General features: G+C 72.1%; 42 protein-coding genes (1 of these 42 running past the window's edge). 20 read left to right on the forward strand and 22 right to left on the reverse strand.

Annotated elements, in window-relative coordinates:
• Positions 1–108: 108 nt before the first annotated feature.
• From SM452_RS22920 to SM452_RS22930, 3 genes are all read right to left on the reverse strand, one after another.
• A complete protein-coding gene (locus tag SM452_RS22920; protein ID WP_463840673.1) occupies positions 109–9,231 on the reverse strand; it encodes a golvesin C-terminal-like domain-containing protein in 9,123 nt (3,040 codons plus the stop codon).
• 517 nt (positions 9,232–9,748) lie between these two features.
• Positions 9,749–10,534, reverse strand: coding sequence for a DUF4184 family protein (locus tag SM452_RS22925; protein WP_463840674.1), 786 nt, complete (start codon positions 10,532–10,534; stop codon positions 9,749–9,751).
• A gap of 22 nt (positions 10,535–10,556) precedes the next feature.
• Positions 10,557–11,255: an HAD family hydrolase gene (locus tag SM452_RS22930; protein WP_013475977.1), complete on the reverse strand. Its 699-nt coding sequence runs from the start codon at positions 11,253–11,255 to the stop codon at positions 10,557–10,559.
• 138 nt (positions 11,256–11,393) lie between these two features.
• On the opposite strand from SM452_RS22930, the gene SM452_RS22935 reads away from it, so the two are divergent.
• The gene (locus tag SM452_RS22935) at positions 11,394–12,719 is read left to right on the forward strand and encodes a hypothetical protein (protein WP_463840675.1); all 1,326 of its coding nucleotides are present in this window, start codon (positions 11,394–11,396) and stop codon (positions 12,717–12,719) included.
• Positions 12,720–12,787: 68 nt separating this feature from the next.
• Here the strand turns inward: SM452_RS22935 and SM452_RS22940 are convergent, their stop codons facing one another.
• Positions 12,788–15,508, reverse strand: a complete 2,721-nt coding sequence (locus SM452_RS22940) for an MGH1-like glycoside hydrolase domain-containing protein (RefSeq protein WP_463840676.1) — start codon at positions 15,506–15,508, stop codon at positions 12,788–12,790.
• A gap of 42 nt (positions 15,509–15,550) precedes the next feature.
• Here SM452_RS22940 and SM452_RS22945 point away from each other — a divergent pair, with 42 nt between their 5' ends.
• The 4 genes from SM452_RS22945 to SM452_RS22960 all read left to right on the forward strand — a co-directional run bounded on the left by SM452_RS22945 (position 15,551) and on the right by SM452_RS22960 (position 22,437).
• Positions 15,551–17,494, forward strand: coding sequence for an amylo-alpha-1,6-glucosidase (locus tag SM452_RS22945; protein ID WP_463840677.1), 1,944 nt, complete (start codon positions 15,551–15,553; stop codon positions 17,492–17,494).
• 130 nt (positions 17,495–17,624) lie between these two features.
• Positions 17,625–18,950 (forward strand): glycosyltransferase family 4 protein, encoded by a 1,326-nt coding sequence (locus SM452_RS22950; RefSeq protein ID WP_357211464.1) that lies wholly within the window; start codon positions 17,625–17,627, stop codon positions 18,948–18,950.
• Positions 18,951–19,030: 80 nt separating this feature from the next.
• On the forward strand, positions 19,031–21,508 hold the full coding sequence (locus SM452_RS22955) for a serine/threonine-protein kinase (protein WP_463840678.1): 2,478 nt from the start codon (positions 19,031–19,033) through the stop codon (positions 21,506–21,508).
• A 119-nt stretch (positions 21,509–21,627) separates the two neighbouring features.
• Entirely contained in the window at positions 21,628–22,437 is an 810-nt protein-coding gene (locus SM452_RS22960; RefSeq protein WP_262014328.1) for a metal-dependent hydrolase, read from the forward strand.
• A 1-nt stretch (position 22,438) separates the two neighbouring features.
• Here SM452_RS22960 and SM452_RS22965 read toward each other — a convergent pair whose 3' ends face one another.
• Positions 22,439–22,924, reverse strand: coding sequence for a hypothetical protein (locus SM452_RS22965; RefSeq protein ID WP_355509712.1), 486 nt, complete (start codon positions 22,922–22,924; stop codon positions 22,439–22,441).
• A gap of 384 nt (positions 22,925–23,308) precedes the next feature.
• Here SM452_RS22965 and SM452_RS22970 point away from each other — a divergent pair, with 384 nt between their 5' ends.
• The 8 genes from SM452_RS22970 to SM452_RS23005 are packed head-to-tail and all read left to right on the forward strand — an operon-like array spanning position 23,309 to position 32,354.
• Positions 23,309–24,355, forward strand: a complete 1,047-nt coding sequence (locus SM452_RS22970; protein ID WP_262014330.1) for a LacI family DNA-binding transcriptional regulator — start codon at positions 23,309–23,311, stop codon at positions 24,353–24,355.
• Between the two features lie 40 nt (positions 24,356–24,395).
• A complete protein-coding gene (locus SM452_RS22975; protein ID WP_463840679.1) occupies positions 24,396–25,991 on the forward strand; it encodes an FAD-dependent oxidoreductase in 1,596 nt (531 codons plus the stop codon).
• Between the two features lie 21 nt (positions 25,992–26,012).
• A complete protein-coding gene (locus tag SM452_RS22980; RefSeq protein WP_013475970.1) occupies positions 26,013–27,296 on the forward strand; it encodes an ABC transporter substrate-binding protein in 1,284 nt (427 codons plus the stop codon).
• An 11-nt stretch (positions 27,297–27,307) separates the two neighbouring features.
• Positions 27,308–28,255, forward strand: coding sequence for a carbohydrate ABC transporter permease (locus SM452_RS22985; protein WP_043329779.1), 948 nt, complete (start codon positions 27,308–27,310; stop codon positions 28,253–28,255).
• A complete protein-coding gene (locus tag SM452_RS22990; RefSeq protein WP_013475968.1) occupies positions 28,245–29,087 on the forward strand; it encodes a carbohydrate ABC transporter permease in 843 nt (280 codons plus the stop codon). Before SM452_RS22985 ends, SM452_RS22990 begins: the two co-directional genes overlap by 11 nt.
• Positions 29,084–30,004, forward strand: a complete 921-nt coding sequence (locus tag SM452_RS22995) for an ROK family protein (protein WP_463840680.1) — start codon at positions 29,084–29,086, stop codon at positions 30,002–30,004. The genes SM452_RS22990 and SM452_RS22995 overlap by 4 nt, the downstream gene beginning before the upstream one ends.
• On the forward strand, positions 30,001–30,714 hold the full coding sequence (locus SM452_RS23000) for an N-acetylmannosamine-6-phosphate 2-epimerase (protein WP_463840681.1): 714 nt from the start codon (positions 30,001–30,003) through the stop codon (positions 30,712–30,714). Before SM452_RS22995 ends, SM452_RS23000 begins: the two co-directional genes overlap by 4 nt.
• Positions 30,711–32,354 carry a DUF4127 family protein gene (locus SM452_RS23005; RefSeq protein ID WP_463840682.1) on the forward strand — a complete coding sequence of 548 codons (1,644 nt, stop codon included), beginning with the start codon at positions 30,711–30,713 and terminating at the stop codon, positions 32,352–32,354. Before SM452_RS23000 ends, SM452_RS23005 begins: the two co-directional genes overlap by 4 nt.
• Before the next feature lie 36 nt (positions 32,355–32,390).
• Here the strand turns inward: SM452_RS23005 and SM452_RS23010 are convergent, their stop codons facing one another.
• From SM452_RS23010 to SM452_RS23050, 9 genes are all read right to left on the reverse strand, one after another.
• Positions 32,391–33,107 (reverse strand): VOC family protein, encoded by a 717-nt coding sequence (locus SM452_RS23010; RefSeq protein ID WP_355509701.1) that lies wholly within the window; start codon positions 33,105–33,107, stop codon positions 32,391–32,393.
• A gap of 97 nt (positions 33,108–33,204) precedes the next feature.
• On the reverse strand, positions 33,205–33,537 hold the full coding sequence (locus SM452_RS23015) for a TfoX/Sxy family protein (protein ID WP_463840683.1): 333 nt from the start codon (positions 33,535–33,537) through the stop codon (positions 33,205–33,207).
• Positions 33,538–33,577: 40 nt separating this feature from the next.
• Positions 33,578–34,171: a nucleotidyltransferase family protein gene (locus SM452_RS23020; protein WP_363734030.1), complete on the reverse strand. Its 594-nt coding sequence runs from the start codon at positions 34,169–34,171 to the stop codon at positions 33,578–33,580.
• 140 nt (positions 34,172–34,311) lie between these two features.
• Positions 34,312–35,985: a bifunctional 3'-5' exonuclease/DNA polymerase gene (locus tag SM452_RS23025; protein ID WP_463840684.1), complete on the reverse strand. Its 1,674-nt coding sequence runs from the start codon at positions 35,983–35,985 to the stop codon at positions 34,312–34,314.
• A gap of 66 nt (positions 35,986–36,051) precedes the next feature.
• Complete coding sequence (locus tag SM452_RS23030) at positions 36,052–37,008, reverse strand: carbohydrate ABC transporter permease (RefSeq protein ID WP_013475962.1); 957 nt, start codon at positions 37,006–37,008, stop codon at positions 36,052–36,054.
• Between the two features lie 13 nt (positions 37,009–37,021).
• Positions 37,022–37,963: a carbohydrate ABC transporter permease gene (locus SM452_RS23035; RefSeq protein ID WP_120569017.1), complete on the reverse strand. Its 942-nt coding sequence runs from the start codon at positions 37,961–37,963 to the stop codon at positions 37,022–37,024.
• A 22-nt stretch (positions 37,964–37,985) separates the two neighbouring features.
• Positions 37,986–39,398 (reverse strand): N-acetylglucosamine/diacetylchitobiose ABC transporter substrate-binding protein, encoded by a 1,413-nt coding sequence (gene ngcE / locus SM452_RS23040; RefSeq protein WP_262014339.1) that lies wholly within the window; start codon positions 39,396–39,398, stop codon positions 37,986–37,988.
• Positions 39,399–39,421: 23 nt separating this feature from the next.
• Positions 39,422–40,171, reverse strand: coding sequence for an SIS domain-containing protein (locus SM452_RS23045; protein WP_120569015.1), 750 nt, complete (start codon positions 40,169–40,171; stop codon positions 39,422–39,424).
• Positions 40,168–41,115, reverse strand: coding sequence for a MurR/RpiR family transcriptional regulator (locus SM452_RS23050; protein WP_120569014.1), 948 nt, complete (start codon positions 41,113–41,115; stop codon positions 40,168–40,170). The genes SM452_RS23045 and SM452_RS23050 overlap by 4 nt, the downstream gene beginning before the upstream one ends.
• Positions 41,116–41,272: 157 nt before the next feature.
• Here SM452_RS23050 and SM452_RS23055 point away from each other — a divergent pair, with 157 nt between their 5' ends.
• Positions 41,273–42,262: an N-acetylglucosamine kinase gene (locus tag SM452_RS23055; RefSeq protein WP_463840685.1), complete on the forward strand. Its 990-nt coding sequence runs from the start codon at positions 41,273–41,275 to the stop codon at positions 42,260–42,262.
• 144 nt (positions 42,263–42,406) lie between these two features.
• Here SM452_RS23055 and SM452_RS23060 read toward each other — a convergent pair whose 3' ends face one another.
• From SM452_RS23060 to ngcE (SM452_RS23075), 4 genes are all read right to left on the reverse strand, one after another.
• Positions 42,407–42,913 (reverse strand): hypothetical protein, encoded by a 507-nt coding sequence (locus tag SM452_RS23060; RefSeq protein WP_463840686.1) that lies wholly within the window; start codon positions 42,911–42,913, stop codon positions 42,407–42,409.
• An 85-nt stretch (positions 42,914–42,998) separates the two neighbouring features.
• Positions 42,999–43,904 (reverse strand): carbohydrate ABC transporter permease, encoded by a 906-nt coding sequence (locus SM452_RS23065; RefSeq protein ID WP_355509684.1) that lies wholly within the window; start codon positions 43,902–43,904, stop codon positions 42,999–43,001.
• On the reverse strand, positions 43,901–44,809 hold the full coding sequence (locus SM452_RS23070; RefSeq protein ID WP_013287344.1) for a carbohydrate ABC transporter permease: 909 nt from the start codon (positions 44,807–44,809) through the stop codon (positions 43,901–43,903). Before SM452_RS23070 ends, SM452_RS23065 begins: the two co-directional genes overlap by 4 nt.
• The gene (ngcE, locus tag SM452_RS23075) at positions 44,809–46,224 is read right to left on the reverse strand and encodes an N-acetylglucosamine/diacetylchitobiose ABC transporter substrate-binding protein (RefSeq protein ID WP_262014343.1); all 1,416 of its coding nucleotides are present in this window, start codon (positions 46,222–46,224) and stop codon (positions 44,809–44,811) included. Before ngcE (SM452_RS23075) ends, SM452_RS23070 begins: the two co-directional genes overlap by 1 nt.
• Positions 46,225–46,387: 163 nt before the next feature.
• On the opposite strand from ngcE (SM452_RS23075), the gene SM452_RS23080 reads away from it, so the two are divergent.
• Positions 46,388–47,833 carry an acyltransferase family protein gene (locus SM452_RS23080; protein ID WP_463840687.1) on the forward strand — a complete coding sequence of 482 codons (1,446 nt, stop codon included), beginning with the start codon at positions 46,388–46,390 and terminating at the stop codon, positions 47,831–47,833.
• A 3-nt stretch (positions 47,834–47,836) separates the two neighbouring features.
• On the opposite strand, the gene SM452_RS23085 is transcribed toward SM452_RS23080, so the two are convergent.
• Entirely contained in the window at positions 47,837–49,132 is a 1,296-nt protein-coding gene (locus SM452_RS23085; protein ID WP_463840688.1) for an aspartate aminotransferase family protein, read from the reverse strand.
• Between the two features lie 117 nt (positions 49,133–49,249).
• Between SM452_RS23085 and SM452_RS23090 the strand changes: the two genes are divergently transcribed.
• Entirely contained in the window at positions 49,250–50,212 is a 963-nt protein-coding gene (locus tag SM452_RS23090; protein ID WP_355509766.1) for a hypothetical protein, read from the forward strand.
• A gap of 57 nt (positions 50,213–50,269) precedes the next feature.
• On the opposite strand, the gene SM452_RS23095 is transcribed toward SM452_RS23090, so the two are convergent.
• Positions 50,270–50,956: a Tat pathway signal sequence domain protein gene (locus SM452_RS23095; RefSeq protein ID WP_262014347.1), complete on the reverse strand. Its 687-nt coding sequence runs from the start codon at positions 50,954–50,956 to the stop codon at positions 50,270–50,272.
• Positions 50,957–51,305: 349 nt separating this feature from the next.
• On the opposite strand from SM452_RS23095, the gene SM452_RS23100 reads away from it, so the two are divergent.
• From SM452_RS23100 to SM452_RS23110, 3 genes are all read left to right on the forward strand, one after another.
• Positions 51,306–52,061: a TetR/AcrR family transcriptional regulator gene (locus tag SM452_RS23100; RefSeq protein WP_262014348.1), complete on the forward strand. Its 756-nt coding sequence runs from the start codon at positions 51,306–51,308 to the stop codon at positions 52,059–52,061.
• A gap of 183 nt (positions 52,062–52,244) precedes the next feature.
• Positions 52,245–52,874: a DUF6230 family protein gene (locus SM452_RS23105; RefSeq protein ID WP_135241096.1), complete on the forward strand. Its 630-nt coding sequence runs from the start codon at positions 52,245–52,247 to the stop codon at positions 52,872–52,874.
• Between the two features lies 1 nt (position 52,875).
• Positions 52,876–53,466, forward strand: coding sequence for a DUF6114 domain-containing protein (locus tag SM452_RS23110; RefSeq protein WP_262014349.1), 591 nt, complete (start codon positions 52,876–52,878; stop codon positions 53,464–53,466).
• A 1-nt stretch (position 53,467) separates the two neighbouring features.
• On the opposite strand, the gene murD is transcribed toward SM452_RS23110, so the two are convergent.
• Positions 53,468–54,814: a UDP-N-acetylmuramoyl-L-alanine--D-glutamate ligase gene (murD, locus tag SM452_RS23115; protein WP_366625572.1), complete on the reverse strand. Its 1,347-nt coding sequence runs from the start codon at positions 54,812–54,814 to the stop codon at positions 53,468–53,470.
• 83 nt (positions 54,815–54,897) lie between these two features.
• On the opposite strand from murD, the gene SM452_RS23120 reads away from it, so the two are divergent.
• On the forward strand, positions 54,898–56,247 hold the full coding sequence (locus tag SM452_RS23120) for a hypothetical protein (protein WP_463840689.1): 1,350 nt from the start codon (positions 54,898–54,900) through the stop codon (positions 56,245–56,247).
• A 227-nt stretch (positions 56,248–56,474) separates the two neighbouring features.
• On the opposite strand, the gene SM452_RS23125 is transcribed toward SM452_RS23120, so the two are convergent.
• Positions 56,475–57,671, reverse strand: the 3' portion of a protein-coding gene (locus tag SM452_RS23125) for a PucR family transcriptional regulator (protein WP_463840690.1). Its footprint extends 600 nt past the window's final position; the window shows 1,197 of its 1,797 coding nt (coding positions 601–1,797); the start codon falls outside the window, past its right edge; its stop codon occupies positions 56,475–56,477.

The following is a 57,671-nucleotide window of genomic DNA, read 5'->3' on the forward strand; positions in this document are numbered from 1 at the left end:
CCACCACCAGCCGGATACCTCATGCCTCCGACCTACCGCCCACATCGACCCAGATCACGCAGACACGCCGACGGACGTCAGCCTTTCAACCTCTGTAGCAATGCGGAGCTAACCTACGCCGGCCCCCCATCTACCGACTACCCGGATATTCGGATACTTACCACTCCCGATTCTGCCGCCACAATCCTGGCCCGGCTTTCCGGTTGGCCGCACCGTGCCACAGGGAATTCTTGAGGTTGCAATACGACCGTTGGACCCAACCCGGCCCTTGTCGACGGCATTCAGCAGAATCTGCTCAGCATCCGTCTGGTTAGGGCCCCGCAGATCCGATCCGGCCACTCGTCGATATCCGAGTTGCTCGGCCAGAGCCCGGGCGTCCGGATTGGTGTTGTTTCGATTGACGGTGTAGACAAGTTCTCCATTCAGGTGGCCCGTACTCACCGTCGTCCCGTTGTACGCACGGTCCCCGTACCTGGTACGCCAGGTCTCGGCAATCGCGTCGGCGTCCTCCTGGAGCTGTGCATCCGACTTGGTCGGACAGGCATCGTTGTGGGCGAGTACGGGGGTTTCGCCGACCAGGACGTAGTAGGTGTGCTGTCCGTCAACGGTGAAGTTGTGTACTCGCTGGGCCTGGGTCTTGTGCCGGATGGCAGAGATCTGGACCCAGGTGCCCGACGACGTCTGGAGCCAGGCGCCGGCCTTGAGCTGGCCTGCGGTGACCCAGACCCCGGAGTCCGGCAGGTAGAACCGGTGACCGTCAGTGGCCACGATGGTGCCGGTCTTGTCGCCGGACTTGCCGTCGGTGTCCACGACGATGGTCACGAGCTTCTTGACCCCGGCACCCGGGATCAAATGGGTGACCGGACGGCTCTGCCGGTCGCCCGACTCGACGTCGGAGGCGAGGACCCGGTCCCCGACCTTCACGTCCTCGATCGCCTTGGTCGAGCCGTCGGCCAGCAGCACCCTGGTGCCCGGGACGAAGCTGTTGCACTTGGTCGGCTTCGCCGGGGTCTCGGTCTTCGGCTTCGGGGTGTTGGTGGGTACCGCCTTTGAGGCGTCGGTGGTCGCCTCGACGCCCTTCTTGACGTCGTTGGCGGTGTCGATGCCGTCGGCGATCTTCTTGCCCGTCTTTGCGAGCTTCGCCGCCGTCACCGCGTTGCCCGCCAGCGGGATCGCCGAGGCCATCGACAACGCCGCGTCGACGTAGTTGCCCTCGGCCGCGTACCAGATGCCGTTGGCGACGTCGGCTACCTCACCGACCACCGGCACCATGCCGACCACGTCCAGGGTGGCGTGGCCGATGTCCGACCACGACATCCCGAACAGGTGCCCGTCCAGCTCGATGAAGCTGATCGGGTTCCCGCCGGCGAACGCGTACCGGTTGCCCGTGAACGGATCCATGCCCAGCGCCATGTCCGCCATCGCGCCGCCGTAGGTGTCCCGCGTCAGGAACCGGTTCAGGCCCGGGTCGTAGTTGCGGAACCCCATGTCGTACGTGCCCGAGCCCGCGTCCCACCGGGAGGCGTTGAACCGGAACGCGTTGTACGGCTCCTCGCCCGCCGGCTGCGCGCCCGGCTTGTCCACACCGGTGAACTGCGACGAGTCGTCCTTGCCGTACGCGGTGTACCCGTACGTCGCCCGGGTCTTGCCGTCCTCCTTCGTGATGCCGATGACGTCGCCGCGCGGCCGGTAGATGAACTGCGAGTACTCCCGCGCGCCGTCGTCCTTGTGCTTGATCTGGGTCAGCTGCTGACCCCACGGCGCGTACTGGTACGACTTCGTCGCCTTGCCCGCGACCTCCTCGCGCAGCACCTGGTTGTCCATCCCCAGGTACGTGAACAGGGTGGTCTTGCCGGCCGTCGTCTGCGACACCGTCCGGTCGAACGGGTCGTACACGTAGGTGGTCGACTTGGCGTTGGCGCCGATGCCCGCGGTGGTCTTCGCGGTCCGGTCGAAGCCGTCGTAGTAGTACTTCTGCGCCCGCTGGCCGCCGACCGACACCGTGTCGAGGCGCCCCAGCGGGTCGTAGTTGTACGTCGAGGTCACACCCGCCGTGGTGGTCGAGTGCAGCCGGTTGCGGTCGTACTTGCTGGTGCTTGTCGTCCCCCCGGCGGTCTGCGACACCGTGTTGCCGTTGGCGTCGTAGGTGTAGGTCTCCGTCGAGGTGCTGTCACCGGTCTTGTCCAGCTTGGCGATCCGGTCCTGCGGGTCGTAGCTGAAGACGTACGTGTTGTCGATGTAGTCCGACGAGTTGTCGGCGTTCATCAGCTTCAGCACGTCCCGCGACGGGTGCCCGTTGGCCTGGTACTGGAGGTTGTGCTCGGCGACCGTCGCGCCGCCGGACGTCTTCTCCAGCTGACGCTTGGTGGCGCCGTCGAGGTAGTACTCGAAGTCCACCGTGTTGCCGTTGGGCTTGGTCTGCTTGAGCACCTGCCCGCGGTTGGTGTAGGTGAACGTCGAGATCTGCTGGTTGCCCGCCGTGGGCGAGTCGGCGTTGGTGACCTTGGCGACCATGTCCCGCGGGTCGTACTCGATCTTCGACCAGGTGAGGTCGTGGGTCGAGGTGAGCGGGTTGCCGTTGTCGTCGTAGGTCAGCGCCGTGGTGTTCTTCGCGCTCGTGTCGCTGAGCCCGGCGAACTCCTTCACCGTGGAGATCTGGTTGAGCTGGTCGTACGCGATGTCGTACCGGCCGATCTTCGCGCCCGGGCTGAGGTCCTTGACCTCGACCATCATCCCGTTCGGGTTGTACCGGTAGGTGAACTCCTTGCGCTCGTTGTCGACGTCGGCGGAGTTGTCCCGCACCAGCTTGACCGCGTCGGCCAGCACCTTGCCGGTCGCCTGGTCGGTGACGGTGATCTTCTGGACGCCCTCCTCCTTGAAGGAGTAGCTGCCCAGGCTGATCCAGGCGCCAGTGTTCTGCGTCTGGTTCACCGTCTTGGTGACACTGCCGCCGTCGTGGGTGATGGTGAACTTCGCGTCCGTCGCGGCACCGGTGACCTGCGGGTGCCGGACGAACACCTCGTAAGTGCCGTCGCGCGGGATGGTCAGCTGCCAGTTGAACTGCGCCGACCCGCTGCCGGCCGGGGCGGTGGAGACGTCGTAGCCCCACTGCCCGGTGGCGGCCCCGTTGGTCCAGGTGCCCTGCGAGGCGGTGTTGTTGGTGTCGGTGTTGTCGACCAGGACCACGTCCTTGCCGACCGGCAGGCCGTCCTCCGACCGTCCCTTCTCGTTGCCGGACTGGTAGTACTGCCAGGTCATCGTCCGCGTGGTCGACCCGCCGGCCGAGCTCAGCGTGTTCTTGGTCTGCTGGCCCAGGTCGTTGTAGTCGTAGGAGTTGACGATGTCCCACGGGTCCTTGGACGTCCGGGTCCACCCGTTGTCGTAGTAGGTGTACTCGGTGTCGTTGCGGACCGTCTGCCCGTCCGACGGCGGCGCGCTGACCTTCGTCAGGTTGCCGATCTCGTCGTAGCTGTAGAAGGTCTTGTCGGGCGTTTTGTAACGGCTGTCGTCCTTGTCGTAGGACGACCACTCCTCCTTCTTGCGGTTGAGCGCGTCGTAGACGGTCACCACGGAGAAGTCGTCGGCGTCGTCGGCGGTGTCCACCCCGCGCGGGGTGATCAGCTTCGTCTGGTTGCCGACCTGGTCGTACTCGTACTTGGTGGTGCGGTAGGTGACGGTGCCGGAGCCGTCCTTGCTGTGCGGCACCTTCGACTCCACCAGCGCGCCGCGGGGGTCGTACGTCGCCAGCGACTCGTTGCCGTCGGCGTCGGTGGTGCCGACCGTCAGGCCGTCCTTGTCGTAGCGGGCGGTGGTGAACTTGCCCGCCGCGTCGATGGTCTTCACGACCCGCCGGTTCAGGTCGTACTCGTACTTCGTGGTGAAGTCGTCCGCCGCGCTGGCGGTCTTCTTCGCGTCGTACAGCACCGTGACGTTGCCGACGTTGTCGTACTCCGACTTCACCTTCTGGCCGAGGCCGTTGGTGACCTCGATCGGCTGGTAGATCGCGTCGTACTTCGTGGTCGTCGTGTAGTCACCCGCCGTCGAGGTCAGGTTGCCCTGCGGCTCGGTGACGGTGAGGACGTTGCCGACCTTGTCGTACGTCGTGGTCGTCTTCCGCTCCGGGTCGCCCGACTCGTCCTTCGGGGCGAGCGTCTCGACGACCTGGTCCGCCTTGTCGTAGACGGAGGTCGACACGGCGCCGTTCGCGGCGTACGCGGTGGTGATGTTGTCGTTCTGGTCGTACACCGGGGCCTTGGTGGTGATGAAGCGGTTGTTGGCCGCGTCCATCGGCTCCACCTTCGTGGTGGGCCGGCCGAACGTGTCGTACGCCTGGGTCACCTTGGCGTTCTTGCCGTTCTTGACCTCGGTGACGTTGCCCCGGTCGTCGTAGGTGAAGTACGACTTGCCGGTGCCGGCGTCCGTGATGGTCGTCGGGTAGCCGCTCGGGTGGAACGGGCCGTACGCCGTGGTGTTGCCGTTGGCGTCCCGGGCGCTGAGCAGCTGGCCCCACTCGTCGTAGGTGTTGACGCTCGTGTAGTCGCCGTCGGTCGACGTGGTGTTGCCCACCGGGTCGGTGACCGTCGCGACGTCGCCCTCACCGGTGTACGTGAAGGTCCACTTGCGGCCCTCGGAGCTGGTCTTGCTGACCACCTCGGCCACGTAGCCGTTGAGCTGGCGCTGGTAGGTCAGCACGGTGCCCGGCCAGTTGTTCTTGACCGCCTCCGCGTCGCGGATCTGGGTGGGGTAGCCGGTCTTGGGGTCGAACGCCCAGGTCGAGACGGCGGTGTTCGCCTCCTCCAGGCGGATGACGTTGTGGTCGTCGTCCCAGCCGGTCTTCGTCACCTCGTTCTTGGCGTTCGTGGTCTGGTACGCCCGGCCGTAGCCGTCCAGCAGGTACTGACTGGCGTGGTTCTCCGCGTCGGTGACCGTGGTGTTGATGTTGTTGCCCTGCGGGCCGTCCGGGTCGACGTAGGCGAACTGGGTCAGGTGGGTGAGCCGGTCGGTGTAGGACTTGGTGGTCCAGTGGAACTTCGGGTCGTCCCCGGTCTGCGGGTAGTTGTAGACCACGCCGGTCGCGTTGCCCCGCGGGTCGGTGACCTTGACCAGCTTGACGTTCTTGTTGCCCTGAGTCATGTCGTAGGCGAACTTGAACGTCTTCGGCGTGCCGTTTGCCGACCCGGCGCCGTCGATCAGCTCACCGAGCAGGCCCTTGTCGGTGTAGGTGAAGGTGAGCTTGCGTCCCGAGACGTCGGTGATCTGCGAGATGTGGTCGATGATCTTCGGGTTGGTCAGGTTCGTCGCGCCGGAGACCCGCGTCCAGGTGGTGTCGTTGATGTAGTCGTACGTCTGACCCTTGGCGTAGTAGTCGATGGTCAGGGTGATCCGGCCGGTCGGGTCGGTGATGTACCGCAGGAACTTCGTCGGCTTGTTGTTGGACTTGCGCTCCTCGTAGGTGAAGAGCATCTCGTTGCCGTTGTTGTCGACGACGCTCGACAGGAAGCCCTCGCAGTCGTAGAAGAACTGCGTCCGGTCCGGCCGGGTGAGCACCCACGCCTTCGGCTCGTCGGTGTTGGGCTTGCAGTCCACGCTGCTGTACTTCTGCAGGTAGAGGTGCACACCCTTCGGGCTCTTCCACTCGTTGGCGGTCGCGTCCCAGGTGAACCGGTGGCTGGTGCCGTCACCGTCGGTCAGGGTGACCTTCGTCGGGTTCGGATTGGGGTGGAAGTCCAGCGGGGCGCCGAGGCGCATCATCGACGACGCCTGCAACGACCAGCCGTACCCGGCCACCGTGTCGGTGGTGTCCAGCGAGTTGTAGGACATCCGGACGAACGTCGACAGGCCCCGGGACGGGTTGTTGAACGCGTTGTACGACCAGACCGTGTTGCCGGAGTACAGGTTGTTCATCAGGGTGCCGCCGGCGCCGGTGTTCTTCCCCGCGTACGAGTAGAACTTCTCCAGGCCGAGCTGGTCGGAGGTCGGCTCCTCGACGGAGATGTTCTGCGGCAGCGCCGGGATCGACGCGGTCTCCGAGAGCTTCTTGCCGGTGAGCTTGTTGCGCAGGTCCCACTGCAGGACGTAGTCGGTGCGCTCGTTGCCCTCGGTGGACGACGGCGGCGTCTTGACCTGCGCGGAGACGTCGACGGTGCCGCCGGCCGGGACGCTCTTCGGCAGTGCGGTCCGCAGCTCGTAGGCGGCGTCGGCGCCGTCGGTGACGCCGTCGGCCCGCTTCCAGTCGTATGCGAGTTCCCAGTCGGTCGGGTTCCACGCCGTGAGCGTCGGGTTCGACAGGGTCACCGGCACCGTGTACGTGGAGTTCGCGGTGGCCAGCGCCGGGGTCGAGGCCGCGTAGTACGTCGACTCCGCGGTCTGCTCCAGGTAGGTGACCTCCAGCGTCGGCCGCAGCAGCGGCTCCGGCGCCTCGGACGACAGCAGCACCGCCCGCGCGGTCTGGTTCGCCTCGTCGCGCTGCCGCAGCAGCAGGCCGAAGTTCTTCGTCGGGTCCTTGACCCAGCCGTCGGCCGCCGGGGTCACGTCCCAGGTGGCCCACTTGGGGTCGTTCGTGAACTGGTTGTAGCTCGCCTTCCAGGTCGTGTCGTAGTCACCGCCGGCGGAGGTCCACGCGTTGGTGCCGTCGTAGGTGTTCCACGTCGCGGCGGTCTCGGTGAAGTTCCGCGTCAGCTTGTGGACGTCGACGTACTCGTCGGTGTCGGTGCCCGGGTAGAGCCCGCTGTTGTACAGCCGCAGGTCGGCGTCGACGACCTTGGCGTTCGCCGGGATGCCGGTCAGCGCCGGGAACTTCACCAGGCCGCGGGTGTCGCCGTAGTAGGACGAGTTGTTGCCCGGGCTGACGTACGGGTCACCGTCGTAGAGGTCCACGTTCTCCGTCGGGCGGGCCTGGGAGAGCGTGGTGTCGGTGGTGCCGGTGCGGTAGATCCGGGTGATCTGACCTGCCTTCGGCAGGATCGCCGACTGGGTCGGCCCGGCCACGACCTGCCCGTCGCGGGTCTTCACCGCGACCATGTAGTAGTAGAACTTCCGTGCCAGCGGGTCGGTGTTGTCCGCCGCCGTCGGGATCGCCGTGGTGTCCTGATAGGTGCGGGTGCTGGTGGACACCGGGGCGATCAGGGTCGCCGCCGACGGGGTGAAGTTCTGGTAGATGCTGCGGTGCACCTGGTACTCCACCGCGTCGTCCGCCGTCGACGACGACGGGTCGACGTACGCGGGCCAGTCCAGCACCGCGCCGGTGGCGGTGAGCGTCGTCGGCGGGCTGACCGCCACGCCCGGCCGGCCGTACGTGATGACCAGCTTCGGCAGGTTGTAGTCCCGGCGGGCGTTGTTGTACGCGTACTCGGAGGCCTCGTAGATCGGGCCGCCTCGGCCCTTCGCCGCCTCGTCGACCGCCTTCACCATGAAGCCGTTGTTGGCCGACGTGCCGTTGACCCAGTCCTGCACGACGTTGCGGACCGGGAACGAGTTCCACGTGTTGGAGACCGAGGCCTTCTTGGTGGCCGCCCCCCACTTGGTGAACCGCACCGCGTCGGCGATCACCGACTTGCCCGACACGTCGCCGAGGACGACCTTGCCGGTGGTGCCGGCTGCGAACGGGTGCACGCCGAGGGTCTTCCACTCGCCGCGCGCGCTGCCGGTCTGGTCGACTGAGTACGTCTTCGACCCGCCGTTGTAGTGCACGGTGTAGGGCGCGTTCGTCGGCCGGTCCGACTCCGCGACGTAGTGCACCTCGACCTGGTAGTTGCCGGCCTCGGTGATGGTCGGCACCCAGGTGTGGGTGTTGCCGGTGGTGGCGTCGCTGTTGAAGCGGTAGTCGCCGTTGACTGCGAGCCCGGTCAACGCCGTGTTCGTCGAGTACGACCACGTGCCGGACACCGAGGTGCCGGCGTCGCCGTCGTCCTGCGTGACCATGTTGCCGGCCGGCTGGGCGGCCATGTTGGCGTTCATGTTCGCCCAGGTCGCGGTGCTCTCGGTCCACGGCTGGGTGACCTTGCGGGCCTCCATGGCCACGTCGAAGCCCCACGCGTGGTGGGTCTGCGAGTAGTACATCTGCAGCTGCGCGTCGTCGATCGGCGTGTTGCGCGGGATCGAGCCGACGTCGAACTTGACCAGCGTGCGGTACGCGTTCGACGCGTCCGTGCCGACCTTCAGCTGGTAGGTGTCGTTGTAGTTGGTGGTCGTGGCGCCGGAGTAGATCTGCACGTCCTGCGCGTCGGTGGGCACCGGCTGCAACTTGATCGTCGGGTCGATCACCACCGGGTAGACCCGGGACCGGTCGGCCAGCCAGCCCGCGTCGGCGGTGATCGTGACGGCCGACGTGTCACCCGACCGGGTCACCTTCTGGGTGACCTTGTCCGACCACACCTTGCCGTGCGGGGAGGACTTGTCGTCCTTGTCGTCGTACATGAAGGGCGCCGGCATGACGAACACCGGAGCGCCGCCGTCGCGGCCGACGAACGCGATCGATCCGTCGTCGCGCTGCTGCGCGGTAAGGCCCGCCGTCTCCAGCGTGAAGGTGTAGGACACCGGACCGGCCGGCGGCTGCCGCAGGACGATCTTCTCCTTCAACGCGGTGCTGGTCACGTCGTAGACCACGTCCGCGCCACCGGCCAGCCCCGGGTACGTCACCGTGGAGCCCGACACCTTCGGGCTGACCTTCGCCGCGGCGCCGGCCAGGCCCAGTTCGATCGCGCGGCCGTCCCGCTCGAAGCGCACGAGGTCGTCCGAGCTGTCGCCGAAGAGGCTGGTGTAGGCGTTGGTCCGGTTGCCCTGCACGTAGCCGGACCCACCCACCGGACGGACCGTGGTGTCGATGGGCTGCCACTTGCCTCTGCCGTCGCGGTAGTGCAGCGGCGTGGCGGAGATCTCCGCCTGCAACCGCCCGTCGGACAGCTGGTAGATCTTGGCGTTCTCGGTCCGCCGGCCGGTCAGCTCCTTGACCCGCTTCTGCGCCGGCCACTTCCGGCCGGCGGCGGGCTTGTCGGTGCGGTAGAGCCCGGCGCTGACCACCTCGGGCCTCGCGCGGTGACCACCACCGGCGACCAGGCCGCGCGCGGCGCCGCCGAGCCGGTCCAGCAGTCCGCTGTCGTCGTTCTTCCCGCTCGGCGCGGCCTGCTCCGTCGCGGCGGGGTCGCGGTCCGGTAGGACCGCGGCACCGCCCAGCGTGGCCACCAGGGCCAGCGCCAGGCCCCCGATCAGGGCGCCTCTCGATGGTCGTCTCACCCGTTACCCTCCGGTCAGCTCCGGTGACAGGACGGGTGAAGGCTAGGAACACCACATACACGCTCGGCTATTTGTCAGCTACTTCCCGGCCGGCGCCGCGAGTGCGAGCGACCGGGCCCCGAGCAGGCGGAACCGTCCCGCCGACGGCGGGCGGCGCATCGATCGCGAGAGGTGCCGAGCGCGGACGGCGCGGCGGCAGGGGCCGGACGGGTCAGGACCGGGTCCGCAACTCCCCGGTCCTGACCCCGGCCGTCCGGTTCGGTAGCGGTCTGCGCCACAGGAACCCGGCAGGCGTGGCACGACGCCTTCCGCCGGGCTCCGCGCGGCGAGCCGGTATGCCCGCACTCAGCTCCACGGTGCTCTTACCACCGGACTCCGGTGCGCCCCCGTCTCACCCCGACGAGCCGTGGGCGCCGGCTCAGGTTAGGCGCGTCCGCGCAGGCCGGACAAGCGATGACCGGCGACCGCGCTTGTGATTGATGTCTATGCCGAATTGCGGCATGTCGGCGTAACGGGGTCAGCCGGTTTCGCGCTGTTCGACTTCGAGACGCGGACTGCGCCCGGCCTGCCGCGGCGGCACGGTCCGGGCCGCGACGGCCCCGGCGACGAGCGCCAGCGCGGCCACGTGCAGCGCCCGTACGCCCGCCGGGGCGGGGACGCCGGCGGCCGGCAGCGCGGGCATCAGCAGCGCGCCGAGCCCGGTGACCGCCAGCGCCACCCGCCAGAACACGTTCGGGTTCGCCTCCGGCGCGGACACGGGCACGCCGCCCGCCCGCAGGCCCCGGCGGGCCTCGTGCACGGCCAGGACGACCACCAGCAGTCCGCCGCCGAGGCCGGCGACCACGTCCGCGAACTGGAACCAGTAGACGCCGGTCAGCGCGCGGAAGTCGGCGACGCCGAGCAGCCGGGGCAGTCGCTCGCTGTGACTGAGCCGGTCCCACGCCACGTGACTGAACGCGCCGATCAGCGCCGAGCAGACGGTCACCTGCCAGGGGTGGCGCACCCGGGCCAGTGCCACGTACCAGGGCCAGCCGAACAACCGCTGCCCGGGCAGGTGCACCGCGATGCCGGCGACCACGCGGCGCACCACCCAGGCGTACACGAGGGCGACCGGCAGGCACCACCAGAGCAGTCCGCCGAGCGTGTGTGTCCGCAGGTTCAGGGCCAGCGGCGTGCCGGTGACCAGGTACCCGACGTCCGGCGCCACCGCGCCGGTGCACAGCGCCACCCCGTCGAACCAGCCCGGCCGCCACAGCTTCAGCGGCAGCACCGGCGCCAGGTGCGACGGGAAGGTCAGCGGCACGTCCCGGACGTTACCGGCCCGGTCAGAAGTGGTGGACCAGGTCGGGGAACGCGGCCAGCCGGATCACCCGCTGGTCGGACGGGTCCAGCTCGTCGTGCTCCAGGACCCAGGTGTTCTCGTTCGGGATGAAGACCGCGTTCATCCCGGCCGCCCGCGCGGGCAGGATGTCCGACCGCGGCGAGTTGCCGATCATCCAGGCGGCGGCCGGGTCGAATGCGTGCTCGCGGGCCAGCCAGCGGTAGGTGTCCGCGTCCTTCTCCGGCACGATGTGCGCGGCGCGGAAGTGGTGCAGCAGCCCGCACGCGTCCAGCTTGCGCTGCTGCTCCTCGCGCTCGCCCTTGGTCAGCAGCAGCAGCTCGTGCCGCCCGGCCAGGTCGTCGAGCGTCTCGGCCACGCCCGGCATCAGCTCCACCTGGTGCCCGACCAGCGCCGCGGCGAGCTGCTCGATCTCGGTGCGCTCCCGCGCGGTGGCCGGACGCTCGCGCAGCTTCTCCAGGCACTCGCCGAGGCTGCGCAGGAAGACCTTGCTGCCGTAGCCGTGCGCGACGGCGTTCGCGCGCTCGATGTCGTCGAGCACCGCGCGGATCCGGGCCCGGTCCAGCGTGGGGTGGTCGAGCCAGGTGAGGAAGTCGTCGATGACGCGCTCGAACAGGACGTTGTTCTCCCAGAGCGTGTCGTCGGCGTCGAAGACCAGCACGGCGGCGTCCCGGCGCGACGGCATCGCGTCCCCCTCCCCCTCGCGGACCTCGCACACCGTACTGTCCGACCGCCGGACGGGCCACGCGGATTATCCGGTCGGCCGCCGGTTACCGGCGGCTACCCGACTGCGGAATCCCTGGTCCGACGGCATGCTTCGGCCATGACGATCTCACCCGATCATCCACCTGGACGACGGCGCCGGCGGCGCGCCGCCGTCGCGGTGGCCGCGACGCTCGCCGTCGTGGGCGCGGCGCTGCCGGGATCCCCGGCGCTGGCCGTCAACGCCGCACACACCACAGTGGTCGGCACCAACCCGGTCGACTGGACGCCGCACGCGCTGGACGGCACCGTCCACCGCATCCTCCAGATCGGCAACCGCGTGTACGTCGCAGGCACGTTCACCAAGGTGCGCAACGCCGGCCAGACGGCTCAGCTGGCGATGCCCCGGCTGGTGGCGCTGGACGCGACCACCGGCCGGATCGACACCACGTTCCGGCCGCAGGTCAACGGCGCGGTCAAGGCGCTCGCCGCCGCGCCGGACGGCCGCTCGCTCTACATCGGCGGCGCGTTCACCACTGTCAACGGCACGGCGGCGTCCCGGCTGGCCCGGATCGACGCGGCCACCGGCGCCCGGGTCGCCGGTTTCACCACGCCGGCGCTGAACAACCAGGTGAACGACGTACGCCTGGTCGGCAACCGGCTGATCGTCGGCGGCGCGTTCCAGACCGTCGGCGGGGTGACCCGGCGTGCCCTGGCGGCGGTGAACGCCACCACCGGGGCGGCCGACGCGTCGGTCAACCTGAACCTGGCCGGGCCGCGCAAGACCACGTCCGGCGCCACCGCGCCGGTGAAGGTCGAGGCGCTGGACGTCTCCGCCGACGGCACCCGGCTGGTGTTCGCAGGCAACTTCAGCACGGTGGCGGGGGTGGCCCGGCACCAGCTGGCGGTGGCGAACCTGTCCGGCGCGGGCGCCACGCTCTCCGGCTGGGCCACCGACCGCTACCAGCCGCAGTGCGCGCGGTCGATGCCGTCGTACCTGCGCGGGGTGGACATCTCCCCGGACGGCACCTGGTTCGCGGTGGTCACCACCGGCGCGGCGTTCCCGGGCACGCTCTGCGACGCCGCGGCGCGGTTCGAGTTCGGTACGGCCACCGGCGGCAAGCAGCCGACCTGGGCCAACTACACCGGCGGCGACACGCTGCTGTCGGTGGCGGTGACCGGCGCGGCGGTCTACGTCGGCGGGCACCAGCGCTGGCTGGACAACCCGCAGGGCCGCAACTCGGCCGGTCCGGGCGCGGTGTCCCGGCCGGGCATCGGGGCGATCCACCCGACCACGGGTAAGGCGCTGCCCTGGAACCCGACGAAGGACCGCGGGGTGGGCACCGGCGAGCTGTACGCCACCGACCGGGGTCTGTGGGTCGGCAGCGACACGGTGACGGTGGCCGGGGAGTACCACGCCCGGCTGGCGTTCCTGCCGCTGCCGTGAGCGTGCGGGCGCGGCGGTACCCCCGCCGCGCCCCACGCGTCAGCGGCGCAGGGTGAGGATCGGCCGCGTCAGCGGCGCAGGGTGAGGATCAGGTCGGCGACCAGCGCGGTCCACCCGGTCTGGTGCCAGGCGCCCAGGCCGGCGCCGTTGTCGCCGTGGAAGTACTCCGGGAAGCAGATCAGGTCGCGCCAGTCCGGGTGGGTCTGGAACAGCTGGGCGGCGCCGTAGATCGGCCGCCGTCCCCAGCCGTCGCGGGTGAACAGCGAGATCAGCCGCGCGGACAGGTCGTCGGCGATCTCGTCGAGCGTGCGCTTCACCCCGGACCGGGTCGGGTACTCGACCTGGAGGTCGTCGCCGAAGAACGCGGCGTAGTCGCGCAGCGCGCTGATCAGCAGGAAGTTCGTCGGCATCCAGATCGGGCCGCGCCAGTTGGAGTTGCCGCCGAACAGGCCGCTGGTCGACTCGGCCGGCTCGTAGCCGACGCTGAACTCCTGCCCGCCGAGCGTGACGGTGAACGGCTTGTCCAGGTGGGCCCGGGACAGCGTGCGCAGCCCGTACTCGGAGAGGAACTCGTCGGTGTCGAGCATCCGGGCCAGTAGCCGCACCACCTGGTCCGGGGCGACCATCGACAGCAGCCGCTGCTGGCGGCCGTCCGGCCCGATCCGGCGGGCGCCGATCACCTCCGCGTACTCCGGGCGGTTGGTGAGGAACCAGCGCAGCCGGGCGCCCAGCTCGGGCAGGCGGCGCATGGTCCGGGCGGTCAGCCGGGTGACGGCGGCGAGGGGCAGCAGCCCGACCACCGAGCGCACCTTCAGCGGCACCTTCGTCCCGTCGGCCAGCCGCAGCACGTCGTAGAAGAACGCGTCCTCGGCGTCCCACAGCCCCTGGTGGTACGCCGCGGCGGCGATGTACGCGAAGTGCTCGAAGAACTTGGTGGCGGTGTCCACGTACGCGCGGTCCTGTTCGGCCAGCACGATCGCCATGTCGAGCAGGTTGAGCGCGTACATGGCCATCCAGCCGGTGCCGTCGGACTGCTCCAGCACGCCGGCCACCGGCAGCGCGGCCGAGCGGTCGAACGGGCCGACGTTGTCCAGCCCGAGGAAGCCGCCCTCGAAGACGTTGTTGCCGCCGGTGTCCTTGCGGTTGACCCACCAGGTGAAGTTGAGCAGCAGCTTGTGCATCACCCGGGCGAGGAACTCGTGGTCGCGGGAGCCGTCGATCTCGAAGACCTTCAGCGCCGCCCAGGCGTGCACCGGCGGGTTCACGTCCCCGAACGCCCACTCGTACGCCGGGATCTGCCCGTTGGGGTGCAGGTACCACTCGCGCAGCAGCAGGAGGATCTGCTCCTTGGCGAAGCCCGGGTCGACCCGGGCGATGGTGACGCAGTGGAAGGCGAGGTCCCAGGCGGCGTACCAGGGGTACTCCCACGGGTCCGGCATGGAGATCACGTCGAAGCTGTTCATGTGCCACCAGGCGCTGTTGCGCCCGTGCCGGCGGCCGGCCGGCGGCGGTGCGGAGCCGGGGTCGCCGGCGAGCCAGCGTTCGACGTCGAAGTGGTAGAACTGCTTGCCCCACATCAGCCCGGCGATGGCCTGGCGGGCCACCAGCGCCTCGTCGGCGGTGGCGGCGGCCGGGATGACGCTGTCGAAGAACCGGTTCGCCTCCGCCCGGCGCGCCCAGAGCACGGTGTCGAACCCGTCGCCCAGGTCGGCCGGGGCGGGCGGCGCGGCGACCGGCGGCGGCGCGGTACGGGTCAGCCGCAGCCGGATCTGCCGCTGCTCACCGGCCGGCACGTCGAGCACGTAGTGCAGCGCGCCCTTGGTGCCGGTGCGGTCCGGGTTGACGGTGGCGGCACCGGCCACGACGTGGTCGTTGATGCCGTCCTTCGGGTACGCCGACCGCCCCGGCAGCCCCCACAGCCGCTCGGCGTTCGTCTCGTTGTCGCACAGCAGCGGCACCGGGTCGCCGTCGCCCTCCAGCAGGAGCTGGCCGAGCACCCAGTGGTCACCGACGAGCCGGGCGCCGCCCCGCGCCCCGGCCTCCTCGCCGGTCAGCTTCGGCATCCGGTCCGTGCCGGGCAGGCCCCACGCCCAGGTGTTGCGGAACCACAGCGTGGGCAGCACGTGCAGCGTCGCGTCCTCCTCGCCCCGGTTCGCCACGGTGACCAGCACGCACATGTCCGTCGGTGACGCCTTGGCGTAGTCGACAGTCACCGCCCAGTACCTGTCGTCGTCGAAGATGCCGGTGTCCACCAGCTCGTACTCGGTGTCGTCCCGGCCGCGCAGCGCGTTCACCGCGACCAGCTCGTCGTACGGAAACGCGGCCTGCGGGTAGTGGTACCGCCAGCGCATGAAGGAGTGCGTCGGGGTGCTGTCGAGGTACCACCAGTACTCCTTGACGTCCTCCCCGTGGTTGCCGCCGTCGCCGCCGAGGCCGAACATCCGCTCCTTGAGGATCGGGTCGCGCCCGTTCCACAGCGCGAGGGCGAAGCAGAACGTCTGCCGGTCGTCGCAGACGCCGGCCATGCCGTCCTCGTTCCACCGGTACGCTCGGGACCGCGCGTGGTCGTGGGGGAAGTAGTCCCACGCCGTGCCGTGTTCGCTGTAGTCCTCCCGGACGGTCCCCCACGCCCGCTCGGACAGATAGGGGCCCCATGCGCGCCAGTCCTGCTCCCCGGCGTCGGCCTGGGCGAGCCGGTGCCGCTCGGGGTCGGGGGACGCGGAGGTCGACCGGTCGGTGATCACTGGCACATCTTCGACGCCACCGGGGTACTTCTCCACAGCGGCCATTGTCGCCGTGGCATGTCACACCTCGCTGCCGGTGGAGGAAAGTTGATCGACATCCGTTTCGGGCCGCGGGTCTGCGGCGAGCTGTCCGCCGCCGCCGCGCGGGAATGGCTGGTCACGGACGGGCGCGGCGGGTACGCCATGGGCACCGTCGCCGGGCTGCGTACCCGCCGGTACCACGGGCTGCTCGTGGTGGCCGGTGACACGCCCGCGTCCCGGAAGGTGGGACTCGTGAGCCTCGACCCGGCGGTCACGCTGCCGTCGGGGCGGCGGGTCCGCCTCGGCGCGCACGAGTGGTCCTCGGGCGTGGTCGACCCGCGCGGCTTCGAGCTGCTGGAGCACTTCGACCTGGCCGACGGGGTGCCGCGCTGGCGGTGGCGCGTCGGCGACGTGGTGATCGAACGGGAGATCGCCATGACGTACGGCCGCTCCTGCGTGGCGGTGGTGCACCGGCTGATCTCCGGCGGCCCGGTGCGGCTGGACCTGGCCGCCGCCTGCACCTGGCGCGACGCGCACGGCGAGCGGCGCGCCGACGGTCCGGCGCCCCGGCTGGAACCGGCGGCCGGCGGCGCGGTGGTCGACGGCGCGTACCGGCTGGCCGGGCCGGACTGGACCCCGGAGGGGCAGTGGTGGCACGGAGTACGCCACCGCACGGAGGCCGAGCGCGGCCTGCACCCGGACGAGGACCTCTGGTACGCGGGCCGGTTCACCGGCGCGCTCGACGAGCCGGGCGCGACGGTGTCGGTGCTGGCCTGGGCGGACGACCTGGCCGAGGAGCCGCCACCGGCGACCGCCGTGGTCGAGGCGGCCCGGCGGCGCAGCCGGGCGGTGGTCGCGGCGGCGAAACCCGGCGACGCGGTCGAGGCGACGCTCGCGCTCGCCGCCGACGCGTTCGTGGTACGCACCGCCACCGGCCCGGACGTGGTCGCCGGCTACCCCTGGTTCGGGGCCTGGTCGCGGGACACGATGATCTCCTACGAGGGCCTGTTCCTGTGCACGAACCGCGCCGACGAGGGCCGGGACCTGCTGCGGGCGTACGCGGCCACGCTGAACGAGGGCATGCTGGCGAACACCGCCGACACCGGCCGGGTCGAGTACAACACCGTCGACGCGACGCTGTGGTACCTGCACGCGGTGCACCGGCACGTCACCGTCACCGGCGACACCGACCTGGGCGACGAGCTGCTGCCCGCGCTGCACGGCGTGGTCGAGGCGCACGTGGCGGGCACCCGGTACGGCATCGGCGTCGACCCGGCCGACGGGCTGCTGGCCCAGGGCGGCCCGCCGGACGTGGCGCTCACCTGGATGGACGCCCGGGTGTACGGGGTGCCGGTGACCCCGCGTACCGGCAAGCCGGTCGAGGTGAACGCGCTGTGGATCAACGGGCTGGCCGGGCTCGCCGAGCTGACCGAGCTGGCCGGACGCGACGCCGCCGCGCTGCACGCCCTGCACCACCGGGCCACCGCCGCGTTCCGGGAGCGCTTCCCCGCCCCGGCCGGCTGGCTGCACGACGTGGTGGACGCACCGGCGCCCGCGTACCCGCTGGGCGGGGCCGCGCACCACGACGACGACCTGCTGCGCCCCAACCAGCTGCTCGCCTGGTCGCTGCCGCACGCGCCGCTGGAGCCGGACGAGGCCGCGCTGCGCCGGATCACCGAGGCGCTGTTCACCCCGCTCGGGCCGCGCAGCCTCGCCCCGGACTCCCCCGGCTTCACCGGGCGGCACCGGGGCGGGCCCGCCGAGCGGGACTCCGCATACCACCAGGGCACCGTCTGGCCGTGGCTGACCGGGCCGCTGCTGGACGCGTACCGCCGGGCCGGGCTGCCCACCGACGACCTGCTGGTGGGTCTGGTGGGCCACCTCGCCGAGGACGGCCTGGGGTCGGTGAGCGAGACCGCCGACGGCGCGGCGCCGCACGCGGCCACCGGCTGCCCGTTCCAGGCGTGGTCGGTGGCCGAGCTGCTGCGCGCGCGGCGGATGCGCCGGTAACGCGTTACAGACCGGCAACCGGCGCGTCGCCGCCGGTTATCGACCCCTGGGCAGGATGGGTGCCGACCCCACCGGACACCGCGGCGACGCCGCCGCCGGGGTGGGGACGCCACAACTCAAAGGGGGCCGCGTGTCAGCTGACGCCGAAGTGATCGACATCCAGCCCGCCCGGCGCCTGCGGGTGCTGCTGCTCTCCTGGGAGTACCCGCCGGTGCTCGTCGGTGGCCTCGGCCGCCACGTCCACGCGCTGTCAGTGGCGCTTGCGGCCGCCGGGCACGAGGTCACAGTCGTCACCCGCCACGCCGAGGGCGCTCCACTGGAGGAGTACGCCGACGGCGTGCGCGTCGTCCGCGCCGCCGAGGATCCGGTCCGGTTCCCGCTGGCCACCGGTTCGCTGCTGGCCTGGACGATGGCGTTCAACCACACGCTGACCCGGGCCGCGCTGCGCGCCGCCTCGTCCGGCACCTACGACGTCATCCACGCCCACGACTGGCTGGTCGCGCACACCGCCGTCACGCTGGCCGAGCACCTGGACGTGCCGCTGGTGACCACCATCCACGCCACCGAGGCGGGCCGGCACCAGGGCTGGCTGCCGGAGGAGATGAACCGCACCATCCACGGTGTCGAGCACTGGCTGAGCAACGCCTCCGGCCGGGTGATCGCCTGCTCCGGGTACATGCGCGACCAGGTGGCCCGGCTGTTCGGCGTACCGTCCGGGCGCATCGACGTGGTCGCCAACGGCGTCGACGACCGGGCCTGGCGTGCGCGGCCGCACGCGGTCGCCTCCGCCCGGGCACGCTTCGCCGCGGGCGGGCCGCTCGTCGGGTACGCCGGCCGCCTGGTCTACGAGAAGGGCGTGCAGCACCTGGTGCACGCCGTGCCGCACCTGGCGAGGCGGCACCCCGGCCTGCGGGTGGTGATCGCCGGAGACGGGCCGTACCGGGACGAGCTGGTCGACCAGGCGCGGCGGCTGCACCTCGGGGACACGGTCCGGTTCGCCGGCTTCATGGACGCCACTCAACTGCCCGCGGTGCTCGCCGCCACCGACGCCACGGTGATCCCCAGCCTCTACGAGCCGTTCGGCATGATCGCGCTGGAGGCGGCCGCCGCCGGAGCGCCGCTCGCTGTCGCACGTACCGGCGGGCTGGCGGAGATCGTCGAGCCCGGGGTCACCGGTGTGACGTTCCCGCACGGCGACCCGGACGCGCTGGCCGGAGCCGTCGACCGGCTGCTCGGCGACGAGGTGTTCGCCCGCCGGGTGGCGCGCAAGGCGCGCAGCATGGTCAGCCGGCGCTACACCTGGTCGGCGATCGCCGCCCGGACCGCCGCCGCCTACGCCACCGCCCGCCGCGACCACGACGCGTTCCAGGCCCGCCGGGCCACCACCCTGCTGGGCGGCGACCGGTCCCCGATCATCGTCCCGGAGGGGAACCTGCTCGCCGGCGCCGCAAGTTAGGGGCATGACGCACTGACATGCGATAGGTACCGTCCGATCCGTTGGCTATTGTGGACCACTGACCAGCGGTGAGGAGTGCGGTGCGGGAGGTAGTGATCGCGGGGCGGTACCGCCTGCTCGAACTGGTCGGCCGCGGCGGGATGGGCCAGGTCTGGCGGGCGCGCGACGAGGAGCTGCAGCGCGAGGTCGCGGTGAAGCAGGTCGTGCCGCCGAACTGGCTCGCCGAGAACGAGCAGGACGAGCTGCGCGCCCGTACGCTGCGCGAGGCACGGACGTCCGCGCGGCTCAACCACCCCAACGTGGTGCGGGTCTACGACGTGGTCCGGGTCCAGGGCGAACCCTGGCTGATCATGGAGTACGTCCCGTCGCGCTCGCTCCAGGAGATCATCGAGACCGACGGGCCGCTGCCGCCCGGCCGGGCCGCCGAGATCGGCCTGTCGGTGCTCGCCGCGCTGCGCGCCGCGCACGACGCCGGGGTGCTGCACCGGGACGTGAAGCCCGCGAACGTGCTGCTGGCCCGGGACGGGCGGGTGCTGCTCACCGACTTCGGGCTGGCCGTGTTCCAGGGCGGCGACGGCGCGATGACCCGGCCCGGCCTGGTCCTCGGCTCCCCTCAGTACGTGGCCCCGGAGCGGGCCGCCGACGGCGTGTCGAGCGTCGAGGCGGACATGTGGTCGCTCGGCGCCACGCTGCACGCCGCGGTGGAGGGCCGCTCCCCGTACGCCCGCAGCACCGCGATGGCCACGCTCGCCGCGCTCGCCACCCGGCCGCCCGACCCGGCCCCGCACGCCGGCCCGCTGGCGCCGGTGCTGACCGGGCTGCTGCGGCGCGATCCGCGTACCCGCCTGGGTCACCGCGAGACGGCCCGCCTGCTCGGCGTCGCCACGGTGTCGGAGGCCGACGCGGAAGCCGCCGGGTCGGCGGGCCGCGCCGGCGCCGCGCCGGCCGAGCGGCCGGCCGGCGGACGCGAGGCCGACGCGGCGGGTGACGAGCCGGGGAACCCGGCGGCCCCGGGCGGCATCTACCCGGACCTGATGCCACCGGCCGCCGCCGCCCGCGCGTGGAGCCGGGCGGCGAAGCGCAGCGAGTGGGCCCCGCCCGCCGAGGGCGATCGCGCGCCACCGAGCGGCGAGGCGGCCGACGCCGCCGGTCCGGCCGCCCGCGCGGACACCGGCGGTCCGGCGTCCCCGGCCGGCCGCTCGGGCGCGCTAGGGCGCACGGACGCGGCCGGTTCGTCGTCGCCGATCGGTCGTGCGGAGGGGAACCTCCGTCCGGACGCGAACGGCGGCTCGGGAGCGGTCGGCGGCTCGGGAGCGGTCGGAGGGGCCGTCGGAGGCACGGTCGGCAGCACGGGCGCGGCCGGCCCGGGCGGCGGTCCGCAGGCGGCCGGGGGCCCGAGGACGGTCGGTGGGCCCTCCGTGGCCGGCGGTCCGCCCGCTGCCGGTGGCTCGGCCGGGGGCGGCGGCTCGGGTGCGGTCGGCCGCGCGGCCGCTGTGGGCCGGGTGGCACCACCGACGAGCGCCCGGCCCGGTGAACCGGAACGCGGCCACGCGGCCGAACCGGAGCAGGCCGCGACCGCGGAGCCGTCCCGGGGCGGGCCCGCCCGCCCGGCCCCGATCAGCCTCGGCCCCACCGTCCTCACCAGCTTCGTCGACCCGGGCAGCCCGGGCGGCCCCGAGTCGGCGCCCCGCGCCGACGCCCTCAGCCCGGTGCACATCGTCGGCCCCGGCGCCGCGCCGGTCGCCAAGCCTCCACCGGTCGCCCACAGCGGGCCTGTCGACAGCGGCGCGGTTCACCCCGCCCCGCCCCGGCCCGCCGGTGTCCCCCGCCCCGCCGATCCCCCGCTCACCTCCGGCGACGGGAACCCGCTGCACCGCTGGGGACTCGTGCTGGGCGCCGTGCTGCTGGCGGTGGCGACCGGGGTGGGCACCGCGCTGGCGATCACCGGTGGTCGCGACGATCCGCCGCAGGCGGGCAGTTCCACCGAGGCCGTCGCCCGCCCGTGGGACCGTCCACCCGGGCCGGGCGCGCCGCCTCCGCCGTTCCCCTGCGTCCGGCCCGACGTGGCCGGTACGCCGGTCCGTAAGGGACCGCCACCGGACGACCCGCCGGTCCCCGTTCCGGCCGGCTGGGTCTGGCCCGCCGACACCGGCGGATTCCGGATCGCCCTGCCCGCCGGCTGGCTGCAACTGCGCTCCGGCGACACCACCTGCTTCCAGGATCCGGAGACGCGGCGCATCCTGGGCGTCGAGCCGTACCCGGGCGGTGATCCGGTGGGCCGGCTGAAGTCGTCCGAGCGGGATCTCACCTCGGCCGGCCGGCTGCCGCACTACCAGAAGGTCCGGCTGGAATCCGACGGCCCGGGCGCGGCGTGGGAGTGCCGCTGGACCGCGCCGTACGGGGAACGGATGCGCGCGTTGCGCGTGCTGCCCGGCGAGCGGGCCGGATGGACGCTCGGCTGGACCACCTCCGACGCCGACTGGCCCGCCGCCTCGAAGCAGTTCGCCGTGATCCGCGCGAGCCTCGGCACGGTCCGGCCCACCCGTACCGCGGGCTGACGCGGCGCCGCGGGGACCGGTTCCCCAGTGGACCGTCCGGCTGATGCCCCGCTGTCACACGGGCTGACTACAGTGGCGTAGTTTTTGTGGATCAAGATCTTCGGGAAGGACGAGCCGAGATGATGGGACCGTCCCACGCGCTCTCGGGCGCGGCGGTGTGGCTGACCGGCTCCTGGGCGATGGCCCAGTTCGCGGACTACCACCAGACACCGCTGGCCCTGGCGGTGGGCACCGCGGTCTGCGCCGGTGGGGCGCTCTTTCCCGACCTCGACCTGTCCGGGAAGGTCACCCGCAACCAGGGCGGCGCCACGGTGGCCCGCACCTTCGGCGTGGTCAGCCTCTTCGTCGCCGAGGTGATGGAGAAGATCTCGCTCGGCGTCTACTACGCCACCAAGCTCAGCAAGGATCCGCGCCGCAACAACGGGCACCGCACACTCACCCACACCATCCCGTTCACCGTGCTCGTCGGCTGGGGCACCACGGCGCTCTGCGCCCACTACGGCAAATGGGCGGTGGTCGGCATCCTCTTCTTCATGATCGGCCTGGCGCTGCGCGGGCTGTTCGACAAGTGGGCCGAGCGCGCCGGCTGGGTGGTGGTCACGCTGGTGTCCGCCGCCGCGGCCTGGTTCACGTTCGCCAACCTGCCCGGCGACCGGGGCTATCCGATGATCGGGCTCGCGGTCGGGGTGGGCTGTTTCGTGCACATCCTCGGCGACATGATCACCCGGGCCGGGGTGCCGATCCTGTGGCCCATCCCGATCAAACGCCGGATGTGGACGATGATCGGCCTGCCGAACAAGATCGCGCTGCGTACCGGCAGCAAGGCCGAGACGGTGGTGCTGCGCACCGCGATGACGATCCTGTCCGTCCTGGCCGCGGTGGGGCTGGTCGCCCCCTCGGTGCTGCAGCGCTTCGACATCCAGGTGTAGGTCAGCGCGCCTCGGCGCGTACCGGGCGGGCGGTGGCCGCCCGGGCCCGGATCAGCCGGGCGGTCCAGCCCACGCCGCGGGCGGTGAGCGCGTACGCCGCCGTCGGCGGGAGGACCAGCAGCGCGGCGATCCCGGCCACCAGCGGCACCCGGGCGCCGGGCACGTCCGTGGCGACCGCCGTCGCGGCGGCGTACCCGGCGGCCAGCACGACCGCGACGAGCCCGGCGTACGCGAGCGCCGGACCGGCCCACCGCCGGCCCGCCGCCTCACCGAGCGCGACGGCCGGCGCGAACAGCAGCGGCAGCGCGGCCACGCCGAGCAGCGCCGCGATCAGCACCAGCAGCGGCCCGGCCAGCGGGCCGCCCGGGTCGGCGCCGGTGACCAGCGCGTACGCCAGCAGGCCGAGGTAGCCGGCGACCGCCTCCGCGACGACGACGAGCCACGCCGCGACGGCTCCGGCGAGATGACGAGCGACAGTGGTGCCCACGTTGTCCCCTCCCCCGTGCGGACGGCGCCACGACCGTCCTATCGGCACGGTAGCGCCCGGGACGGCGGCGGGCAGAGGCCGCACCCGGCATCACTCTGGGTAGGGAAGCAGGCGTCGTCGATCGCCCGCGCAGACGATCGACGACACGCTAATGCGCATTAGCGCCGAGGTCCGCCTACTGTCGCGCGCCCGGTCGACCCTTGTCAAGATCCCCGCCGAGACAGGCTGCCAGCCGATGGCGGACGCGGTTGCTAATCCGCATTACATCAGGGGGTTCATCGAACGGAAATCTTCCGGCCACCCCTTGACAGGACGCCCGGAGAGCAGCCAGGCTCCATCCCGACCCGATCGCTAATACGCATTAGCGGAAGTGGAAGGACCGACGTGACCCCTCCCCCCAGGCGTGTCACCCAGCGTGACATCGCGCGCATGGCCGGCGTCAGCCAGGCGACCGTGTCGCTGGTGCTCAACAACCGCACCGACGCCGACGTCCGGATCGCGCCGGAGACACGGGACCGGGTGCTGCAGGTCATCGCCGAGACGGGATACGCCGCCGACCCGGCCGCCCGCCGCCTCGCCTCCGGGTTCAACCGGATCATCGGCGTCTTCACCTACGAGCCGGCCTTCCCCAGCGGCAGCCGGGACTTCTTCCACCCGTTCCTGCTCGGCATCGAGGAGTACGCCGAACGGGTCGGCTGCGACCTGCTGCTGTTCACCAGCGCCCCGGTGGTGGACGGCCGGCGGCGCATCTTCCACCAGGACAACCGGCTGCGGCTGGCCGACGGCTGCATCCTGCTCGGCCGGGAGATCGACGGCGCGGAGCTGCTCCGGCTCAACCGCGACGGGTTCCCCTACGTCGCCGTCGGACGCCGCGACGACGCCGGCGGCCCGGTGCCCTACGTCGGCGCCGACTACGCCAGCGCGGTCCACCGGCTGGCCGAGCGGGCGGTGGAGCTGGGACACCGGCGGCTGACGTACGTGGGCATGGGCACCTCGGCCGAGTCCTCGCACGACCGGCGCAGCGGTTTCCACGCCGGCGCGACCGGCGCGGACAGCGCCCGCCAGATCACCGCGACGGCGGAGACCGCCGACGCCACAGTGGACGACCTGCGGGCCGACGGCAGCACCGTCGCCTTCGTGGAGGACTTCGCCACCGCCGTGGCGCTGGAGGCAGCCGCCCGCCGCAAGGGGCTCACGGTGCCCGGTGACCTGTCCGTCGTGACCCTCGGCGACCCCACAGTCCCGGTGCCCACCGACATCACGTTCACCGGGTTCCGCATCCCGCGCGAGGAGATGGGCCGCCAGGCCGTCGAGGTGCTGACCGGCGTCATCGACGGCAGCGCCGGCGGCCTCCAGCAACGGCTCCTGCCCTGCGAACTCGTCGAGGGCGACACCCTCGGCGTCCCTGGATCGGCGGCCGACCGGCGCTGACACGCCCGGCCGCGCAACTGGAAGGAAGCAAGTGGTACTAATGCGTGCGGACGTCCTCGTCGTCGGGGGCGGACTGGGCGGTGTCGCCGCGGCGCTGGCCGCGGCCCGTGCCGGCCGGTCCGTCATCCTGACCGAGGAGTTCGACTGGCTCGGCGGGCAGCTCACCAGCCAGGCGGTCCCGCCGGACGAGCACTCCTGGATCGAGCAGTTCGGCGCCACCGCGAGCTACCGGGAGTTGCGCGACGGCATCCGCGACTACTACCGCCGCCACTACCCGCTGACCGAGCGGTCCCGGGCGTGGACCGACCTGAACCCGGGCGCCGGCTGGGTGAGCCGGCTCTGCCACGAGCCCCGCGTCGCGGTCGCGGTCCTGGAGCAGATGCTCGCGCCGTACCGGGGGTCCGGGCGGCTGACGGTGCTGCAGCCGTACCGGCCGGTCGCGGCCGAGACCGACGGCGGCCGGGTCACCGGCGTCACGCTCGCCCATCGGGACCGCGACGAGCGGATCGAGGTGGAGGCGCCGTACGTCCTGGACGCCACCGAGACCGGTGAGCTGCTGCCGCTGACCGGTACCGAGTACGTGACCGGGTTCGAGTCGCAGGCGCAGACCGGTGAGCCGAGCGCGCCCGCCGAGGCGCAGCCGCTGAACATGCAGGCGGTGTCCGTCTGCTTCGCGCTCGACCACGTCGACGGCGACCACACCATCGACCGCCCGGCGAACTACGACTTCTGGCGTGACTACAAGCCGGACTTCTGGGGCGACCGGCTGCTGTCCTGGCGGTCGCCGCACCCGCGCACGCTGGAGATCGTCGAGCGCAGCTTCACGCCCAACCCGGACGACGACCCGCTGGGCGTCAACGCCGACCAGCGGCTCAACCCGGGCGACGGCAACCTGTGGACGTTCCGGCGCATCGCGGCGCGGCGCAACTTCGTCGACGGCGCGTACGGCAGCGACATCACGCTGGTCAACTGGCCGATGATCGACTACTTCGAGGGCCCGGTCATCGACGTGCCGAACGCGTCCTGGCACCTGTCCCAGGCGCGCGAGCTGTCGTACTCCGTCCTGTACTGGCTGCAGACCGAGGCGCCCCGCCCCGACGGCGGCACCGGCTACCCGGGGCTGCGGCTACGCGGCGACGTGACCGGCAGCCCCGACGGGCTGGCGCAGGCGCCCTACATCCGGGAGTCGCGCCGCATCCGCGCCGAGTACACGGTGGTCGAGCAGGACCTCTCCCTGGCCGTACGCGGCGAGCACGGCGCGGTGAGCTACGCCGACTCGATCGGTGTCGGCATGTACCGCATCGACCTGCACCCGTCGACCGGTGGCGACAACTACATCGACGTCGGCTCCTGCCCGTTCGAGATCCCGCTCGGCGCGCTCATCCCGCAGCGGATGGAGAACCTGCTGCCGGCCGGCAAGAACATCGGCACCACGCACATCACCAACGGCAGCTACCGACTGCACCCGGTCGAGTGGAACGTCGGTGAGGTCGCCGGCCTGCTGGCCGACTTCTGCCTTGCGCGGGGCGAGTCCCCGCGCGCGGTCCGCGGCACCCCCCGCCTGCTGGCCGAATTCACGGACCGCATCTCGGCCGCCGGCGTGGAATGCCGCTGGCCGCAGATCGCGGGCTACTGAACCCCCGGTGAGGAGAAGAAAGTGAGATACGGAAGACTGTCCGGCCTGGTCGCGGCGACCATGACCGGTGTGCTCGCCCTGACCGCCTGTGGCGGTGGCGGCGACGCCAAGGACGACGGTCCGGCGAGCCTGCGGATGACCGTCTGGTCGGCGAACGAGGCGCACCTCAAGCTGTTCAACGAGATCGCCGACGAGTACCGCAAGAACAACCCGGACGTCGCGGAGATCAAGTTCGACCCGCTGCCGTTCGAGAACTACACCACGACGCTCACCACGCAGATCGCCGGCGGCAACGCGCCGGACCTCGCGTGGATCTTCGAGAACTCGGCACCGGACTTCGTCGCCTCCGGCGCGCTGAGCCCGCTCGACGACACGCTGAAGAAGGCCGACGGCTACCAGTACGACGACCTCTCCCCCGCCACGCTGAAGCTCTGGCGCAACGACGGGAAGCTCTTCGCGTACCCGTTCTCGACCTCGCCGTTCGGCGTGTTCGTCAACAACGACATGCTCAAGAAGGCCGGGCAGAAGACCCCGGCCGAGCTGATCGCGGCCGGGCAGTGGAACTGGGACACCGCGCTCGCCGCGGCCGGCGCCACCGCCGCGAAGTCGGGCAAGGCCGGGCTCGTGGTCCGCGACTTCGACTACAAGGGCTGGGACAACCTGGCCACGTTCTGGACCGGCTGGGGTGCCCAGGCGTGGAGCGAGGACGGCCGTAGCTGCGGGTTCAACAGCCCGGAGATGGTCGAGGCGATGACCACGCTGCACAAGGCGATCTTCACCGGCAAGGCGCTGCCCGGTCCGGGCACGACCGCCGACTTCTTCGCCGGTGACGCCGCCATGACCGTCACCCAGATCTCCCGCGCCTCGCTGCTGAAGGAGAACGGCTTCGACTGGGACCTGGTCCCGCTGCCGGCCGGCCCGAAGGGCCCGTACGCGGTGGTCGGCCAGGCCGGCATCGGCGTGATGAAGAAGAGCCCGCACGCCGAGCAGGCCGCCGACTTCCTGGCCTTCTTCACCAACCCCGCCAACTCGGCGAAGCTGGCCCAGTTCTTCCCGCCGCCGCGGCAGTCCCAGCTGACCGCCGAGACGCTTGCGAAGACGAACCCGAAGCTCAAGCCGGAGCAGCTGCAGAAGGTCGTCATCGACGGCATCACCAACGGCACTGTCAAGCCCAGCCACTCCGGGCAGGCCGAGCTGAGCCAGCAGGTGCGCGCCGCGCTCGACCCGCTGTGGAAGGCGGACGCGGACGTCAAGGGTGTACTCGACGGCGTCTGCTCCAAGATCCAGCCGCTGCTGGCGAAGTAGGGCCGAGGATCATGACCCAGACGGACACCAGGGTGGGCCCGGCTGCTGCCGGGCCCGCCCCGGGCCGGGCCCGGCCGTTCTGGACCACCCGCCGCCGGGACCAGCTCACCGGATACCTGTTCATCACCCCGCAGCTGCTCGGCAGCGTGGTCTTCGTGATCCTGCCGCTGGTCCTCGTGGTCTGGTACAGCCTGCACGAGTGGAACGTGCTGGCCGGCAGCTTCGACTACATCGGCACCGACAACTACGCCGCGCTGGCCGACGACCCCAACCTGGGCCCGGTGCTGCGGTCGACCGGCCTGTTCTCGGTCGGCCTGGTCGTGTTCAACCTCGGCCTGGCGCTGCTGCTGGCCGTCCTGCTCAACCAGAAACTGCGCGGGACCATCGTCTTCCGCACCCTGTTCTTCTCCCCCGTGGTGGTCTCGCTCGTCGCGTGGACCATCGTCTGGGGCTTCCTGCTTCAGGACAACGGCGGCATCAACGGCCTGCTCGACACCATCGGCGTCGACGGTCCCAACTGGCTGCGCGGCGAGGGCACGGCGATGCTGTCGGTGATCGTCGTGCAGGTGTTCAAGAACGTCGGCCTGAACATGGTGCTGTTCCTGGCCGCCCTGCAGGGCGTGCCGGCCGAGCTGTACGAGGCCGCCGAGGTCGACGGCGCGAGCCGGCTGCGCCAGTTCTGGCGGATCACCGTGCCGCTGATCAGCCCGACGATCATGCTCACGTCGATCATCACGGTGGTCGGCTCGCTGCAGGTCTTCGCGCAGATCGCGGTGCTCACCCAGGGTGGGCCCGGCACCTCGACCACGGTGCTCGTCTACTACCTCTACCAGCAGGCCTTCCAGTTCCATCACTTCGGCTACGGCGCCACGCTGTCGATCCTGCTGTTCGTCATCGTGCTCGCGCTGACAGTGCTGCAGTGGCAGATGCGCAAGAGGTGGGTCTTCCATGAATCGTGACCTGTCCCGGCGGACCAAGCTGGTGCTCTACGGGGTGCTGATGGTCCTGGCCGTCCCGTTCGTGTTCCCCACCTGGTGGATGGTCACCTCGTCGCTGAAGCCGGTGGCGGACATCTTCTCCTTCCCGCCGCAGCTGCTGCCGACCGATCCGCGGCTGGACGCGTACCGGCGGGTGTTCGAGCTGCAGCCGTTCGGGCAGCAGTACCTGAACAGCCTCTACATCGCGCTGCTGGTCACCGTCGGCACGCTGGCCGTGGCGTCACTGGCCGGGTACGCGTTCGCGCGGATCCGGTTCCGGGGGCAGAACGTGCTGTTCCTGGTCGTCCTCGCGGGCCTGCTCATCCCGAGCGAGGTGACGATCGTGCCGCTGTTCCAGATGTTCTTCAAGCTCGACCTGATCGACACCCACTGGCCGCTGATCCTGGTGCCGATCTTCGGGGCGCCGAGCGTGCTGGCGACGTTCATCATGCGGCAGTTCTTCATCAGCCTCCCCGGTGAGCTGGAGGAGGCGGCGCGGGTCGACGGGCTGGGACGCTTCGCCACGTTCTGGAAGATCGCGCTGCCGCTGTCCCGGCCCGCGCTCGGCGCGGTGGCCATCTTCACGTTCCTGCACAGCTGGAACCTGTACCTGGAACCGATCGTGTTCCTCTCCTCGCCGGACAAGTTCACCCTGCCGCAGGCGCTCACCCAGTTCGTCGACGCGTACGGCGGCCCGATGTGGGACGTCCAGCTCGCGGCGGCGTCGATGACCGCGCTGCCGGTGCTGGCGGTGTTCGTCATCGCGCAGAAGCAGTTCGTCGAGGGCCTCGCGCACACCGGTCTGAAGGGATGACCGAGCCGGTCGTCGGGATCGACATCGGCGGCACCAAGACCGCCGCCGCCCTGGTCGGTCCCGGTGCGCGGGTGCTCGGCCGCCGCGAGGCGCCCACCCCCGCGCGCGGCGGGCCGGCAGCGGTGCTGGACACCGCCGCCGGCCTGGCCGCGGACCTGCTCGCCGCCGCCGGCCCCGGGCCGGTCGGGGTGGGCACCGCGGGCACCGTCGACCCGGCGACCGGCGCCATCCGGTACGCCACAGACAGCCTGCCCGGATGGGCCGGCACCCCGGTCGCCGACGAGCTGTCCGCGCGGCTGGGCCGGCCGGTGCGCGTCACCAACGACGTCGCCGCGGCGGCGCTCGGCGAGTGCTGGGCCGGCGCCGGAAGGGGCCGGGGGCACGTGCTGCTGGCCGCCGTCGGCACCGGGCTGGGCGGCGCGATCGTCAACGACGGGCGGGTCGAGGCCGGTGCCCGGGGCGCGGCCGGCCAGCTCGGGCACCTGCCGGCACCGGGTGCGCACCGGCTGCGCTGCGGCTGCGGCCGGTACGGGCACCTGGAGGCGATCGCCTCCGGCACCGGCCTGGCCGCCGCGTACGCGCTCACCGGCGGTGACCCGGTCACCGGCCGGGAGGTGGCGCGGCGCGCGGCGGCCGGCGACGCGACCGCCCGGCAGGTGGTCGACCGGGCCGGCGCCGCGCTCGGCGCGGCCCTGGCCGGACTGGTCGCCCTGCTCGACCCCGACGCGGTGGTGGTCGCCGGCGGCGCCGCCGGCACAGTGCTTCCCGCCGCCACGGCCGCCTACCGGGCGGAGCTACCCGGAGGCTGGGCGCACGTGCCGCTGCTTCCCGCGGCGCTGGGCGCCGACGCGGTGGTGGTCGGCGCCGCCCGGCTCGCCACCGCACCGATCCACCACGACGGAGGAACAAGCACGTGAGTGTCCTGGACGAACTCGCAGGCGGGCTGGTCGTGTCCTGCCAGCCCCTGCCCGACGACCCGGACGACCCGATGCGCGACCCGTACGTCCAGGCCCGCGTGGCGGCCGCCGTGGTCCGCGGCGGCGCGGTGGCGGTCCGGGTCAACGGCCCCGACGACGTGCGGGCGGTACGCGCCGCCGTCGACGTGCCGGTGATCGGGTTGTACAAGCACGGCACGCAGGGCGTCTTCATCACCCCGACCGCCGGGCACGCGCTCGAGGCGGCGCGGGCCGGGTCGCACGTCGTGGCGGTGGACGCCACCGACCGCCCCCGGCCCGACGGCCGGGCCTTCGCCGACACCGTCCGCGCGGTGCACGAGCAGAGCGACGCGCTGGTCCTGGCCGACGTCGCCACGGTGGCCGAGGGCGTCGCCGCCGTCGAGGCCGGCGCGGACGCGGTCGCCACCACGCTGTCCGGCTACACGCCGGCCGGCCCACCGATCGACGGGCCCGACCTCGGGCTCGTGGCGCGACTCGCCGCGCTGCTGCCCGTACCGGTGATCGCCGAAGGGCGCTACCGGACCACGGAGCAGATCAGCCGGGCCTTCGAGGCGGGCGCCCACGCGGTGGTGATGGGCAACGCCGTCACCTCACCGCTGTGGATCACCCGCCGGCTGGTTCCGGCCACCCCCCGGGCGGCGAGCGCGCCGGAGAAAAGGGAGCATCGATGAAGAGAAGAACCCTTCTTGCGGCCACCGGCGCGGCCGGCCTGGCCACCGTCGCCCTCGGCGGCCCCGCCTTCGCCCGGCCCACCGGCCGGCGACCCAGCGTGGCGCTGGTGCCGCTGGACGACCGGCCGGTCAACACGTACTGCGCCGAGATGACCGGTGCGAGCGCCGACGCCGAGGTGCTGCTGCCGCCGCGGAACCTGCTGGGCCGTTTCTTCACCCCCGGTGACGGCGCCGGCATCGCCCGCTGGCTCGACGGCACCGACGGCGTCGACGGGTACGTGATCTCGGTGAGCATGCTGGCGTACGGGGGCCTGATCGCCTCGCGTACCGCCGCACCGGCCCTGGCCGACGCGTTGCGCAACCTGGAGGCGATCCGGCGGCTGCGCGCACGCCGGTCCGACGCGGTGATCGAGGTGCACGACACGATCCAGCGGCTCGCCATCACCAGCACCGGCACCGACCTGGACAACTACCGTGACCTGCTGGTCCAGTGGGCCAAGCTGTACGACCAGGTGGTCAACCTGGGCCAGGAGTCGCTGCGCGGCCAGCTCGACGCCGTGCGGGCGCGCATCCCGGACGCCGTGGTCGAGGACTACCTGGCCGCGCGGGCACGCAACCACCAGGTCAACCGGCTGATGGTGGAGTGGGTCGCGGACGGGACGATCAGCCACCTGGTGCTCTCCGAGGACGACACCGCGCCGGTCGGCCTGGCCCGCGCCGAGCGGGTCGAGCTGGAGGCGCTGGTGGCGCGGCTCGGCGTCGGCGACCGGGTGGAGATCTTCCCCGGCGCCGACGAGGTCAACGCGCTGCTCGTCGCGCGCGTCGTCGCCGCCGGTGCCGCGCCCACCTACCGGGTGGAGTACGCGGGAGTGTCCGGCGAGGGCTGGACCGCCGCGCTGGAGGGCATCCCGTTCGCGGAGAACATCCGCCGGCACGTCACCTCGGTGGGCGGCCGGGTGGTGACCGGCGACGCGGACATCGTCCTCGCCGTGAACACCCCCTCGGCGGCGGCCGGGCAGCGGGCCGCGGACCTGGACGCGTTCGTCGGCCGCATCGGTGAGCTGCTGGCCGCCGGCACCCAGGTGATCGTGGTGGACCCGCTGATCGTCAACAAGGGCGACCACGACCTGGTGTCCCGGATGGAGGCCCGCCTGGACCTGCCCGCGCTGCTGTCGTACTCGGGGTGGAACACCGGCGGCAACGCGCTCGGGCTGGCGCTCGCGCACGGCACCGCGCGGTGGGCGTACCTGCGCTCCTCCGGCAGCGGCTTCGGTGTGCCGGAGCTGCGCGGGCCGGCCCGGGCGCACGCCGAGTACCTGCTCTACCGGTTCGTCAAGGACGACCCGTGGAAGAACGTGGTGCAGGTCGAGGCGTACGCCCACGCCCGCGCGCAGGGCTGGGACCCGCTGGCGCTGACCGCCGAGCAGAAGCGCTACTTCGACGGCTGGGTACGCGACCGGCTGGTGCCGCTGACCGAGCGGTACTTCGCCGACCACTTCGCCGGGCACGAGCTGGTGCTCGGGGTACGCGGACGTAAGACGTTCACCGCGACGCTGGACCGGGTCACCGCGGTGCGGGTCGAGCTGCCGTGGGACCGGCTGTTCGAGGTCACGCTGGAGCCGAGCCTGCGGCTGCGCTGATCGGTGCGGGTGCGGTCCGCCGGGGCCGCACCCGCCTCAGCGGGGTGTCAGCAGGCAGAACTCGGTGCCGTCCGGGTCGGCCAGCACCACGTCGCCGGCGGTGTGTTTTCCCGTACCGGCCCGGGTCGCGCCGAGCGCCAGCAGCCGGTCGATCTCCGCGTCCCGGTCGCCGTCCGCGACCAGATCCAGGTGTACGCGGTCCCGCCCGCCGGCGTCCATCAGCGGCGGCCCGCTCCAGGTGACCTTCGCGCCCCCGCGCGGCGACTGGATCGCTGTCTCCTCGTCCTGGTCCCAGACCAGCGGCCAGCCCAGCGCCCCGCTCCAGAAGAGGCCGGCCGCCCGGGTGCCGTCGCAGTTGACCGCGCCGAGCGGGCCGCAGCCGGCGAGGAAGTTGTTGCCCGCCCCGATCACGCAGAACTCGTTGCCCTCCGGGTCGGCGAGCACCACATGGTCGTCGTCCGGCCCCTGGCCGATGTCGATGTGCCGCCCGCCCAGCGTCAGCGCCCGGTCGACGGTGTCCCGCTGGGCCTGCGGCGACGCGCTGGTCAGGTCGAAGTGGATCCGGTTCTGCACGGTTTTCGGCGCAGCGCTGGGCAGGAACCGGATGCGGAAGTCGCTGTGGGCGTCGCCGCCCAGCGCCACGCCCTCGCCCGGGTCGTCGAGGATCTCCCGGCCGAGCACCCCGGACCAGAACCGGGCGAGCCGCCGCGGGTCGCCCGCGTCGAGGCTTACCGCGTAGAGGTGAACCGCCATCCGCCCGTCTCCGATCCGCCGCCGCCATCGTCGGCAGCAGGTCAGGAGCGTAGGCCGGGCGGCCCGGGCGCGCAGCCGGATTTCCCCCGCTGGCGCGTCACTTCGCCGGGAGGGTGCGCGCGAAGCGGGCGCCCCGCTCGACCCAGCGGGTCAGGTCCGGGTCGCGCTCGCAGGCATCGGGCGACACGGTGACCCAGCCCCGCATCTCCCGGCCCCGCATGACTGTCGCCTCGGCGCCCGGCTCGGCCAGCGCGCGCTCGGCCTCGGCCGGGTCGACCCGGACCATCAGACCGCCCGCGCCGCGCACCACCACCGCCATGTTGCCGCGCAGCATCATCGCCAGGCCGCCGAACATGCGCCGCTCGGTGATGCCGGGCTCGCGCCCGAGACGTTCCCGTACCCGGTTCGCCAGGTCCTCGTCGTAGGCCATGACGGCATCGTGGCATCCGGGTCCGACAGCGCGGCGCGCCTCAGGCGCCGACCCGCTGTTCGGGGATGGACAGGCCGTAGAGCGCCATCAGCTCCGGACTGTCGATCCGGCTGCCGTCGGCCACCGAGTCGCAGGCGATGTCGACGATCTGCTCCTTGTGCGCCAGCAGGTACGGCCGCGCACCGACGTCGGCGCTGGCCAGCGTGGCGATGCCGGACCAGTGCCGGCGGCCGAACAGCATCGGGTAACCGCGCAGCCCGTCATAGGTGGCGCAAACCAGCACGTCCGGGTACGGCAGCGCGGTCACCCGGCGGACCGCCGCCGCGGTGAGCCCGGGCATGTCCACCGGCACCACGACGACGGCCTCGATGTCGTCGTCGGTGAGCGCGGCGAGCCCGGCCCGGATCGAGGAGCCCACGCCGGTGCCCCACGCGCGGTTGACCACGACCGTGGCGCCGGTCAGGTCGGTGGTCTGCCGCACCTGCTCGGCCGCCGCGCCCAGGACGACCACGACCTGTGCGCAGCCCGCCTCGGCCATCGTGTCGATCATCTGGCTGACCAGCGGCTTCTCGCCCTGGTGCAGCAGCGCTTCGGGTCCGCCGATGCGGCGGCCGCCTCCGGCGGCGATGATCATTGCAGCGATCCGGTTCAGCGGTGCCCCCTCGATCAGGGGACGGACCGGGCACAGCCGCCCGGTCCGTCCCGTCGTACGCACACCGGGCCCAACGAGCACGACCGGATGCGGGTAGCGGGGCAAAACGGAAATTTGCGTGACTATGCCGCGTCTGCGTAGCAGTCGACAGTGGACGTGTCGAGCGGGAACCGGACCGGAGTGTCGCCGAACAGCAACCGGGTGGCCCGCGCGCCGGCCGCGGTGACCGCCTCCGCGACCGCCGCCGCCCGCCCGGCCGGGCAGTGCACCACCACCTCGTCGTGCTGGAAGAACACCAGCTCCGCCTCCGTGCCCGCCAGCTCGGTGCGCAGCGTCGCCAGCAGCGTGGAGGCCCACTCGGCGGCAGTCGCCTGGATGACGAAATTGCGGGTGAAACGACCACGCGACCGGGCCGCCCGGGCCGACGGGCTGTGCGGGTCGGCCTCGCCGTCGGGCAGCGCCTCGTCACCCTCGGCGAACCCCGCCGACCCCGGCGGGCAGGTACGCCCCAGCCAGGACCGGACCAGCCCACCCGCCTCACCGGTGCGCGCCGCCGCCTCCACGTAGCCGAACGCGGTCGGATAGTTCTTCCGCAGCACCGCCAGCGCCGGCACCGCCGCGCCGCCGGTCTGCCCGTACATCGCCCCGAGCAGGGCCACCTTGGCCCTCGCCCGGTCACCGGCGAACGCGTCCCGGGCCAGCGCGGCATACAGGTCACCGGCCCCACCCGCCGCGGCGAGCCGCTCGTCACCGGAGACCGCCGCGAGCACGCGCGGTTCGAGCTGGCCCGCGTCGGCGACCACGAACGTCCAGCCCGGGTCCGCCACCACTGCCTGCCGGATCACCTTCGGGATCTGCAACGCCCCACCGCCCCGGGTCGCCCACCGGCCGGAGACCACGCCGCCCGGCACGTACTCCGGGTGGAACCGGCCGCCGGCGACCCAGGCGTCGCGCCAGGCCCAGCCGTGCGCCGTCCAGATCCGGTACAGCTCCTTGTACTCCAGGACCAGCGGCGCCGCCGGATGCTCCACCCCGCGCAGCACCCAGGCCCGCGTGTTCGGCAGGTCCACGCCCGCGCGGGCGAACGCCCGCAACAGCTCCGCCGGCGAGTCGGCGTGCACCTGGCGTACGCCGAACGCGTCGGCGATCCGGGCCTGCAACTCGGCCAGCCGACGCGGCGGCCCGCCCACCGGTGACGCCTCACCGAGCAGGTCGGCCAGGATCGCGTCGTGCACGTCGACGCGCCACGGCAGACCGGCCGCGCCCATCTCGGCGGCCACCAGCGCGCCCGCCGACTCGGCGGCCACCAGCAGCCGGAACCGGCCGGGGTGGGTGGTCGCGGCGATCCGGGCGAGCTGGTCGGCGTACACCCGGGTCAACGCCGTGATGCCCGGACCGGGCGGGCCCGACGGCGGCTCGAAGAGCGCGGCCTGGGCGTGGCCCGGCGGCTCCGGCGGGCGGGGCGCCGGGTCCGGCGGGACCGGCGCGCCGGTGAGCCGGGCCCAGGCGGCGGGTAGCGCGCGGGGCTCACCCCACCGGCCCGCGTGCCCGAGCAGCAGCGCCTCGGTCAGCTCGACGTCGTGGCAGCGGTCCAGGCGCACCCCGGCGCGCAGCAGCGCCGGGTAGACGCCCGTCCAGGCGGCCCAGATCCAGCGGGGGCGCCCGGCGGCCTCCCGGGCGGCCACGGCGGCGGCCAGGTCGGTGACCTCCTCCGCCGGGCCGGACGGGGTGCCGTCGGCGTGCAGCGGTTGCAGCACGCCGACGCCCCGCTCATCCGCCACCACCGCCACCAGCACGGACGCATTCTGCCCGCTGCCACCGACAGGCCGGGGCCCCGGCTCGTCGAGCCGGGGCCCCGCGCGTCACTTGCCGACGCCGGCGGTGAGGCCGGACTGCACCTGGCGCTGGAAGACGATGTACACGATCAGCACCGGAAGCATCGCCATGGTCACCCCGGCGAAGAGTCCGCTCCAGTCGGACTTGTAGCCCTGGTTGACCGACAGCTCGATCAGCCCCTGGGCGATCACCTGGTTCTTCGGCTCGCCGGACACCGACTGCATGAGCAGCGTCGGCAGGTACCACTGGTTCCACTGGCCGAGCACGTTGAAGATGCCGATGCTGATCAGGCCCGGCTTGGCCATCGGCAGCATCACGCTGAAGAACGTGCGGGTGTGCGAGGCCCCGTCGACCTGGGCCGCCTCGGCGATCGAGTCGGGCAGCGTCCGGAAGAACGAGTGCATGAAGAAGATCGTGAACGACAGCGACCAGGCCACGTAGACCAGGATCAGCATGAGGTGCTTGTTCGGGCCGAGCAGCGGGAGGCTCACCCCGGTGTTGTAGACGCCCTTGAACAGCGGCACCGCGGCCAGGTAGATCGGCAGCGTCAGCCCGGACAGGAACATCCAGTAGATCAGGCGGTTGCCGCGGAACTCGTAGCGCGCCAGGGCGTACGCGGCCATCGAACCGAGCAGCATCGTCAGCGTCACGCTGAACACCAGCACGAGCAGCGTGTTGAGGAAGAAGCTGTCGATCCCGGCGGTCCAGGCGCGGGCGAAGTTGTCCCACTGCAGGGCGTCGGGGATCAGCGACAGCGGCTCGCGGATCACCTCGGAGTCGGTCTTGAGCGCCGACATCACCACCCACAGCAGCGGGTAGACCACCATGATCGCCCAGACCGCGAGGAACAGGTGCGAGAAGCCGTTGAAGATCCGGCCGCCGAAGCCGTTGCCGACGTCCTTCGCCCGCCGGTCCGCGGGCGGCCGGTCCGGCGGGGCCGTGTCGGACCGGGCCGGGCCGGAGGTGTGGGTCACAGTGCTCATCGTCCAGACCTCCTCAGTACTCGATCCGCTCACGGCGGGTGATCCTCAGTTGGAGCGCGGCCAGCAGGATGGTGAAGATGGCCAGCGCGACGGCGATCGCGCAGGCGTAACCGAACTGGCCCTTCTGGAAGGCGTTGAACTGGATCACCGAGGCGAAGATCTCGCTGGCGTGGTTCGGCCCGCCCTGGCTCGGCGTCATGACGAACACCAGCGCGTACATGTCCAGCGCGATGAAGCCCAGATAGACCCAGGCGACCGAGATGCTGTCCCGCAGCAGCGGCAGGGTCACCTTGAAGAACGTGTGGAACCGGCCCGCGCCGTCGAGGATCGCGGCCTCGTAGATGTCCTTCGGGATGGACTGCATCGCGGCGGAGAACAGCACCATGTAGAAACCGGCGCCGCTCCACACCGCGATGAACAACAGCCACCAGAGCACCGCCGGCACGCCGAGGAACGGCTCCGGGTCGGCGGTGAAGGCGATCGGGTTGTCCGCGTCGACCAGCCCGATCTTGATGAGCAGGCCGTTGATCAGGCCCTGCCCGTCGGTGCGGTAGATCTGCTGCCACATGACGGCGATGACCACCAGCGACAGCACCTGCGGGAAGAAGAAGATGACCTTGTAGATCCCGGAGCCGAACACTCCGCGGATGCCGGCCCTGTCCTCGCGTCCGCCCACGTTGAGCAGGAACGCGAGGAACAGGGCCAGCGCGATCGTGAACAGCGGCACGGTGACCAGGAAGAACACGTTGTGCCAGAACGCCTTCCGGATCAGCTCGTCGGAGAACAGCCGGACGTAGTTGTCCAGCCCGACGAAGCGCTGGGAATCGGAGTACCCGCCCCAGTCGGTCAGCGAGTATCCCGCCGCCTGGGCGAACGGCCACACCACGTAGAACAGGTACAGCGCGACGGGCAGGGCCAGGAAGCCCGTGACGAAACGCGCGACTCCGTGCCGCATTGGACTCACTTCCTCGCGGTGATCAGGCGGTGCGGGTCTGCTTCTTGATCGACGAGTCCTTGGCGACCTTGTCGGCGGCCGCCTGCATCTTGTCGACGAACTGCTGCGCGGTCAGGCGGCCGGCCATCAGCTCCTCGGAGAGGTTCTGGCTCTCCTTGTCCAGGTCGGCGTAGAAGTCCGGGAACTTCACCGAGATCAGGTCCGAGCTGCCGTTCTTCATCAGCGAGTTCGCCGACGCCAGCGCGGTGTCCTGGACGTTGTCGCCGGAGCCCTTGGTGGAGGCCAGCGACTTGGTCAGCTCGGCGAACTTCGCCGAACCGGCCTTGGAGAGGATGGCCCGCAGGAACTCCTTCGCGGCCTCCTTGTTCGGCGCCTTGCTCGGCACCACGAAGCCCTCGCCGGAGGAGGCGAAGACGTCCTTGGCGGCCTTGTCCCCGCTCTTGCTCCAGTAGTCGGAGATGGTCATCTCGAAGCCCGGCGGGATGGTCGCGGCCATCTCGTTCTTCAGCCAGGTGCCGACCTGGATGAAGGCCGCCTTGCCGTCCAGGAACGCCTGCTGCGACTGGGTGTGGTCGAGCTTGCCCGGCAGCAGCAGCTTGTCCTTGACCAGCTTCTCCCACGGCTCCAGCGCCGCGACGATGCCGTCGGCCTTCCAGGCGCCGTCCTTCAGGTTGTCGATGTCGACGACTGCCTGCTTGCCGACGGCCTTCCAGATGCTGGCGAACAGCGCCCAGCGCGGGTAGTAGCCGTGCACCGCGTCGTGCACGTACGGCGCCATGCCCTTGGCCTTGATCTTCGGCGCGAGCGCGAAGAACTCGTCCCAGGTGGTCGGCGCCGTCCAGCCCTCCTTGGAGAACAGGGCCGCGTTGTACCAGTTGCCCCACACCGTGTACGCCACGTTCACGACGTAGAACTTGCCGTTCTGCGTACCGTCGGCGACCGTGCCGGGCAGCAGGCTGTCGGCCACCGTCCCCTCGCTGTCCCAGGCCGGCGCGGTGAGCAGGTCGTCCAGCGGCTCGATCGCGCCCTCGTTGATCAGCGTGCTGCGGTCCATCATGTCGGCGCCCGAGTTCATCACCAGGTCGCTGGGCTGCGTCGCCATCTTGGGCTGCTCTTCGGTCTTGATCTTCTGGGTCGAAGACATGTTGACCGTGACGTTCGCGTGCTTGGCGTTGAAGATGACCTTGTCTTCCTTGGCCCACTGGTCGCCCAGGCCACCGTTGAAGACGACCACCTTGACCGCGCTGCCGTCCTTGACACCGAACGGGTTGTCCTTGCTCTTGGCCGCGCCGCCGCCGTCGGACTTGCTCGGCTCGCTGCCGGCGCACGCGCTCAGCAGACCCGCCGCCGGTACGGCCAGCAGACCGGCCGCCGCGGCACGCCGCAGCAGGGTCCGACGGCTGACGTCGCCGAACTTCTCGGGGGAAACCGACATCTTGTCTCTCCTTGTGGGTCGGGTCAGGCGGTCCGCCGGAGACGCCCGGCGTACCGCGACTCGAGGGCGAGGTTGTGCTCGTCCCCACCGGGGACGTTGGCGGAGAGGTAGACAGGGGGTACCTCTCCGGCCTGGTGGAACCGTCGTACGACCTCCGCGGTCAGCAACTGCGCCAGCAGCGCCGCGGTGACCGAGGAGACCGCACAGACCGCGCCGCCGCCCTCGAGCGGCAGCAGTGCGTCGCCGTACGGCGCGCCGTTGTCCAGCACGACGTCGGCGAGGTCGGCGAGCCGGTGCCCGGAGGGGTGCCGAGGAGCTACCCGGGCGGTGTGCTCGACCGAGGTGACAGCAATCAACGGGTGGCCGCCGCGCTTGACGAGCGTCGCCAGCTCGACCACCGAGCCGTTGATGCCGGACTGCGAGGCGACCACGAACACGTCCCCCGGCTGCGGTGCCGCCAGGGCGTAGAGCTGGTGCGCCACGGCCGGGTCGCGTTCCAGCTTCGGGTCGGCGAGCACGTCGCGGGGCGCGTCGCCGTGCAGCACGAGGTCGTGCAGGGAGAGCCGGTTGGCGGGGACCAGCCCGCCGGCCCGGGCGACCAGTTCGGCGGCGAACGCCTCCGAGTGGCCGGCGCCGAACGCCTGGAGGACGCCGCCGGCGCGCAGCCCGGAGGCGATCAGGTCGGCTGCCCGGTCCACCGCCACGGCCTGGCTGTCCACCAGCCGGTCGAGCACCGGGCGGACCGCGTCGGCGTACCTCTGGGCACTGATCATGAGAGGGCCCCCTTCGCGGCCTTGTGCCCGTCGACGGCCTGGGCGGTACGCCGGAAGGCCGCGTGGGCGCGGTCGTGGGTGCGCTGCGCCACCGCGATGTAGAGCAGGTCGAGCACGACGAGCTGCGGGTGCCGGGCGGAGAGCGCGTCCGGCCGGAACGTGGTGGCCTGGCTGGCGGTGACCAGCACGATGTCGGCCAGCTCGGCCAGCGGCGAGCGGGGGAAGCCGGTGAGTGCGACGGTGGTGGCACCGCGGCTGCCGGCCTCGGCGAGCAGCTCGATCGTCTCCCGGGTCTGCCCGGTGTGCGAGATGCCGAGCGCGACGTCCCCGGCCCCGAGCAGCGCGGCGCTGGCGAGTCCCTCGTGCACGTCGCTCCAGGCCCACGCGGCGACGCCGATGCGGTGCAGGCTGAACTGCATCTCCTCGCCGACGAGCGCGCTGCCGCTGGCCCCGAAGATGTTCACCCGGCTGGCCCCGGCGATGGCGACCGCCGCGCGTTCCACCTCGGCCAGGTCGAGCAGCGCGGCGGTGTCGTGCATGGCCCGCGTGTCGGCGGCCATGATCTGGTCGAGCACCCGGGACAGCGGGTCGCCGGGCTGGATCTCCCGTCCGATGTCGACGGTCCAGCCGGCCGAGCGGGCCCGGCCGGTCTCGGCGGCGATGCCGAGCCGCAGGTCCGCGTACCCCTCGAAGCCCATCGCCCGGCAGAAACGGGTGATGGTCGCCGGTGACGTGCCGCTGCGCTCGGCCAGCTCGACGATGGTGGCCCGGGCGGCCGCCTCCGGGTCACTGAGCACGTGCTCGGCGACCCGGCGCAGCGCCCCGGTCAGCTCCCCCGTGCCGGCCCGGACACGGGCCAGCACCCCGTCGGCGCCCAGCCGGTCGGCCGGACCGGCATCGACCACCGCGGTCGCCGCGGAAGTCTCCACCTCGTGCTCGGCCATCGGCGGGCGCCTTTCGGAAAAGAGTGTTAACTGTTAGTGGTAAAAGTTCTTACTGAAGGCCCCTCCGTGTCAAGGGCGTGGGTGAAGTTTTCAAACTGTTACCTGCCGCGCCGGCGCGATCTTGCGCCCGGAGACGCGGCCGACCAGCATGGGGACCATGTCGGACACCGTCGTGGTCGGCCTCGACGTCGGGGGCACCTCCACCCGCGCCACAGCGCTGAGCCTCGACGGCACCCGCCTGGGCGCCGGCCGCGCCGGCGGTGGCAACCCCACCAGCCACGGTGCCGACCAGGCCGCCGCCGAGCTGCTCGCCGCCCTGCGCGCGGCGCTCGCCGACATCGACCCACATCGGGTACGCGCCGGCGTCATCGGCCTCGCGGGGGCCGGCCGCCTCCTGGCCGACCCGCACGGCCGGGACGCGTTCGACCGGGCGTGGGCCGAGGCGGGGCTACGGTGCCCGTACGCCGTGCACGGCGACGCCCTGGTCGCCTACGCCTCCGGCACCGCCGCCCCGGACGGCACCGTGCTCGTCGCCGGCACCGGCGCCATCGCCGCCCAGGTACGCGACCTGCGGCTGGACCGGACCGCCGACGGCCACGGCTGGCTGCTCGGCGACGCGGGCTCCGGATTCTGGCTCGGCCGCGAGGCGGTCCGCCGGCTGCTGACCGACCTGGACCGCGCGGACACCCCAGGTGAGCTGGCCCGGCAGGTGCTGGCGGAGTTGACCGGCACGACCGCTGTGGACGCTCAGCCGCGCGCGACGGCCGGAGCCGTGGTGCAGGCGGTGACCCGGCGGCCGCCGGTGGAACTGGCCCGGCTCGCGCCGCTCGTGGTGTCGTCGGCCCGCGACGGGGAGCCGGCAGCGGTCGCGCTGATCGCCGAGGCCGCGGCGCTGCTGGCGGAGAGCGTCTCCCGGATCCGCCCACCGGGCGCGGCCGATCCGGTGGTGCTCGGCGGCGGGTTGCTCACCGGCGACACCCCGCTGGCCGGCGCGGTACGCGCGGAACTCGCCGACCGGTGGCCGGACGCGCCGCTGCACAGCGCCGGGGACGGTGCGGCCGCCGCGGCCTGGCTGGCAGCCCGCGACCTGCCCGAGGTGACCGACCCGGCGGCACTGCACACCCGCCTGGTGCCCCCGCCCGCCTGACCCGCCCGCCCTGCGCTGCGCCCCGCCGCGCCGCGGCGGCGGCCGTTGGGTGGAACGCCATGGGTGTCAAAACGCCGGTTCGACACCCATGACGTTCCACTCGCGGCTTCCGGCAGTTCTCGGCGTGAGCCGCACTCGCGCTGATCAGTATCGGTCTTGCGAACCGGGCTGAGCCTGGTGCCAGCCCTGCGGGGCGGGCTGACCCGGGCGCCCCTGCGGCGCGGCGCCGTACGGTGCGGGCTGCCCCGGGGCGGGCGGGAACGCCGGGCCGGGCTGACCGTGCCCCGCCCCCGGGTACATGCCGGGCTGCTGCTGTCCGCCCGGGTACTGCTGACCACCCGGGAACGACGGCCCGCCCGGGTACTGCTGGCCGCCCGCGTACTGCTGCGCCGCGGCCTGCTCGCGGGCCTCCTTGCGCGCCTTGACCGCGCGCACGATCAGCAGGATCGGCAGCACGAAGACGTAGAAGAAGATCCGGTAGCTGTCACCGTCGAAGAGGAACAGCAGGTAGAAGCCGTACCCGAAGAAGGCCAGGCCGATGACCACGTTGAGGATCCGGGAGCCCTTGCCCTGTTCCTTGACGGCTATGCCCACCGCGATCATCGCGATGCCGCCGAGCATCAGCAACAGTGTGTAGAGGAGGAAGAACATGAGATTCCTGTCGATAGATGAGCGTGCCGGCCCACCCTAGGTCAGCTCGATGTTCTCCACTGCCCCGTTGCCTGTGGCAACCACCTCACTTGAGCTGCCCGGCGGTCAGTCCGGACTGGACCTGGCGCTGGAACGCCACGTACACCACGAGCACCGGGAGCACCGCGATGGTCAGGCCGGCGAACAACTGGGCGTAGTCGCCGGCGTAGCCCTGGCTCACCGCGAGCGAACTCAGTCCCTGAGCGAGCATCCGGTTCTGCCCGTCGCCGGGCAGCAGCACCTGGGGCAGCAGGAACTGGTTCCAGTGGCTGAGGAAGTTGAAGATCCCGACACTGATCAATCCCGGTCGCGCCATCGGCAGCATCACCCGGAAGAACAGCCGGAAGTGCCCACACCCGTCGATCAGCGCGGCCTCCGCCACCGAGGTCGGCAGCGTCCGGAAGAACGCGGTCAGGAAGAACACGGTGAACGGCAGCGAGTACGCGGTGTAGACCAGGATCAGGCCGGGCCAGGTGCCGAGCATGCCGACGCTGCGGACCACGAAGAACAGCGGCACCAGCGCCAGGAAGACCGGGAACATCATGCCGCCGACGAACAGGTAGTAGACGACCTGCCGGCCGCGGAACTCGTAGCGCGCGAAGACGTACGCGGCGGTGGCGCCGAGCAGCATGGTCAGGCTCAGCGAGCCGGCCACCACGACCAGGCTGTTGAAGAAGAAGCGGCCGATGTGGGCGGTGGTCCAGGCGCGCGTCCAGTTGTCGAAGCGCAGCGCCTCGGGCAGCCCCCACGGCTCGGCGACGATCTCGCCGTTGGTCTTGAGCGAGCTGAGCACCATCCAGGCCAGCGGCAGGATCGTCATGGCCGCCCAGAGCAGCAGGAAGCCGTGCGAGAAGACGTTCGCGACGCCCAGCTCGCGGCGCGGCGGCCGGTCGGCGGGGGCCCTCACGCGGGTCGTCTCGGCGGCCGGGGCGCCGGTGTTCACGGTGGTCACGAGTACTCGATCCGATCACGCCGGGCGGTGCGCAGCGCCAGCACCGCCACCGAGAGGGTCAGGAAGAACATCGCCACGCCGATCGCCGAGGCGTACCCGAACTTGTTCTCGCTGCCGAACGACGTGTCGTACATCCGCAGCCCGATCACGTCGGAGGAGAAGTTCGGCCCGCCGTTCGTCATGAGCTGGACCAGGATGAAGCCGTCCAGCGCGGCGATGGCGAGGTAGATCCAGGCCACCTGGATGGTGTCCCAGAGCAGCGGAATGGTGATCTTCCGCAGCATCGTGGTGCGGGACGCGCCGTCGAGCAGCACCGCCTCGTAGATGTCACGCGGGATGGCCTGCATGGCGGCGCCGAAGAGCACGACGTAGAAGCCGACGTTGCTCCACACCATCACCGCCAGCACGCACCAGAACGCGAAGCGCGGGTCGCCGAGCCAGGCCGGGGTGGCCAGCCCGACGGCGCGCAGGGCGCCGTTGAGCAGGCCACTCGTCGGGCTGTAGATCTCCTTCCAGAGCAGCGCGATGATCACCACCGAGAGCACCTGGGGGAAGAAGTAGACGAGCCGGTAGACCGAGGTGCCGCGCACCCCGGTCACACCGGCCCGGCCCTTGCGGCCGCCCATCGTGAGCATGCTGGCGAAGAACAGGCCCAGCCCGATCGTCACCACCGGCACCACGGCGAGCAGGATCGCGTTGTTCTTCAACGCGTTCCACACGTACCCGTCGTGCAGCAGCGTGCGGAAGTTCGCCATGCCGACCGGGTCGGCCTGCGCGGAGTAGCCCATCCAGTCGGTGGTGGAGATCTGAAAAGCCTGGAGGTACGGCGACAGCACGAAGATGCCGTACAACGCCAGTGGTGGCAGGAGGAACGTGAGGATCAGGGGGAGGCGGCCCTGTCGCATCACGCGGACCGCTTGTACTTCTTGACCGAGCTGTCTCCGGCGATCGAGTCGGCGCCCTTCTGGCACTGGTCGAGGAACTCGGCCGGGGAGATCCGGCCGCTGAAGAACTCGCCGCAGGCCGCGTCGACCAGGTTGCGCTCCAGCTTGCGGTAGTAGTTGTTGTAGACCCAGTTGAAGCCGTTGGACCCGGACGCGTCGAGCGCCTTGACCACGGTGCTGAGCCCGTACGGCAGGTCGATGCCCTCGGTCGCACCGGCGACGACGGGCAGGCTGGCGACCTTCCGGGTGAAGTCCTGCGCGCCCTTGCGGGACAGCATGGTGCGGAAGTACTCCAGGCCGCCCGCGACGTTGCGCGCCTTGGCCGGCACCATGAACGGCTCACCGGCGGTGCCGCGGATCGCCTCGTACGGCAGCTTGTCGCCGCTGCCCAGGCTCGGCGTCGGCGCGACCGTCATGTTGAACCCGGCCGGCGTGACGTCCTTCTGCTCGCTCTCCAGCCAGGAGCCGCAGGAGATGAACGCGGCCTTGCCCTGGCACCACGCGGTCTGCGACTGCTTGTGGTCCAGGCCCGGGGAACCGTCGAGGATGAACTTGTCCTTGACGATCTGGTGCCAGGCGTCGGCGGCGGTCTTCATCGCGTCCGACTTCCAGGCGTTCGGCTCCAGGTTGTCGATCGCCAGCGCCACGGACGGGCCGCCGAGCTTGATCGCGGTGGAGATCAGCGGCCAGCTCATGTAGCGGGGGTGCACACCGGCGTACGTCCAGGGGGCGATACCGGCGGCCTTGATCCGGCGGCAGAGCGCGATGTGGTCGTCCCAGGTCTTGGCGTCCTCCCAGCCGCGGTCGGCGAACAGCTTGGTGGAGTGCCAGATGCCGTACACCGTGTAGGTGTAGTTGAGCACCAGGAACCGGCCGTCGTAGGAGCCGACCTCGACGGTGCCGGGCAGCAGCGTGTCCTTGACCGTCTTGCCGGGCGTGTCGAGGCTCGGCGCGGCGAGCAGCTCGCCCAGGTCGGCGAGCGCGTTCTGGGAGACCAGGCCGTTGAAGTCGATCTGACCGGCGCCGGAGTTGTTCACCACGTCGGGCGGGCTGCCGTCGACGAAGCGGGGCTGGAGCGTCTTGCTGATCTCCGCGGTGGCCGAGTGCTTGATCTCCGCCTTCGGGTACCGCTCCTTGTACATGGCCTCGTGGGCCTTGGCGTAGTCCTCCCCGAACCCGCCGTTGAAGATCACCACCTCGAGTGGGGCGTCCTCGGCCACGCCGAGCGGGTTCTGCTCGCTCTTGGTGCCCTTGTACGCGGCCTTGTCGCCCTCGTCGCCCCCGCCCGACGTGGCGCAGCCGGCGAGCAGCCCGGCGGCGGGGGTGGCCAGCAGCCCGGCGGCGGCGCTACGCCGTAGGATCTCACGCCTGTTCATCGCATCTCCTCGGTCCGGGTACGCGCGGTGAGCACCCTGTCGCTTGTCTTCACAAGACGCATTTCCAATGAAGAATTTCTACGACAGTGCGACGGGGACCACAAGACCTCTCGACCGATCCGTTATCCGTACCGGTCGGGCCCGGCTGGCCTAGCCTGACCCCATGCGCCGCCTGCGGCAGCTCGCGCAACGCACGCCGCCGGGGCGGGAGCGCTACATCGACCTGCTCCGGGCGCTGGCCATCACCATGGTCGTGCTCGGCCACTGGGGCGTCACGGTCATCGGGTACGACCACGGCCGCCCCGCCGGCCACTCCGCGCTGGGGGATCTGCGCTGGGCCTGGCCGCTCACCTGGGTGGCCCAGGTGATGCCGGTGTTCTTCCTGGTCGGCGGCTACGCCAACGCCGCCTCGCTGGCCGCCCGCCGGCGCCGGGGCGGGTCGGCGGCCGGGTGGCTGGTCGACCGCAGCGCCCGGCTGATCCGCCCCACCACCGTGTTGCTGCTGGTCCTGGCGGCGGGAGCGGGGATCGCCACGCTGCGCGGAGCCGACCCGGCGCAGGTGCGCACAGTGGTCTGGTTCGCCACCATCCCGCTGTGGTTCCTGGTCGCCTACGTCGCGGTGGTGGCGCTGACCCCGCCGATGTACGCGCTGCACCGCCGGTTCGGGCTCGCCGTGCCGACGGCGCTCGTGGTCCTCGTGGCGCTCGGCGACCTCGGCCGGCTCCTCGGCCCGGCCGCGCTCGCCGACGGCAACTACCTGTTCGGCTGGCTGGCCGTCCATCAGGTCGGGTTCGCCTGGTACGACGCCGCCCAGGCGGACACCCGTCAGCCCGCCGGCGCGGCCGGCGCCGGGGCGACCGCCGGTACCGCGACCGCCGTCGACGCGACCGGCGCCGGGACCCGGGGCCTGTTCCGCCGTCGGCTGCCGCTGTCCCGCCGGGCGGGCGTGCTCCTGCTCGGCGGCGGCCTGGTCGCGCTGGTGCTGCTCACGGTGGCCGGGCCCTACCCGGTGGCGATGCTCCACGTACCGGGCGAGCGGCTGGACAACGCGGCGCCGCCGAGCCTGGCGCTGATGGCCGCGGCCGTCGCCCAGCTCGGCCTGATCCTGCTGCTGCGACGCCCGGCCGGGCGCTGGCTGCGCCGGTCCGGCCCCTGGCAGGCGGTGCTCGCCGTAAACGCGGTGGTGCTCACGCTGTTCCTCTGGCACCTGACCGCCGCGGTGCTGCTCGTCGGCCTGCTGGACGCGCTCGGCGTGCTGCCCACTCCCCCGGTCGGCTCGGCGGCCTGGTGGGCGTGGCGCGTACCGTGGCTGCTCGCGCTGGCCGCGGTGCTGACCGTGCTGGTCGCCGTCTTCGGTCCGGTGGAGGCACGCACCCGCCGCCCGGCGGCGACCGGGCCGGCCGGTGCGGGTGGCCGGCGGCTGCGCGCCGGTCTGGCCGTCGCCGGGTACGCGGGCGTGCTCGTCGGCCTGCTGCTGAACAGCCTCGCGCCCGAGGCGGCGCCGGAGCCGCTGGGCCTGCCCGCCCCGGCACTGGTGGCGTACCTGGCCGGGGCGGGTCTGCTGCGGCTGCTCAGGTCCGGACCGGCGGGCCGGCGCCGGCCGGGTTGACGCTCACGCGTCGATCGAGGCGCGGATCGCGTCGACCATGATCGCCAGGCCCTCCCGGGCCTCGTCCTCGGTGAGCGTCAGCGGCGGGCCCATCCGGATCACGTTGCCGTACAGGCCGCCCTTGCCCACCAGCAGGCCGCCGGCCCGGCACGCCTCGAAGACGCGTGTGGTCAGCGCCGCGTCCGGCTCGACCGTGCCCGGGTGGACGAACTCGACGGCGAGCATCAGGCCCTTGCCGCGTACCTCGGCCACCTGGTCCAGCCCGGCGACGGCCGCGCGCAGGCCGTCGCCCAGGATCGCGCCGGTCCGGGCGGCGTTGCCCTGGAGGTCGTGGTCGAGCAGGTAGTCGAGCACCGCGTTGCCGGCGGCGGTGGAGACCGGATTGCCGCCGAACGTGGAGAAGCTGATCGCCGGCACCGACTCCAGCACCTCGGCCCGGCCGACCACCCCGGCGAGCGCGAACCCGTTGCCGATGCCCTTGGCGAAGGTGAGCAGGTCCGGCGTCACGCCGTGCGCCTGGTAGCCCCAGAAGTGCTCGCCGGTACGGCCCCACCCGGTCTGCACCTCGTCGCTGATCAGCAGGATGCCGTGCTCGTCGAGCACCTTCTTCCAGGCGGCGAAGAGCCCGTCCGGGCCGTGCACGAAGCCGCCGACGCCCTGGACCGGCTCGGCGATCAGGCAGGCCACGTCGCCCGCGGTCTGGGTGGCGAGCACCTCGCGCAGGTCCTCGACCGCCGCGTCGACCCGGTCGGCGGCGTCGAGCCGGGCCAGCAGACCGCGCAGCCGCTCCCCGGAGTGCAGCCAGGCCACCTGCAACGGGTTGAGCGAGCTGGCCGACCAGCCTCGGTTGCCGGTGACGCCCATCGTCGCGTACGACCGGCCGTGGTAGCTGTTGCGCACCGCGAGGATCTGGTGCGAGCGCCGGTGGTTGGTGGCGACCAGCAGCGCTGCCTCGTTCGCCTCGGTGCCGGAGTTGGTGAAGAAGACGCGGGCGTCCGGGATGCCGGAGAGCCGGGCGATCTTCTCGGCCAGCTCGACCTGCTGCCGGATCAGGTAGAGCGTCGAGGTGTGCACGAGCCCGGTCCGTAGCTGCCGTTCGACCGCCTCGCGGATCTCCGGGATGTCGTGGCCGACCATCGTGGTCAGCACCCCGCCGAAGAAGTCCAGATAGGTCCGGCCGGCCGCGTCGGTGACCCGGCGCCCGGAGCCGGCGACGAGTTCCAGCGGTTCGGCGTAGTAGAGCGGCATCCAGGACGGGAGCACGGCCCGGTGCCGGGCCAGCAGGTCGTCGGAGGTCATCGGCGCACCCTTCAGCGGAGGTGGATCCCCGCACGTTCCCACCACGACCGGGGCCGGGACAACCGGCACTGTGCGAGTCGGCCCGCCGGTAGCATCCGCCGGGTGCGGACGGATCAGGTGACGTTGCCGGGCGGCGCGGCGGGGACGACGCGGGCACAACTGCTCGACGGGGTCCGGTCCTGGGTGGAGTCGGCGCCGGTGCGGCAGCTCGTGGCGCACTTCGGCGGCGACTGGCCCGACGGCGACCTGGCGGCCGTGCTGGCCGGGCTGGACGCGTTCTCCGCCCGCCGCTGGGACTTCCGGCAGGGACGGGAACGCCCGGACGCCCGGGAACCGGCGTTCGACCCGGCCACCGCCGGACTGGTGCTGAGCGCCGCCGCCACGCTGGGCCTGGTCCGCGCCGCCGCGCCGGCCCGATCCGGGTACGCGCATCTGCTGGTGCTCGGCGGGCTGGCGCACGCCTGCCTGCGGCGCACCGCGTACGCGGCGACGCTGGCCCGGAGCGCGGCCGAGGTGACCGGCGAGGTGGCCGTGCTCGGCAGCTTCCGGCCGCTGTCGGCTGCCGAGTCCCGCACGCTCGACGCGGCCGGCCTGTCCGGCTGCGTCACCGAGGTGGACGTCCTCGACGCCGGGGTACGGCTGGCCTTCGGGGTGGCCGAGCCGGACGACGAGCGCGGCGAGCCGGCCGGTCATCCGCACCGGGCCTGGTCCTCGCGCACCTACCGGCCGGCCGGGCTGCCCCCGGTACGGGTGCTCGCCGCGCCGTCGAGCGAACCGGACCGGCGTCGCGCGCACACCGCCGACACGCAGCGGTTCTGGGCCGAGCACGTGCGGTTGCGCGCGGACGATCCGGTGCTGATGGTGACCGCCCCGATCTACGTGCCGTTCCAGCACTGCGACGCGCTGCGGACGCTCGCCGTGCCGTACGGGTGCGGCATCGAGACGGTCGGCGTGGACCCGGGCGCGCGCGCCGCTCTCGCCGTACCGGAGCCGACCCTGACGCCGGGCCGCTACCTCCAGGAGATCCGGTCGGCGCTGCGGTCGATGCGCGCGCTGCACGCGACGCTGACGGCGGGCTGAACCGGCGTCCGGGCCGGTGCCCGGCGAACCGCCGCGCACCGGCCCGAGAGCCGGGTGTCAGTTGACGTAGACCGCCGGGCTGCCGGTCTTGCTGGTGTCCTTCACCGGCGAGTACGAGGCGGTGAAGTACGCGGTGCCGAAGCACAGCGACGGCCCGGAGAACTTGGTCAGGACCTGGTTGGTGAAGCTGATCGAGTTGGTGCCGTTGGACGCCGTACCGGTCAGCGTGTTCGTGCTGGTCCGGTAGACGCAGGTGATCGCGCCGAGCAGCGAGTTGAGCACGACGGTGCTCTGGATCGGCGCCGCCGCCGTGCCGGAGATGGTGACCACGCCCGCGCTGGTCACCGACGTGGTGTAGGGCAGGTTGTTGACGGTGACGCTCTGCACGCCGGTGGTGCCGAAGACGTTCGTGGTGCAGCTGGAGAACGACTGCGCGGTGAGGCTCTCGGTCGCGGTGCCGGGTGCGGTCGGGTTGGTCAGCACCTTGGCGCTGAAGCTGGACGCGGCGCACTTGACGCCGGTGCTGCCGCTGGTCGAGGAGTAGAACGTGGCGTTGGTGCCGCTGCGCAGGCTGGCCTGGATGACGTCGCCCACCGACACGGCGGTGCCGGCGACGGTCGGGTAGGTCAGCACGGCGCTGGCGAGCGAGGTGGTGGGTGCGGCGGTGGCGGGGGCGGCGCCGACCAGACCGGTCAGCAGCGCCAGGGCGGCGAGGCCCGCGCCGATGCGTCCGTACCTGGGCATGGTTGTTCCTTCCGGCGGTGGGACAGGAAACGGTGCCGGCGGCGTCCGGGGTGGACGGAGCCGGTGGGCGCGGCGGCCGGGACCGGGCCGTCGCGGGTGGTGGTGCGCCGTTGCGGCCTCAGCGGGCCGGGCGGCGTGGCGCAGTGCGGCGTCGCCGCGTCACCTGGGTCTCTCCGGTCTTGGGGGGACGGGTCCGCGCGGCGATAATGGCAGCCATCCGGCCCTCCTTCGACGCGTTCGGGTGACCGATCGGGAGAGATCACCAGCGGTGACGAGACGTGAACTGAGCGTGTCGAAAGTTATAAACCCCGGAGGGTCGTAAAGTCAACGCATCTAGAAAGGTCGATGAGTGACAGTCCCGAGCCCGCCGTCGCCGGCGCCCGTGCCCCTGCCGGGCGCCCGCCACGGCCGCGACCCGGACCGCGCCATCAAGCGCGGCCCGCGCCGCGTGCCGGCCGAGGAGGTCGCGGCGACCCAGCGCGACCGCCTCTTCGACGGCCTGGTCCGGGAGGTCGCCAGCCGGGGGTACGACAACGCCCGGGTCAGCGACATCTGCCACGCCGCCGGAGTCACCCGGCCCGCGTTCTACGCGCTGTTCAGCGGCAAGCAGGACGCGTTCCTGGCCGCGTACCGGCACGGCATCGCGGTGGTGTCGCACCTGATGGAGGACGCCTACCGCGACGCCGGCCCGGACTGGCCGCAGGCCGCCCGGGCGGCGCTGCGCACGCTGCTCGACGTGCTGGCGAGCGTGCCCGCCTTCGCCCGGATGGCGCTGGTCGAGGTGGACGCGGCCGGACCGGACGCCCGCCGGGAGCGCGACGCGCTGCTGAGCAGCTTCCGCCGGTTCTTCGCCGGCGCCGGGCCGGATCCGGCCGGCGTGGACCGGGACGCGCTGCTGTCCATAGTGGTCGGCGGCATCCACGCCACCATCCGTGAGCGGGTGGCGCAGGGGCGGGCCGACGAGCTGCCGTCGCTGCTGCCGGCGCTCACGTACGCGGCGACCGCGCCGTTCCTCGGCCCACGCGAGGCGGGCCGCGTCGCGCGGGCGGCGGGGACGGACGACGGCCCGGCCGCCACCGCGCCCTGCGCACCCGGCCAGCCCTGACCGGTCGGAAACCGCAGCGGTTTTTCACTTTGGCCGCTTTTGGCAAATGCCGCCCAACGATCTGCTACAGGCAGTTGACCGCCCCTTTACTCAGCGGTAACTTCGGCCTGCGCCCCTCGGCGCGCACATCCTGCGAAGCCAATTCACATCGTCGCAGATGAATTGATCTCGAAAGGGGCCGGCATGTCGGAGCAGATCGATCAGGTCGAGACCGATCAACCGCGGAGCGGCGTACGCTGGCGCCGGTTCGCCGTCACGTTCGGCGCCGTGGCGGCCGGCGCTGCCGGCATGGTGGTGCTGACCGCGCAGGGTGTGCTCGGCGCGCAGTTCGCCATCTCGGGCATGCCGTTCACGGTCACCGCCGACAAACTGGAGGGCACCGGGTTCGAGCAGTTCGCCACGCTCGACCAGATGATCCCGGACAGCCCCAACCAGGGCGACACCGGCGGCCAGGTGCTCGTGATCGTCTCGGCGATCGACAAGGCCGAGCTGACCAATCTCTGCCAGAGCATCAACCTGGGCGGGACCAACCTGCGGATCACCGCCGGCAATTCCGGCAAGCCCGTCTCCGCCCGCACGCTCGTGGTCGACGGCGACGAGATCGCCGGTAACGCCTCCTTCAAGAACATCGACGTCGGGCAGGACGCCAGCACCGTCGACAAGGTCCCCGGGGTCAAGGGCAACCCGGGCGTGTTCGCCCAGCAGGCCGACACCGTGACCATCACCAACCTGCGGCAGAACAACTACGCCACCACCGCCGCCGTCTTCACGCTGCCCAACCTGCGCATGGGCTTCAGCTCCGAAGGGTGCTGAGGTGAGCGCGGGACAGCACTCGGCGCCCGCCGCCGGCGTCCGGACACGCTGGCGGCGCTGGCGCCGGGCGCGGCCGTTCACCGCCGGGCTGCTCATCGCGCTCGGCGGCGCGGAGATGCTCGTGACACTGCGGGCGCCGCTCGGGGTGCTGCTGCACGTCGGGCCGCAGGGGCTGGCCGCGTACCTGGTCCCCCTGATCCTGGTGATCTGCGGCGTGCTGCTGATCACCACGCCGCAGCAACGCGTCTTCTACGCGGTGGTCTCCCTGGTGCTGGGGCTGGTCTCCTGGCTCACCTCGAACCTGGGCGGGTTCCTGATCGGCATGCTGCTCGCGCTCGTCGGCGGGGCGCTCGCGTTCGCCTGGACGCCGGTCAAGCGGCGGGCTCCCCGCGCCGGCCCGGCCGCGACACCCGCCGACGCGACACCCGCCGAGGCGACGTCCGCCGACACGACGCTCGCTGGTGCGACGTCGGCCGGCACGGCGCCCGGGCCGCGCGAGCCGGTGGACGGCTCGGCGCCCACCGAGTCGCTGGACGCGCTCCTGTCGGCCGAGCCGGGACCGCCCCGGCACACGCGGGCGGAGCGCGGCTGACTCAGCGGGCGGTGTCCGCCACCGCCTGCGCGAACACCTCGGAGCGGTGCTCGAAGTTGCGGAACCGGCCGTAGCTCGGCGCCGCCGGGGACAGCAGCACCACCCCGCCGGCCGGGGTCAGCTTGCGGGACAGCCCGACGGCGGCGACCAGGTCGTCGGCCAGCTCGGTACGCACCGACGGCAGTCCGGACAGCGCCTCCACGATGCGGGGGCCGCTGTCCGGCACGCCGATCACGGTGATCTCCCGATCGGCCAGGTGCGCGCGCAGCGGGCTGTAGTCCAGCCCCCGGTCGGCACCGCCGACGATCACCGTCAACGGCCGTCCCTCGTACGCGTCGATCGCGTGCATGGCCGCGTACGGGCTGGTGGCGAGCGTGTCGTCGACGAACGTGAGCCCGGACGGGTCGGCGATCTCGGTGAGCCGGTGCGCCAGGCCCTGGAACTCGGCGACCGCCACGGCGAGGCTGTCCTTGCGCGCCACCACGTCGACGCCGAGCGCGTCAAGCACGGCGAGCGCGACGCAGAGGTTGCCCTCGTTGTGCCGCCCGACCAGCGGCAGCACGGCGCGCGGGAACAGCGGCGTGTCCCGCAGGTGGAACCACCGGGTGCCGTCCGGCCCGCTGGCCACGTGCGTGGTGTCCGGCGAGCCCGCGCGTACCGCGGCCCGGTCGCCCAGCTCCGCCGCCAGCCGCGGGTCGGCGCCGTTTACTACGACGGCGTGCGGGCCGTGCGCGATCAGGTTCAGCTTGTCCCGGTAGTACTCCCGCTCACCGCCGTGCGCGTCCAGGTGCTCCGGGAACAGCGCGGTCACCACCGCCACGCGCGGCGAGTCGGTCAGGTCGGAGCACTGGTAGCTGGACAGCTCCAGCACGTACAGCTCCGCCTCGGGCAGGTCCAGCAGCGGCACCCCGATGTTGCCGCCGAACACGTTCGGCCGGTCCATCGCGGTGAGCAGGTGACTGATCAGGCTGGACGTGGTGCTCTTGCCCTTGCTGCCGGTCACCCCGACGGTCCGGTCCGCGTGGTCGGCCATCCACAGCGCGCTGCCCTGCGTGACCGGCACGGACCGGCGGCGCAGCTCCACCATCCACGGATGGGTGTTCGGCACACCCGGCGAGCGGACCACCACGTCGGCGGCGGCCAGGCGCTCGAAGCCCTCCTCGCCGGTGACGAGCGGCGCGGCGGCGGCCAGCGGGCCGTCCCAGGGCAGCGTGAGGAAGTTGGCACTGTCGTCGACGACGACCAGGCCGGCCGGCCCGTGCGCGGCGATCGCGGTCACCGCGGCCCGGCCCTCGCGGCCGGCGCCCCAGACGGCGACATGACGTCCGCGCAGATCAGACAGGCGCACGGGCTCTCCTCGGACTCGGTCGACGGCGGGCAGGGTCCGGCCCAGCCGGACACGGACGGACGAACCAGGGCCTAGTATGGCGTGTGCCCAACGAGCAGCTGCGGCGGATGGACGCCTTCACCTTCCCGTCCTACTCGATCGACTTCGCCACCGGCGAGGTCCTGTTCGACTACGCCCTGACCGGTCCCGACGGCGAGCAGCGGTTCACCGAGGTGATCACGCTTCCGCTGCCGGCCGAGCCGGTCTCCGACGCCACAGCTGCCACCCTGTCCCGGGTGCTGGAGCTGCTGCACGTGGTCGCCGGCGTCAGCTACTACAAGGCCGCCGCGCCGCCCCGGCTGGTGCTGCCCGCGCCGCTGGGCGCCGCCGCCGTCGAGCTGGTCACCGCCGTCTACACCAAGGGCCTCGCCGAGTACGCGTACCGCAACGAGCTGCCGCACGTGCTGGAACTGCGTCCCGAGGTGCCGTCCGGCACCGTGGACCCGGCGGTGCCGGTGGACAACTCCGACCGTCGTCCGCTGTCGGCTGTCGGCGGCGGCAAGGACTCCATCGTCACGCTGGAGGCGCTGCGACGCGCCGGCCTCGACCCGGTGCCGTTCTCAGTCAACCCGAACCACGTGATCGTGTCGGTGAACGAGGCGTCGGACCTGGTGCCGCTGGCCGCCCGGCGGCGGCTCGACCCGGTGCTGTTCGAGCTGAACGCCGCAGGTGCGCGCAACGGGCACATCCCGGTCACCGCGATCAACTCGCTGATCGCCGTGGCCACCGCCGTCCTGCACGGCCTCGGCCCGGTGGTGATGTCGAACGAGCGCTCCGCGTCCGATCCGAACCTGATCTGGAACGGTCACGAGATCAACCACCAGTGGTCGAAGGGCGTGGAGGCCGAGGGGCTGCTGCGCGCGGCGCTGGCCGAGCACGCGGGGCTCACCGAGCCGTACTTCTCGCTGCTGCGCTCCCTGTCCGAGCTGCACATCGCCCGGCTGTTCGCCGAGATCGACCGGTACGACGCGGTGGTGACCAGCTGCAACGCCGCGTTCAAGCTGCGCGACGCGAGCGAGCGCTGGTGCCGCGACTGCCCGAAGTGCCGGTTCGTGTTCCTGGCCATGGCGCCGTTCATGCCCCGCGAGCGGCTGACCGGCATCTTCGGCGGTGACCTGCTGGCCGACGAGTCCCAGATCCCCGGCTACCGGGAGCTGCTCGGCATCGACGGGCACAAGCCGTTCGAGTGCGTGGGCGAGGTGGAGGAGTCGGTGGTCGCGCTGAGCCTGCTCGCCCAGCAGGACCAGTGGCGCGACGTGCCTGTGGTACGCGCCCTGGTCGCGGCCCTGCCCGACACCGCCTGGCAGGCGGCGGCCACCTCCGACGTGTTCAACCCCGGCAGCGACAACTACGTCCCCGCCCCCTACGCCAAAACCCTGACCGCCCTGACCTGACCTGACCCGCCCCGTCGATCATGAACTTGACGGTGCGAATTCCGGCGAATCACCGGCTCAACCTCATGATCACCGCCCGCACCCTATCGATCTTGGAGTTGTGGCACCTCTGATAACGGTGCGTAGCCGGCATTCTGGGCGCCACAACTCCAAGATTGGCGCGGGACAGCCCGGGAGGGCGGAGGGGCGGGACGGGCGGGACGGGCGGGGTGTGGGCCGGGCCGCGGTCAGGGGGTGCGGATGGCGTCGAGGGCCAGCAGGGCCACGTGCAGGGACAGGCACCTGTCGACCGAGTCGAGGTCGGCGTCGAGGATGCGGCCGATACGGGCCAGCCGCTCGTAGAACGCCGGCCGGGACAGGTGCGCGGCAGCGGCGCCGGCCGACTTGTTCCGTCCCTGCTCCAGGTACGCCCGCAGCGTGCCGAGCAACTGCTCCCGCGGGTGCTGGGCGTCGTAGGCGAGCAGCGGCCCGAGTTCGCGCTCGACGAACGTCTGCAACCGGGGCTCGTCGCGCAGCAGGTGCAGCAGCCCGGCCAGCCCGACGTGCGGCAGCCGGTAGCAGGGCAGATCCCGGGGATCCCGCCGGGCCGCCTCGGCGACCTGCCGCGCCTCGATCAACGACCGGCGTGCCTCGCGCAGACTGCTCACACCGGACCCGGCCGCCACCACGATCGCGGCTCGGGGCGGCGCGTCGACCGGCCGCGCGCTCCCCGACGCGACGGCCCGTCCGGCGGGCCGGTCAGGCGACTCCGACGGGCGGGACGCCGGGCGGGCGGCGGGGGCGGCGTCGAGGCGTACCCGGCGCAACGCCGCGGCGAACGCGGACAGTGCCTTCTCCTCGGCGGCGGGGTCGGGGAGCGCCAGCAGCGCACCCACGGCCTGGTCGTCGAGCGGGCTGGTCAGCGCGGTGAGCTTGGCGTCCCGGACGGCCTGGCTGACCGCTTCGGCGAGGTCACGCAACCGGGCCGGGCCGGCTTCCGGGTCCTCGGCGTCGGTGTCGCGGCGCGCGCCCCGGCGGGCGGCGGGCTCGTCGTCGGGGGCGCCCGTGTCGCCGGCCGGCTCGTCGGCGCGGTGGCGGACCACGACGCCGACCAGGTGGCGGCGGTCCAGGACGACGCCGAGCGCCTTGGCGCGCAGCGCCACCTCGTCCACCGGGCGGGTGTGGTCGATCAGGGCGGTCAGCAGCGTACGGTGGATCTGCCGTTCCAGCCCCTCGGCGTCGCGCCGGATCAGCCGGCCCAGCGCCAGCGTGGAGGCGGCCCGTTCGATCAGGATGGTCAGCCGGGTCGGCGGGGTGGACTCGGTGGCCGGCCAGCGCAGCAGCAGCCGTCCCCAGTCCTGTCCCCGCGCGCCGACTGTGGTGACGAGCCAGCCGCTGTCCGGGTCGTACGCGGTGCGCCCGGGCGGGCGGATCTGCCGCGAGTG

This window comes from Micromonospora sp. SYSU B005 (assembly GCF_055362685.1).

Bases quoted from the DNA above. Each gene is read 5' to 3' on its own strand.
- SM452_RS23050 (WP_120569014.1), bottom strand. From the start codon at position 41,115: ATGGCCGAGCACGAGGTGGAGACTTCCGCGGCGACCGCGGTGGTCGAT.
- SM452_RS22975 (WP_463840679.1), top strand. From the start codon at position 24,396: ATGCGTGCGGACGTCCTCGTCGTCGGGGGCGGACTGGGCGGTGTCGCC.
- ngcE (WP_262014339.1), bottom strand. From the start codon at position 39,398: ATGTCGGTTTCCCCCGAGAAGTTCGGCGACGTCAGCCGTCGGACCCTG.
- SM452_RS23095 (WP_262014347.1), bottom strand. From the start codon at position 50,956: ATGCCCAGGTACGGACGCATCGGCGCGGGCCTCGCCGCCCTGGCGCTG.
- SM452_RS23055 (WP_463840685.1), top strand. From the start codon at position 41,273: ATGTCGGACACCGTCGTGGTCGGCCTCGACGTCGGGGGCACCTCCACC.
- SM452_RS22995 (WP_463840680.1), top strand. From the start codon at position 29,084: ATGACCGAGCCGGTCGTCGGGATCGACATCGGCGGCACCAAGACCGCC.
- SM452_RS23085 (WP_463840688.1), bottom strand. From the start codon at position 49,132: ATGACCTCCGACGACCTGCTGGCCCGGCACCGGGCCGTGCTCCCGTCC.
- SM452_RS22940 (WP_463840676.1), bottom strand. From the start codon at position 15,508: ATGGCCGCTGTGGAGAAGTACCCCGGTGGCGTCGAAGATGTGCCAGTG.
- SM452_RS22960 (WP_262014328.1), top strand. From the start codon at position 21,628: ATGATGGGACCGTCCCACGCGCTCTCGGGCGCGGCGGTGTGGCTGACC.
- SM452_RS23045 (WP_120569015.1), bottom strand. From the start codon at position 40,171: ATGATCAGTGCCCAGAGGTACGCCGACGCGGTCCGCCCGGTGCTCGAC.
- SM452_RS23070 (WP_013287344.1), bottom strand. From the start codon at position 44,809: ATGCGACAGGGCCGCCTCCCCCTGATCCTCACGTTCCTCCTGCCACCA.
- SM452_RS23080 (WP_463840687.1), top strand. From the start codon at position 46,388: ATGCGCCGCCTGCGGCAGCTCGCGCAACGCACGCCGCCGGGGCGGGAG.
- SM452_RS22935 (WP_463840675.1), top strand. From the start codon at position 11,394: ATGACGATCTCACCCGATCATCCACCTGGACGACGGCGCCGGCGGCGC.
- SM452_RS23030 (WP_013475962.1), bottom strand. From the start codon at position 37,008: ATGAGCACTGTGACCCACACCTCCGGCCCGGCCCGGTCCGACACGGCC.
- SM452_RS23015 (WP_463840683.1), bottom strand. From the start codon at position 33,537: ATGGCCTACGACGAGGACCTGGCGAACCGGGTACGGGAACGTCTCGGG.
- SM452_RS23035 (WP_120569017.1), bottom strand. From the start codon at position 37,963: ATGCGGCACGGAGTCGCGCGTTTCGTCACGGGCTTCCTGGCCCTGCCC.
- SM452_RS22990 (WP_013475968.1), top strand. From the start codon at position 28,245: ATGAATCGTGACCTGTCCCGGCGGACCAAGCTGGTGCTCTACGGGGTG.
- SM452_RS23060 (WP_463840686.1), bottom strand. From the start codon at position 42,913: ATGTTCTTCCTCCTCTACACACTGTTGCTGATGCTCGGCGGCATCGCG.
- ngcE (WP_262014343.1), bottom strand. From the start codon at position 46,224: ATGAACAGGCGTGAGATCCTACGGCGTAGCGCCGCCGCCGGGCTGCTG.
- SM452_RS23105 (WP_135241096.1), top strand. From the start codon at position 52,245: ATGTCGGAGCAGATCGATCAGGTCGAGACCGATCAACCGCGGAGCGGC.
- SM452_RS23020 (WP_363734030.1), bottom strand. From the start codon at position 34,171: ATGATCATCGCCGCCGGAGGCGGCCGCCGCATCGGCGGACCCGAAGCG.
- SM452_RS23010 (WP_355509701.1), bottom strand. From the start codon at position 33,107: ATGGCGGTTCACCTCTACGCGGTAAGCCTCGACGCGGGCGACCCGCGG.
- SM452_RS22985 (WP_043329779.1), top strand. From the start codon at position 27,308: ATGACCCAGACGGACACCAGGGTGGGCCCGGCTGCTGCCGGGCCCGCC.
- SM452_RS23005 (WP_463840682.1), top strand. From the start codon at position 30,711: ATGAAGAGAAGAACCCTTCTTGCGGCCACCGGCGCGGCCGGCCTGGCC.
- SM452_RS22930 (WP_013475977.1), bottom strand. From the start codon at position 11,255: ATGCCGTCGCGCCGGGACGCCGCCGTGCTGGTCTTCGACGCCGACGAC.